The sequence below is a fragment of the Paenibacillus amylolyticus genome (genome assembly GCF_001570725.1).
Classification (GTDB): Bacteria; Bacillota; Bacilli; order Paenibacillales; family Paenibacillaceae; genus Paenibacillus; species Paenibacillus amylolyticus_A.
In genome coordinates this window covers 1,151,866-1,209,536 of sequence record NZ_BCNV01000001.1, presented here as the reverse complement: position 1 = coordinate 1,209,536, position 57,671 = coordinate 1,151,866, and the positions used below count along the sequence as shown (strand labels likewise).

Annotated in this window: 60 protein-coding genes (1 of these 60 running past the window's edge); all 60 read right to left on the bottom strand. The window is 45.3% G+C overall.

Going from position 1 to position 57,671, the window contains the following annotated elements:
- Nucleotides 1-12 precede the first annotated feature (12 nt).
- Nucleotides 13-936 carry a tRNA pseudouridine(55) synthase TruB gene (gene truB / locus PAHA3_RS05600; protein WP_062833831.1) on the bottom strand — a complete coding sequence of 308 codons (924 nt, stop codon included), beginning with the start codon at nucleotides 934-936 and terminating at the stop codon, nucleotides 13-15.
- On the bottom strand, nucleotides 930-1,907 hold the full coding sequence (locus PAHA3_RS05595; protein ID WP_062833830.1) for a DHH family phosphoesterase: 978 nt from the start codon (nucleotides 1,905-1,907) through the stop codon (nucleotides 930-932). Before PAHA3_RS05595 ends, truB begins: the two co-directional genes overlap by 7 nt.
- A 19-nt stretch (nucleotides 1,908-1,926) precedes the next feature.
- Nucleotides 1,927-2,286: a 30S ribosome-binding factor RbfA gene (gene rbfA / locus PAHA3_RS05590; RefSeq protein ID WP_062833829.1), complete on the bottom strand. Its 360-nt coding sequence runs from the start codon at nucleotides 2,284-2,286 to the stop codon at nucleotides 1,927-1,929.
- 25 nt (nucleotides 2,287-2,311) lie between these two features.
- Nucleotides 2,312-4,900: a translation initiation factor IF-2 gene (gene infB, locus PAHA3_RS05585; RefSeq protein ID WP_062833828.1), complete on the bottom strand. Its 2,589-nt coding sequence runs from the start codon at nucleotides 4,898-4,900 to the stop codon at nucleotides 2,312-2,314.
- Nucleotides 4,893-5,222, bottom strand: coding sequence for a L7Ae/L30e/S12e/Gadd45 family ribosomal protein (locus tag PAHA3_RS05580; RefSeq protein ID WP_017689142.1), 330 nt, complete (start codon nucleotides 5,220-5,222; stop codon nucleotides 4,893-4,895). Before PAHA3_RS05580 ends, infB begins: the two co-directional genes overlap by 8 nt.
- Entirely contained in the window at nucleotides 5,215-5,520 is a 306-nt protein-coding gene (gene rnpM, locus PAHA3_RS05575) for an RNase P modulator RnpM (protein WP_017689143.1), read from the bottom strand. The genes PAHA3_RS05580 and rnpM overlap by 8 nt, the downstream gene beginning before the upstream one ends.
- A gap of 25 nt (nucleotides 5,521-5,545) precedes the next feature.
- Entirely contained in the window at nucleotides 5,546-6,643 is a 1,098-nt protein-coding gene (nusA, locus tag PAHA3_RS05570) for a transcription termination factor NusA (protein WP_062833827.1), read from the bottom strand.
- 123 nt (nucleotides 6,644-6,766) lie between these two features.
- Entirely contained in the window at nucleotides 6,767-7,228 is a 462-nt protein-coding gene (gene rimP / locus PAHA3_RS05565) for a ribosome maturation factor RimP (RefSeq protein ID WP_062833826.1), read from the bottom strand.
- Between the two features lie 257 nt (nucleotides 7,229-7,485).
- The gene (locus tag PAHA3_RS05560) at nucleotides 7,486-11,805 is read right to left on the bottom strand and encodes a PolC-type DNA polymerase III (RefSeq protein ID WP_062833825.1); all 4,320 of its coding nucleotides are present in this window, start codon (nucleotides 11,803-11,805) and stop codon (nucleotides 7,486-7,488) included.
- A gap of 153 nt (nucleotides 11,806-11,958) precedes the next feature.
- A complete protein-coding gene (gene proS, locus PAHA3_RS05555) occupies nucleotides 11,959-13,413 on the bottom strand; it encodes a proline--tRNA ligase (protein ID WP_062833824.1) in 1,455 nt (484 codons plus the stop codon).
- 62 nt (nucleotides 13,414-13,475) lie between these two features.
- On the bottom strand, nucleotides 13,476-14,747 hold the full coding sequence (rseP, locus tag PAHA3_RS05550; protein ID WP_062833823.1) for an RIP metalloprotease RseP: 1,272 nt from the start codon (nucleotides 14,745-14,747) through the stop codon (nucleotides 13,476-13,478).
- A gap of 113 nt (nucleotides 14,748-14,860) precedes the next feature.
- A complete protein-coding gene (locus PAHA3_RS05545; protein WP_062833822.1) occupies nucleotides 14,861-16,000 on the bottom strand; it encodes a 1-deoxy-D-xylulose-5-phosphate reductoisomerase in 1,140 nt (379 codons plus the stop codon).
- A gap of 70 nt (nucleotides 16,001-16,070) precedes the next feature.
- On the bottom strand, nucleotides 16,071-16,865 hold the full coding sequence (locus PAHA3_RS05540; RefSeq protein ID WP_062833821.1) for a phosphatidate cytidylyltransferase: 795 nt from the start codon (nucleotides 16,863-16,865) through the stop codon (nucleotides 16,071-16,073).
- A gap of 16 nt (nucleotides 16,866-16,881) precedes the next feature.
- On the bottom strand, nucleotides 16,882-17,649 hold the full coding sequence (locus PAHA3_RS05535) for an isoprenyl transferase (RefSeq protein ID WP_017689151.1): 768 nt from the start codon (nucleotides 17,647-17,649) through the stop codon (nucleotides 16,882-16,884).
- Between the two features lie 89 nt (nucleotides 17,650-17,738).
- Nucleotides 17,739-18,293, bottom strand: coding sequence for a ribosome recycling factor (gene frr, locus PAHA3_RS05530; RefSeq protein ID WP_062833820.1), 555 nt, complete (start codon nucleotides 18,291-18,293; stop codon nucleotides 17,739-17,741).
- The gene (pyrH, locus tag PAHA3_RS05525) at nucleotides 18,293-19,021 is read right to left on the bottom strand and encodes a UMP kinase (protein ID WP_017689153.1); all 729 of its coding nucleotides are present in this window, start codon (nucleotides 19,019-19,021) and stop codon (nucleotides 18,293-18,295) included. Before pyrH ends, frr begins: the two co-directional genes overlap by 1 nt.
- Nucleotides 19,022-19,252: 231 nt before the next feature.
- Nucleotides 19,253-19,903 carry a translation elongation factor Ts gene (tsf, locus tag PAHA3_RS05520; protein ID WP_062833819.1) on the bottom strand — a complete coding sequence of 217 codons (651 nt, stop codon included), beginning with the start codon at nucleotides 19,901-19,903 and terminating at the stop codon, nucleotides 19,253-19,255.
- Nucleotides 19,904-20,018: 115 nt separating this feature from the next.
- On the bottom strand, nucleotides 20,019-20,717 hold the full coding sequence (gene rpsB, locus PAHA3_RS05515; protein ID WP_017689155.1) for a 30S ribosomal protein S2: 699 nt from the start codon (nucleotides 20,715-20,717) through the stop codon (nucleotides 20,019-20,021).
- 296 nt (nucleotides 20,718-21,013) lie between these two features.
- Nucleotides 21,014-21,640: an endolytic transglycosylase MltG gene (locus PAHA3_RS05510; RefSeq protein WP_062833818.1), complete on the bottom strand. Its 627-nt coding sequence runs from the start codon at nucleotides 21,638-21,640 to the stop codon at nucleotides 21,014-21,016.
- Between the two features lie 3 nt (nucleotides 21,641-21,643).
- Nucleotides 21,644-22,228 (bottom strand): hypothetical protein, encoded by a 585-nt coding sequence (locus tag PAHA3_RS05505; RefSeq protein WP_062833817.1) that lies wholly within the window; start codon nucleotides 22,226-22,228, stop codon nucleotides 21,644-21,646.
- Between the two features lie 65 nt (nucleotides 22,229-22,293).
- A complete protein-coding gene (locus PAHA3_RS05500) occupies nucleotides 22,294-22,608 on the bottom strand; it encodes a hypothetical protein (RefSeq protein ID WP_062833816.1) in 315 nt (104 codons plus the stop codon).
- A 52-nt stretch (nucleotides 22,609-22,660) separates the two neighbouring features.
- Nucleotides 22,661-24,070 carry a DUF342 domain-containing protein gene (locus PAHA3_RS05495; RefSeq protein ID WP_062833815.1) on the bottom strand — a complete coding sequence of 470 codons (1,410 nt, stop codon included), beginning with the start codon at nucleotides 24,068-24,070 and terminating at the stop codon, nucleotides 22,661-22,663.
- A 61-nt stretch (nucleotides 24,071-24,131) separates the two neighbouring features.
- On the bottom strand, nucleotides 24,132-24,920 hold the full coding sequence (locus PAHA3_RS05490; RefSeq protein ID WP_017689160.1) for a FliA/WhiG family RNA polymerase sigma factor: 789 nt from the start codon (nucleotides 24,918-24,920) through the stop codon (nucleotides 24,132-24,134).
- A 15-nt stretch (nucleotides 24,921-24,935) separates the two neighbouring features.
- The gene (locus PAHA3_RS05485; RefSeq protein ID WP_062833814.1) at nucleotides 24,936-25,379 is read right to left on the bottom strand and encodes a hypothetical protein; all 444 of its coding nucleotides are present in this window, start codon (nucleotides 25,377-25,379) and stop codon (nucleotides 24,936-24,938) included.
- A gap of 4 nt (nucleotides 25,380-25,383) precedes the next feature.
- The gene (locus tag PAHA3_RS05480) at nucleotides 25,384-25,881 is read right to left on the bottom strand and encodes a chemotaxis protein CheD (protein ID WP_062833813.1); all 498 of its coding nucleotides are present in this window, start codon (nucleotides 25,879-25,881) and stop codon (nucleotides 25,384-25,386) included.
- Nucleotides 25,874-26,494, bottom strand: coding sequence for a chemotaxis protein CheC (locus PAHA3_RS05475; protein WP_139331862.1), 621 nt, complete (start codon nucleotides 26,492-26,494; stop codon nucleotides 25,874-25,876). Before PAHA3_RS05475 ends, PAHA3_RS05480 begins: the two co-directional genes overlap by 8 nt.
- A gap of 10 nt (nucleotides 26,495-26,504) precedes the next feature.
- On the bottom strand, nucleotides 26,505-26,966 hold the full coding sequence (locus PAHA3_RS05470; protein WP_062833811.1) for a chemotaxis protein CheW: 462 nt from the start codon (nucleotides 26,964-26,966) through the stop codon (nucleotides 26,505-26,507).
- A gap of 41 nt (nucleotides 26,967-27,007) precedes the next feature.
- On the bottom strand, nucleotides 27,008-29,080 hold the full coding sequence (locus tag PAHA3_RS05465; RefSeq protein WP_062833810.1) for a chemotaxis protein CheA: 2,073 nt from the start codon (nucleotides 29,078-29,080) through the stop codon (nucleotides 27,008-27,010).
- A gap of 32 nt (nucleotides 29,081-29,112) precedes the next feature.
- Entirely contained in the window at nucleotides 29,113-30,555 is a 1,443-nt protein-coding gene (locus tag PAHA3_RS05460) for a chemotaxis protein CheB (protein ID WP_062833809.1), read from the bottom strand.
- A gap of 32 nt (nucleotides 30,556-30,587) precedes the next feature.
- Nucleotides 30,588-31,475: a MinD/ParA family protein gene (locus PAHA3_RS05455; protein WP_062833808.1), complete on the bottom strand. Its 888-nt coding sequence runs from the start codon at nucleotides 31,473-31,475 to the stop codon at nucleotides 30,588-30,590.
- Nucleotides 31,472-32,824, bottom strand: coding sequence for a flagellar biosynthesis protein FlhF (gene flhF / locus PAHA3_RS05450; protein WP_062833807.1), 1,353 nt, complete (start codon nucleotides 32,822-32,824; stop codon nucleotides 31,472-31,474). The genes PAHA3_RS05455 and flhF overlap by 4 nt, the downstream gene beginning before the upstream one ends.
- On the bottom strand, nucleotides 32,821-34,854 hold the full coding sequence (flhA, locus tag PAHA3_RS05445; protein WP_062833806.1) for a flagellar biosynthesis protein FlhA: 2,034 nt from the start codon (nucleotides 34,852-34,854) through the stop codon (nucleotides 32,821-32,823). The genes flhF and flhA overlap by 4 nt, the downstream gene beginning before the upstream one ends.
- A gap of 25 nt (nucleotides 34,855-34,879) precedes the next feature.
- Nucleotides 34,880-35,962: a flagellar biosynthesis protein FlhB gene (gene flhB / locus PAHA3_RS05440; protein WP_186333576.1), complete on the bottom strand. Its 1,083-nt coding sequence runs from the start codon at nucleotides 35,960-35,962 to the stop codon at nucleotides 34,880-34,882.
- Nucleotides 35,963-35,985: 23 nt separating this feature from the next.
- Nucleotides 35,986-36,774, bottom strand: a complete 789-nt coding sequence (gene fliR, locus PAHA3_RS05435) for a flagellar biosynthetic protein FliR (protein ID WP_062833804.1) — start codon at nucleotides 36,772-36,774, stop codon at nucleotides 35,986-35,988.
- A 10-nt stretch (nucleotides 36,775-36,784) separates the two neighbouring features.
- A complete protein-coding gene (gene fliQ, locus PAHA3_RS05430; protein WP_062833803.1) occupies nucleotides 36,785-37,054 on the bottom strand; it encodes a flagellar biosynthesis protein FliQ in 270 nt (89 codons plus the stop codon).
- Nucleotides 37,055-37,079: 25 nt separating this feature from the next.
- Complete coding sequence (gene fliP, locus PAHA3_RS05425) at nucleotides 37,080-37,835, bottom strand: flagellar type III secretion system pore protein FliP (protein WP_062833802.1); 756 nt, start codon at nucleotides 37,833-37,835, stop codon at nucleotides 37,080-37,082.
- The gene (locus tag PAHA3_RS05420; RefSeq protein ID WP_186333575.1) at nucleotides 37,832-38,368 is read right to left on the bottom strand and encodes a flagellar biosynthetic protein FliO; all 537 of its coding nucleotides are present in this window, start codon (nucleotides 38,366-38,368) and stop codon (nucleotides 37,832-37,834) included. The genes fliP and PAHA3_RS05420 overlap by 4 nt, the downstream gene beginning before the upstream one ends.
- An 11-nt stretch (nucleotides 38,369-38,379) precedes the next feature.
- Nucleotides 38,380-38,745, bottom strand: a complete 366-nt coding sequence (locus tag PAHA3_RS05415; RefSeq protein WP_017689175.1) for a response regulator — start codon at nucleotides 38,743-38,745, stop codon at nucleotides 38,380-38,382.
- A 28-nt stretch (nucleotides 38,746-38,773) separates the two neighbouring features.
- Complete coding sequence (fliY, locus tag PAHA3_RS05410; RefSeq protein WP_062833800.1) at nucleotides 38,774-40,048, bottom strand: flagellar motor switch phosphatase FliY; 1,275 nt, start codon at nucleotides 40,046-40,048, stop codon at nucleotides 38,774-38,776.
- Nucleotides 40,038-41,036, bottom strand: coding sequence for a flagellar motor switch protein FliM (gene fliM / locus PAHA3_RS05405; protein WP_062833799.1), 999 nt, complete (start codon nucleotides 41,034-41,036; stop codon nucleotides 40,038-40,040). The genes fliY and fliM overlap by 11 nt, the downstream gene beginning before the upstream one ends.
- A gap of 40 nt (nucleotides 41,037-41,076) precedes the next feature.
- Nucleotides 41,077-41,538: a flagellar basal body-associated FliL family protein gene (locus tag PAHA3_RS05400; RefSeq protein ID WP_062833798.1), complete on the bottom strand. Its 462-nt coding sequence runs from the start codon at nucleotides 41,536-41,538 to the stop codon at nucleotides 41,077-41,079.
- Entirely contained in the window at nucleotides 41,538-41,759 is a 222-nt protein-coding gene (locus PAHA3_RS05395) for a flagellar FlbD family protein (protein ID WP_024630220.1), read from the bottom strand. The genes PAHA3_RS05400 and PAHA3_RS05395 overlap by 1 nt, the downstream gene beginning before the upstream one ends.
- 67 nt (nucleotides 41,760-41,826) lie before the next feature.
- Nucleotides 41,827-42,642 carry a flagellar basal body rod protein FlgG gene (flgG, locus tag PAHA3_RS05390; protein WP_062833797.1) on the bottom strand — a complete coding sequence of 272 codons (816 nt, stop codon included), beginning with the start codon at nucleotides 42,640-42,642 and terminating at the stop codon, nucleotides 41,827-41,829.
- A gap of 82 nt (nucleotides 42,643-42,724) precedes the next feature.
- Complete coding sequence (locus PAHA3_RS05385; protein WP_371327926.1) at nucleotides 42,725-43,054, bottom strand: TIGR02530 family flagellar biosynthesis protein; 330 nt, start codon at nucleotides 43,052-43,054, stop codon at nucleotides 42,725-42,727.
- Between the two features lie 50 nt (nucleotides 43,055-43,104).
- On the bottom strand, nucleotides 43,105-43,662 hold the full coding sequence (locus PAHA3_RS05380; RefSeq protein ID WP_062833795.1) for a flagellar hook capping FlgD N-terminal domain-containing protein: 558 nt from the start codon (nucleotides 43,660-43,662) through the stop codon (nucleotides 43,105-43,107).
- A 19-nt stretch (nucleotides 43,663-43,681) separates the two neighbouring features.
- Nucleotides 43,682-45,073: a flagellar hook-length control protein FliK gene (locus PAHA3_RS05375; protein WP_062833794.1), complete on the bottom strand. Its 1,392-nt coding sequence runs from the start codon at nucleotides 45,071-45,073 to the stop codon at nucleotides 43,682-43,684.
- A 40-nt stretch (nucleotides 45,074-45,113) separates the two neighbouring features.
- The gene (locus tag PAHA3_RS05370) at nucleotides 45,114-46,055 is read right to left on the bottom strand and encodes a MotE family protein (RefSeq protein WP_062833793.1); all 942 of its coding nucleotides are present in this window, start codon (nucleotides 46,053-46,055) and stop codon (nucleotides 45,114-45,116) included.
- Between the two features lie 43 nt (nucleotides 46,056-46,098).
- Nucleotides 46,099-46,551, bottom strand: a complete 453-nt coding sequence (gene fliJ / locus PAHA3_RS05365) for a flagellar export protein FliJ (RefSeq protein ID WP_062833792.1) — start codon at nucleotides 46,549-46,551, stop codon at nucleotides 46,099-46,101.
- An 11-nt stretch (nucleotides 46,552-46,562) separates the two neighbouring features.
- Entirely contained in the window at nucleotides 46,563-47,882 is a 1,320-nt protein-coding gene (gene fliI, locus PAHA3_RS05360; protein ID WP_036609365.1) for a flagellar protein export ATPase FliI, read from the bottom strand.
- Complete coding sequence (locus PAHA3_RS05355) at nucleotides 47,869-48,732, bottom strand: FliH/SctL family protein (protein ID WP_062833791.1); 864 nt, start codon at nucleotides 48,730-48,732, stop codon at nucleotides 47,869-47,871. The genes fliI and PAHA3_RS05355 overlap by 14 nt, the downstream gene beginning before the upstream one ends.
- A complete protein-coding gene (fliG, locus tag PAHA3_RS05350; protein ID WP_047842476.1) occupies nucleotides 48,725-49,741 on the bottom strand; it encodes a flagellar motor switch protein FliG in 1,017 nt (338 codons plus the stop codon). Before fliG ends, PAHA3_RS05355 begins: the two co-directional genes overlap by 8 nt.
- 11 nt (nucleotides 49,742-49,752) lie before the next feature.
- Entirely contained in the window at nucleotides 49,753-51,336 is a 1,584-nt protein-coding gene (gene fliF, locus PAHA3_RS05345) for a flagellar basal-body MS-ring/collar protein FliF (RefSeq protein WP_062833790.1), read from the bottom strand.
- A 136-nt stretch (nucleotides 51,337-51,472) separates the two neighbouring features.
- Nucleotides 51,473-51,784 carry a flagellar hook-basal body complex protein FliE gene (fliE, locus tag PAHA3_RS05340; protein WP_062833789.1) on the bottom strand — a complete coding sequence of 104 codons (312 nt, stop codon included), beginning with the start codon at nucleotides 51,782-51,784 and terminating at the stop codon, nucleotides 51,473-51,475.
- A 59-nt stretch (nucleotides 51,785-51,843) separates the two neighbouring features.
- Nucleotides 51,844-52,293: a flagellar basal body rod protein FlgC gene (gene flgC, locus PAHA3_RS05335; protein ID WP_062833788.1), complete on the bottom strand. Its 450-nt coding sequence runs from the start codon at nucleotides 52,291-52,293 to the stop codon at nucleotides 51,844-51,846.
- A gap of 6 nt (nucleotides 52,294-52,299) precedes the next feature.
- On the bottom strand, nucleotides 52,300-52,707 hold the full coding sequence (gene flgB, locus PAHA3_RS05330; RefSeq protein WP_036670359.1) for a flagellar basal body rod protein FlgB: 408 nt from the start codon (nucleotides 52,705-52,707) through the stop codon (nucleotides 52,300-52,302).
- An 804-nt stretch (nucleotides 52,708-53,511) separates the two neighbouring features.
- Complete coding sequence (locus PAHA3_RS30350; protein ID WP_167350847.1) at nucleotides 53,512-53,658, bottom strand: hypothetical protein; 147 nt, start codon at nucleotides 53,656-53,658, stop codon at nucleotides 53,512-53,514.
- Between the two features lie 27 nt (nucleotides 53,659-53,685).
- Nucleotides 53,686-55,086, bottom strand: coding sequence for an ATP-dependent protease ATPase subunit HslU (gene hslU, locus PAHA3_RS05325; protein WP_062833787.1), 1,401 nt, complete (start codon nucleotides 55,084-55,086; stop codon nucleotides 53,686-53,688).
- 116 nt (nucleotides 55,087-55,202) lie between these two features.
- Nucleotides 55,203-55,745, bottom strand: coding sequence for an ATP-dependent protease subunit HslV (gene hslV, locus PAHA3_RS05320; protein ID WP_062833786.1), 543 nt, complete (start codon nucleotides 55,743-55,745; stop codon nucleotides 55,203-55,205).
- A 26-nt stretch (nucleotides 55,746-55,771) separates the two neighbouring features.
- Entirely contained in the window at nucleotides 55,772-57,115 is a 1,344-nt protein-coding gene (gene trmFO, locus PAHA3_RS05315) for an FADH(2)-oxidizing methylenetetrahydrofolate--tRNA-(uracil(54)-C(5))-methyltransferase TrmFO (protein ID WP_062833785.1), read from the bottom strand.
- A gap of 15 nt (nucleotides 57,116-57,130) precedes the next feature.
- Nucleotides 57,131-57,671 carry the final stretch of a type I DNA topoisomerase gene (gene topA / locus PAHA3_RS05310; RefSeq protein WP_062833784.1) on the bottom strand. The gene runs 1,559 nt beyond the window's last position, so only the last 541 of its 2,100 coding nucleotides appear in the window; the start codon falls outside the window, past its right edge; the stop codon is at nucleotides 57,131-57,133.

The following is a 57,671-nucleotide window of genomic DNA, read 5'->3' as shown; positions in this document are numbered from 1 at the left end:
CCCGAGACCTCTTTATTCCGGCAAAAAGACTTTAACTGCCCTCACCGTTGGTTTTAGCTCATCCCGTTCAAATATCCCTAGAAACGTACCGTCTTGAGCATACAACCTCAGCAAACCAGGTTGCTCCACGGGCGGTTCCAGAAGACGTGCAGACAGTTTCTGACCTTGAAGTGCTCCTTTGGCCTGTTCTTCCCCAACCTTGTGGGCTGGAATCGAAGCAATAGCCTCGTCAACAGGAATCAGCGCCTCCGCCAAAGTCCCATCGGCCATAAGTTGTTCCACTTCTTCAATACGAAGACAATGATCTGCAGAGATACCTGCTGATATTGTACGCTCAAGTCGAACCATGGTCGATGGATATCCAAGTTGTCGGCCAATGTCTACACACAACGTCCGAATATAGGTACCTTTTGAACACAAGGCCCGGAAGGATATATCGGTCGTCTCACCATGAGTCTCAATCCCTGTAAGCTCAAGCTCATAGATTGTGACCTCACGGCTCTTACGCTCCACCGTTTTCCCTTCACGAGCAAGCTCATAGAGACGTTTGCCGTCTACCTTTACCGCAGAATACATGGGTGGCACCTGAGAGATCGTACCCAGAAACTGCTCAAGCACCTGTTGAACCTGTTCCTGTGTTACTTCCACAGTTGTCTCAGACCGCTCAATGACTTCCCCTGTCATATCCTCTGTGTCAGTAGACAATCCCAATCTGAGCGTAGCCAGATATTCCTTCGGAAGCTCCTGCATGTATTCCACCACGCGTGTCGCCCGTCCAAGACAGAGCGGCAGAACGCCTGTAACTTGTGGGTCTAGTGTGCCCGTATGCCCAATGCGCTTCATCTTGAGAATGCGACGCATTTTGGCTACAACATCATGAGAAGTAAATCCCGCTGGTTTATATACCGGAAGTATACCTTCAAATGGTTTTACCATTGTGCATTCACCTGCTTCAGTACTTTTGCGACAATATCTTCAAGTCTGCCTTCCAGACGACATCCGGCTGCGAGAACATGCCCGCCTCCACCAAAGGTCTGTGCTAATGCAGCAACATCAATCTTGCCAGCCGAACGCAGAGAAACCTTGACGGCACTCTCGTTGATGACTTTGAAAAAGATACCAACCTCCACGCCCTGAATGTTGCGCGGATAGTTCACTACCCCTTCAAGATCTTCATTAGCTGCTCCGCAAGCGACCATATCATCTGGTGTAATTACAACCCAGGCTATCTTGCCATCATCTGTCATCTTCAGGCTTGATAGTGCTTGATTCAAAATCCGAACTTGTGGAAGAGTCACCTGCTCCAACAAGGTCTGGGCGAGATAGGGTCCATCCACGCCATGTTCAAGCAATCTGGAGGCCGTTGTCATTACATTTGGACTGGTATTGGCATAGCGAAACCCGCCTGTATCCGTAAGCAATCCTGTATAGACTGCAGTTGCAACATCTTTATCCCATGCTACTTGGAACAGGTTAAGAAAATCGAACAAAATTTCAGCCGTTGCAGCAGCATCTGACTTAATGATGTTGACTGTACCATAAGCGTCATTCGTAGGGTGATGATCAATATTCAAAATAACAGCATCTTCTTCGAAATAATGACGCGTCAAGCCTACTCTGGCAAAGTCTGCACAATCCACACAGATAACCGCTTTATATTTTCGCTGCGGTGGTTGTTCGGTCATGTTCACAATGTTGCCGGCTTCCCACAAAAATTGCATGCGCTGTGGAATTTCGCCTTCATTAATCATCGTGAATGTCTTGCCCAGACATGACAGCAGCCAGCCCACCGTTACCGTCGAGCTGACTGCGTCACCGTCCGGCTGTACATGCGACACGACCAGGTAATCATCATGCTCCAGCAGAAATTGCTTTCCGGCCTGGAGCGCCTGTTCATAAGTGTGCATTGCCGTCTCCTCTATTCTGTTACTGGGATTCGTTCTTGTCGGAACCAATATCGCCAAGCAGCTTCTCAATTCGGCTGCCATAGGCGATTGATTCGTCGATCTTGAATATCAACTCGGGAACATGACGGAATCGAATACGTTTGCCCAGCTCGGAACGCAAAAATCCATTTGCTTTTGCCAGTGCTTTGAGCGAGTTATCTTTTTGTTCCTGTTCACCGAAGACACTCAGATAAACTTTGGCTTGCGACAAGTCTCCTGTCACTTCGACTCCCGTTACGGTAATAAAGCCGATACGTGGATCTTTCAGTTCAGACTGGATAAGCAGACTCAATTCTTTCTTGATCTGCTCGCCCACTCTACCTGTACGAATCTTAGCCATTGTTGTTCACCTCATGCTTCCTTGCTTATCGTTGTACTGTCTCCATAATGAAGGCTTCGATAACGTCGCCCTCTTTGAGATCATTGTATTTATCCAGTGTGATACCGCACTCGTAGCCTTGGGCTACTTCTTTGGCATCATCTTTGTAACGTTTCAGGGAATCCAGCTTACCTTCGTAAAGGACGATGCCATCACGAATCAGGCGTGCTTCCGCAGAACGCGTAATTTTACCCGAGGTAACCATACAACCAGCGATGGTACCCACTTTACTGATGGAGAACGTGCTACGAACTTCAGCATGACCGATAACTTTTTCTTTGTAGATCGGATCAAGCATTCCTTTCATCGCTTGTTCAATTTCTTCGATAACACTGTAGATTACGCGATGCAGACGAATGTCTACTTGCTCTTGATCTGCAGTTGCTTTCGCCTGGTTATCAGGACGAACGTTGAAACCAATCACGATGGCATTAGATGCTGCAGCCAAAATGATGTCGGACTCAGTGATTGCACCAGCGCCGCTATGAATGATCTTCACGCGCACACCTTCAACTTCGATCTTCGCAAGGGAACCTTTCAATGCTTCAACCGAACCTTGTACGTCACCTTTGATGATTACGTTAAGATCTTTAATCTCGCCGTCTTTGATGTGCTGGAACAGATCATCCAACGTTACACGAGTATGTGTACCCAGATCGGATTCACGTTGCGTAATCGCACGTTTGTCAGCGATGGAACGCGCTTTGCGCTCATCTTCAAACACCATGAATGGATCTCCCGCACCTGGAACTTCAGTCAGACCTGTGATTTCTACAGGCGTTGAAGGTCCAGCTTCTTTCAGACGGCGACCTTTGTCATTGACCATCGCACGAACACGACCGAAGCAGTTACCTGCTACGAAAGCATCTCCGACTTTCAATGTACCGTGCTGTACCAGGATACGGGCAACTGGGCCACGTCCTTTATCCAGCTCGGCTTCAATCACTGTACCACGGGCACGTTTGTCCGGGTTCGCTTTGTATTCGTTCACTTCTGCTACGAGCAGAATCATTTCAAGCAGACCTTCCAGACCCATTCTTTGCTTCGCTGACACGTTAACAAAGATGGTATCTCCGCCCCACTCTTCCGGAACGAGTTCATAATTAGTTAATTCTTGTTTTACTTTATCCGGATCAGCACCCGGTTTGTCGATTTTATTGACAGCCACGATAATCGGAAGCCCAGCAGCTTTGGCATGGTTAATGGCCTCAACTGTTTGTGGCATAACACCGTCATCAGCAGCTACGACAATAATTGTAATATCCGTAACCTGTGCTCCACGTGCACGCATCGCTGTAAACGCTTCATGACCTGGAGTATCGAGGAACGTAATTTTTTTGTTGTTGATTTCAACTTGGTATGCACCGATATGTTGCGTAATTCCGCCTGCTTCGCCGCCTGTTACATTCGTGGAACGAATGGCATCAAGCAAAGTCGTTTTACCATGGTCAACGTGACCCATGATCGTAACTACTGGTGGACGAGCCTGCAAGTCAGCAGCATCATCATTCTCTTCCAGTGTTTCGAAACGGTCATCTTCAAGCACAATCTTCACTTCAACCTCAACACCGAATTCACCTGAAAGCAGAAGGATCGTTTCGATATCAAGCTCTTGGTTGATTGTTGCCATAACGCCCATAGCGATGAGCTTTTTGATAACTTCGGAAGCATCCTTATGGAGCAACTTCGCTGTTTCACCAACAGTCATATCACCACGAACGATGATTTTCTTAGGTGTGTTATCAATTTTCTCACGTTGTTGGTACTGTTGTTGATTTCTGTTGCGGTTGTTTTTGCCACCACGGTTACCACGGAAGTTGCCGCCACGGTTGTCATCATAACGACGTCCACCGCCACCGCTATTTGACCGGTTACCACTATTGTTGTTGCCAGTAGTGCCACCTGGACCGCTTCTACGTTGGCCTTGACCTTGGCCTTGGCTCTGACCTTGGCCACCGCTACGGTTGCCGCCAGTACCTGTATTACCACCGCTGTTAGGTCCTGAAGTTCTTACTTGACCGCCACCGCTGTTATTCGGACGTTGACCCGATCCTTGCGGACGGGACGCAGTACTGCTTTGTCCACCTTGAGCTGGTCTTGGACGGTTAGTTGATTGTCCTCCTTGGCTTGAGCCTTGGGAAGAGTTCGTTCTGTTGCGGCTGTCTTGGCCGCTGGGTCTTTGGGTGCCATTGTTATTGTTGGAATTTGGTCTATTGTTCATACCTACCTGCTTTTCCTGTTGTATTTTTGTTTGTACGGGACTACCGGATGGGTTACTGCTAATCGGCGTGTTCACTCCGCCGGCCGGCTTATTGCTGTCCACTGGTTTGTCACTGCGTACTGCCGAAGTAGCAACTGGTTTTGCATCGTTGCCTTGTTTCGAAGCCGCAGTGGATTTTATATCTTTAAAAAATTGTTCCACCTTACCGACTGAACCATTCTCCATGACGCTCATATGATTGTTTACGGGAATTTCCAGCTTTTTAAGAATGGTTATAATTTCTTTACTACTCATATTAAGGGACTTCGCATATTCATAAACTCGCAATTTATCCTTGTTTTCCTGTTTACTCAATATACTCCACCTCCGACATTATACCGACTTGCTTGGAGATCATTTTTGCAAACCCTCGATCCGTTACTGCAAGAACAACACGCGTGTCTTTACCGATACTTGAACCCAGACTATCCCGGTCAAATCCGATTAACAGAGGAACCTTATAAGTTCCACATTTATCGCGAAATTTCTTTTGTGTATTGGCTGAGGCGTCACCCGCAACAATAACCATTTTAGCTTCGGAAGAACGGATCGCTTTAAGTACAATTTCTTCACCTGTTACAAGTTTACCTGCACGCATAGAGAGTCCCAGATAAGACAGCGTTTTAATATTAGTCATGTTCACGCTCCTGTGCTGCTTTGAATTCATCCTCAACCGCGATGAAGTCAGCTGCTAATTGCTCGTAAATTTCAGGTGAAACTTTGCCTTTTAACGCCCGATCCAAAGCCCGGTTTTTGAGTGCGAGTTTAAAACAGGACTCTTTGCCGCATAAATAGGCACCACGTCCGGATTTTTTGCCAGTCAAATCGATTAGCACTTCATCCTCTGGCGTTTTAACGATGCGGATCAGCTGCTTTTTGGGCATCATTTCTTGGCATGCCACACATTTGCGCAGCGGCACTTTTTTTGGTTTCATACGTCAGCGCCCCCCGTACTTTACTTTAGTCGACGGAGACGGAATCCTGATGCATTTCAGAAGAAGAATCTTTTTCTCTGCCGAATTCCTGTTCCGCCTGGCTCTCGCTCTTAATGTCGATTTTCCAGCCGGTCAATTTGGCTGCCAATCTGGCATTTTGGCCTTTAATACCAATAGCGAGCGAAAGTTGATAGTCCGGAACGATAACCCGAGCCATCTTTTCTTCCTCAAATACATGAACTTCCAATACTTTGGAAGGACTCAGTGCATTAGCTACATATTCGTCTACCTGATCGGAGAAACGAACGATGTCGATTTTTTCACCGCGCAGCTCACCCACAATGGTCTGCACGCGCATTCCCTTAGGACCTACACAAGATCCAACTGGATCAACTTCCTCGTTGCGGGAATGTACGGCAATCTTGGAGCGGAACCCTGCTTCGCGAGCGACGGAGCGAATCTCAACTACACCGTCAAAGATCTCAGGCACTTCCAGTTCAAAGAGACGTTTCAAGAGGCCCGGATGGGTACGGGACAAAATGATTTGCGGCCCTTTGGTCGTATTCTCGACCTTGGTGATATACGCTTTAATACGGTCACCATGAACAAACTTCTCGTTCGGCATCAATTCGGTCAGCGGTAAAGCCGCTTCGATTTTGCCCAGATCGATGTAGATATTGCGCAAATCCTGACGCTGCACCACTCCCGTAACGATATCTTCTTCCTTATCTACGAAAGCGTTGTAGATCAGGCCGCGTTCGGCTTCACGAATCCGCTGGGTCACTACCTGTTTGGCAGTCTGTGCGGCGATACGTCCGAAATCACGCGGCGTAACTTCAATCTCCGCAATATCTTCCAGCTGGAAGTGTGGGTTGATTTCTCGTGCAGCAGGCAATGAAATTTCGGTACGTGAATCCAGGACTTCTTCCACGATCAATTTACGGGCATACACCCGAATAACTCCCGTATTACGGTTCATGTCAACACGCACATTCTGGGCCGTGTTGAAATTCCGCTTGTAGCTGGAAATTAGTGCAGCCTCGATCGCTTCAAACAGCACATCCTTGCTGATCCCTTTTTCCCGTTCCAATTCATTCATTGCTTCAATAAAATCCATACTCATGAATGTTGATCCCCCTTTCAAACATGGCATCTCATACGTAAAACGGCGAAAGGCTCTGAACTCATGAGCACCTTGCCGTTATCGTGAGATGTGTCTTTTTCATTAATAAAGTGAACAAGGCACTTAAAACAAAATAGCTAGGCGCGCACTGGCAACCTTATCATAAGAAATAGCATGCTGTTTCTTACCTGCTTCGATCACGAGTTCCCCGTCATCAAAGGATAACAGCTTACCTTCAAATTCCTTCAATCCGTTCACCGGCTCGTAGGTTGTTACAAAAACATTTTTGCCTACGGCTTTGGTAACGTCCTCAGGTTTTTTCAATGGACGCTCCGCACCGGGAGAAGACACTTCAAGGAAATAGATGGTTGGAATCGGATCGTTCTCATCCAGCTTGGCGCTCAGCTTTTCGCTGATCAAGACGCAATCGTCGATGTCGATGCCACCCTCTTTGTCGACATACACCCGTAAAAACCAGTTGCTGCCTTCTTTGACGTATTCGATGTCAACCAGCTCGAAGCCTTGTTCGTTCAAGTAGGGTTGGATCATTTCTTCCACGGTAGATTTAATGTTCGTTGTGCTCAAAACCAATAACCTCCAACTTAGGTTACACCAGCAAAATAGCACTGGCAGATTATTAAATACCCAAGATTCTTGTATACCAAAGACTAAAGAGTGGGTTTCCCCACTCTTTAGAAATTCGTACTATCTCGTTCACTTCAAAAATTATAACATAGTCTGGTAATAGTGACAAGTAAGCGATCATTCAGGCAGATTACTTACTAATGAAGAAAAAATTACGTATCCCCGATTAATGCCTGTTCCCTTATTCAAATCTGATCCTAGAACAAGGAAAGCTGATTGCTCTCTGGCAAGCCACGGAAACATCCCATATTCGATAGGAGTTCAACAATTGTCTTACTCGCTTTCGATTTCTGCTGGAAATCTTCCACCGACAGGAATTCACCATGATCTCTTGCCGCAGCGATATTTCGAGCTGCATTATCCCCGATTCCTGCCAAAGCTGAAAATGGAGGTATTAGTGTTTTTCCGTCAACGATGAACTTCGTCGCTTCCGAACGATATAAGTCAATAGGTTTCAGCGAGAATCCGCGTGCTGCCATTTCCAGACCCATTTCAAGAACAGGTAGCATGTTTTTCTCTTTCGGCGGTGCCTGGAAACCTAATTGCTCGATCTCTGTAATTTTTCGATAGATTGCATCATATCCCTGACACATCAGTTCGATATCGATCTCATCCGCCCGAACCGTAAAGTAGGTTGCGTAATATTCAATCGGATGATATAGCTTGAAGAATGCCGTACGTACTGCGGAAATAACATAAGCGGCCGCGTGAGCCTTCGGGAACATGTACTGGATTTTGAGACAAGAATCAATGTACCATTGAGGCACTTTGCAATTCTTCATCTCGTCAATCCATTCCTGTGGCAGACCACGTCCCTTACGAACACTCTCGGTAATCTTAAAGGCCAGACTTGCGTCCATTCCCGTTTTATAGATCAGGAACAACATGATGTCATCCCGACAACCAATTACCGTCTTAATGTTGCACGTTCCGTTCTTAATCAGATCCTGAGCGTTTCCAAGCCATACCCCTGTACCATGGGATAAACCGGAAATTTGCAATAAATCGGCAAAAGACGTCGGCTGGGATTCGACAAGCATCTGACGTACGAATTTCGTCCCCATCTCCGGCACGCCAAATGTTGCTACTGGTGACCGAATCTGTTCCGGTGTAACACCCAAAGCTTCGGTTGAGTTAAACATGCTCATGACTTTCGGATCATTCATCGGAATGGTCGTTGGGTCGACCCCTGTCAGATCCTGCAACATCCGCATCATAGTCGGATCATCGTGCCCCAGAATATCAAGTTTCAGCAAGTTTTCTTCAAAAGCATGATAATCAAAGTGTGTTGTTTTCCACTCCGCATTAACGTCATCAGCTGGGAACTGAACAGGTGTAACGTCTTCGACCTCAATATAATCAGGCACAACGACAATACCGCCGGGATGCTGTCCAGTACTCCGTTTCACCCCAGTGCACCCAGAAGCCAAACGATTCAACTCAGCTCCGCGCCATTTCTTGTGATGTTCTTCCTCATACTTCTTGGCAAAGCCAAATGCTGTTTTCTCAGCCACTGTACCAATGGTCCCCGCACGGAAAACGCTCTTTTCACTAAACAATACTTTCGTATAGTTATGAGCATGAGGCTGATAATCACCCGAGAAGTTCAAGTCAATATCGGGAACTTTATCTCCTTTAAATCCAAGGAAAGTCTCAAACGGGATATCCTGGCCTTCTCCTTTAAGGGTGTTACCACAATCCGGACATTCTTTCTCGGGAAGGTCAAATCCACTCCGAACACTACCATCCAGGAACCACTCGCTGTGTTTGCATTCCGAATTCACACAAATATAATGAGCAGGCAATGGATTAACTTCGGATATACCCAGGAATGTAGCAACAACAGAGGAACCAACCGATCCCCGCGAACCTACGAGATACCCATCCTGATTCGATTTTTTAACCAATCGTTCCGAGATCAGATAGTTGGCAGAGAAACCATATTTGATAATTGGTATCAGTTCTTTCTCCAGTCGTGCCACGATCACTTCCGGTAATTCCTCACCATAGATAGACTTGGCTGTGTCATAGCAGGTATTACGGATTTCATCGTCCGCACCTTCCAGAATCGGAGTAAACAATTTGTCCGGGAACAACTTAATTTCCTCAAATCGGTCAGACAATTCAATTGTATTGGTAACGACGACTTCGTAAGCTTTGTCTTGGCCGAGGAACTTGAACTCTTCCAGCATTTCCTCTGTCGTTCTAAGATGCGCATCCGGTTTACGTTGATCTTTCAGTGGACTAAATCCTGTAATTCCGTGAATGGTGATATCCCGATATAGTTTGTCCCGAGGTTCCAAGTAATGAACATTACCTGTGGCAATAACCGGTTTAGACAATTTCGTCCCGATATCAATGACTTTACGAATTGCTGTTTTGATTTCTTCAGGAGTAGCCACCAAACCTTTATCCACCAGATGCATATACATTGTAAGTGGTTGGATTTCCAGTATGTCATAGAACTCGGCGATCTCTTCCGCTTCTTCGAGCGATTTGTTAAGCACCGCTTCGAAGAATTCACCTTTTTCACAGCCCGATATAATAACGAGGCCTTCCCGCAAATTGATCAGTTTCGATTTGGGAATGCACGGTACCCTCTTGAAATGTTCCGTATGAGAGAGAGAAACCAGTTTATATAGGTTTTTCTTGCCGATATCATTCAGTGCATAGATTCCGCAATGGAAAGGTCTTGTATTCGACAAGTCGACACCGACATAATCATTCAAGCGATCGAGTCTCGTCAATCCTTTCATCTGGGCAGCATCATTTAATAATCCGATCAGGATACCTGCGAGTGCAACCGTATCGTCAATGGCCCGGTGATGGCTTTCGAGTCCGACCTTATATTTATCCGCCATCGTATTCAGACGGTGGTTCTTATTTTTTGGAAATAACAATCGCGCCAGTTCCAACGTGTCAAGGACAGGGTTAGGTAGCTCTGGCAATCCAATTTGTTTCAGGGAAGCTTGGATAAAGCCCATATCAAAACGTGCATTATGCGCAACAAGTACACCATCACCAGCAAACTGCACAAAATCACGGATAACAGGCTCCAGCTCAGGTGCGTCTTTTACCATGTCATCATTAATATTAGTCAATTGCTGAATGTTGTAGGGAATGCGTTCATGCGGATTCACAAACGTCGCAAAACGGTCGATTTCTTTACCATCTTGCATCTTCACTGCTGCAATCTCAATGATTTTGTTCTGTGTTACCGACAAACCTGTGGTCTCGATATCAAATACGATGTATGTCGCTGTTTGGAGATCCAACGGCTGTGGAGCCATGACGACCGCAACGGAGTCATTCACTACATTGGCCTCAAGGCCGTAGATCATTTTAATCCCGTTTTTCTTAGCAGCCTTGGAAGCCTCGGGATATACCTGTACACCACCATGATCACTGACAGCAATCGCCTTATGTCCCCACTCAGCTGCCATTTTCACATATTTGTCGATCGAAGTTACAGCATCCATCGTACTCATCGTAGAGTGCAAATGGAACTCCACCCGTTTCTCTGGTGCATTGTCTTTGCGGGATGGCGGTGCCTTGACTTCAATCAGATCCGAAGGAATCATGGCGAGTTCAGGAATTTGCATAAACCGGTCATATTCTACACGACCACGCACTTTTACCCATTTACCGTTAGCCAGCAAACTGAGAATTTTAACATCCTCTTTTGTTTTGGCAAACATCTTCATTTGCATGGAGTCCGTGAAGTCGGTCAGATAGAATGTAAATAGTGTATTTCCGTTGCGCAGTTCTTTACGATCCAGACCAAACACCGAACCTTGAAGCGTAACCTTTTTCTCTTCATCCTGGATTTCCTGCATAGGCACTGCCGGCTCCTTGATATCATAACCCATTTGCAAGCGCACATCGCCCTGTTCCTCATCCACCGGGATTTCTGTGTCCACTTCACTCATCATCTTCTCGATGACCTCAAGTTCCTCAACACGTTTTTTGGCCTGGAACTGCTCCATCGCCTCTTTATTGTTGGCCACTTCGCCCACTTGCATCTTGATGCGGAGCGGTAAATGAAAATACTTGTCATAGAATTTCGTAATGGCCTGATCAATCTGTTTCTTACGAGCCAATTCCATCGACGTTGCATCACTCATTGTCAGTTGTAGGAGATCCTCTTCACATTCAAACGTAGTCCGGTTCATCCAACCATTTACAGATGGAATCTCACGGGTAACCCACTCCAGAAACAGATTCCAATATTCACTGACGATATCGCCATTCTGTACCTTATCCGTATATTTGAAGCCAAATGAAATTTTGGCGATGTGATTCATCTTCTCCTGAATATGCAGGCAAAAAGTGCGATAGATTGGAGCGGGTACCAACGTATCCTTCGCAATTAGAATATTCCACTCCCGATTACTCCGATTGGTCTCTACTTGTTCAATCCATCCATCCAAAAAATAGGGCTCTAACAGACCAGCCGGTAGCTCTGCCTGCTTCATCAACAACTCAAACCGTTTTCTCTTCTCCTCGAATCCGCTCATCGTGTTCCTCCTTGTACCCCCTTTAAAACATGAAAAGCCCCTGCATTCAAAAATGTCACCGATCCGAACTCGCACCGACTCATTTTATCCGACAGAAGCTCTCCATTCATTACTTAACCGGTGAATAAGTGCTTTTCGTCAAGTGATCCTGACTTAGTATGCTCTTGCAAACACAACCGTGTGTTCTGCCTGTTCACCACAAGCCAGGCACGTATGCTTTTCTTCCGCAGGCTGGAACGGGATGTTCCGGCTTGTTGCACCTGTAACTTCTCTTACTTTATCTTCGCAAGCTTCTGAACCACACCATCCAGCCAGTGTAAACCCGCGTTTATTTTCCATCAGTTCTTTCATTTCATCCAGTGTATCCACGGAATAGAAGTTATCCGACATAAATGTGCGGGCACGTTCCAGCATATCTACCTGGATCTGTGTCAGCATAGACTGGATTTCTTCTACCAGGTTCGCTTGTTCTACCACTTTTTTCTCACCTGTGATGCGTGATACGAGCACACAAACGCCATTTTCCATATCACGTGGACCAATCTCCAAACGAATCGGAACACCGCGCATCTCGTATTCATTGAATTTCCAACCTGGGCGAACATCGCTGCGATCATCCATTTTCACACGAACTCCAGCTTTTTTCAACTCAGTGAACAACTCATCTGCACGTCCCACAACAGCATCACGTGTTTTCGGAGGTCCAATTGGAATCATGACCACTTGCGTAGGTGCTACTTTAGGAGGAAGTACGAGACCACGGTCATCTCCATGAACCATAATCAAAGCACCGATCAATCGTGTGCTTACTCCCCATGAGGTGGTGTAAGCCAGTTCCAGGACATTGTTCCGGCTAAGATACTGGATTTCAAATGCTTTTGCAAAGTTCGTTCCCATGTAGTGTGATGTACCTGCTTGTACAGCACGTCCATCCTTCATCATGGCTTCGATTGAGTACGTATCCACCGCACCCGCAAATTTCTCGGATTTGGTTTTCTGACCTACAATTACAGGAATAGCCAAATACTCCTCAACCACTTCACGATAAATCTCCAGCATTTTCATCGTTTCTTCACGTGCTTCTTCTTCTGTCTCATGCGCAGTGTGACCTTCCTGCCACAGGAACTCACTTGTGCGAAGGAAAGGCAACGTTCTTTTTTCCCAACGAACTACGTTGGCCCACTGGTTGATCAGTACCGGAAGATCCCGATAAGACTGAATCCACTTGGAATACATGTGACCAATAATCGTCTCGGATGTAGGACGGATTGCCAGACGTTCTTCCAGCTTCTCTCCCCCAGCTTCTGTAACCCACGGTAATTCAGGGTTAAAGCCTTCCACGTGCTCTTTTTCCTTTTGAAAGAAGCTCTCAGGAATGAACATCGGGAAATATGCATTGCGATGACCGGTTTCCCGGAAACGACGATCCAACTCATCCTTGATGTGTTCCCAGATCTCAAAACCGTCTGGTTTGAACACAATACAACCGCGTACGGGTGCATAGTCCATGAGATCAGCTTTTTTGATAACATCAATATACCAGCGTGAGAAATCCTCACCCTGTGGTGTGATTTCAGTCACGAACTGTTTATCATTTTCCTTTGACATAAGACTCCAGCGTCCTCCCATAACGACTATCTCTGAATGTCCAGAGCGTAGTCCAACCGTAATTATCCGTTAATTAAACGTAATATATCATTGTAAGTTACTGCCAGCATCAATACAAACAGCATCGCAAATCCAATGAAATGCACCATGCCTTCGCGGTTTGGATCAACAGGTCTGCCGCGCAGCGCTTCGATTCCCAAAAATACCAGACGGCTTCCGTCCAGTGCAGGTATTGGTAACAGGTTGAAAATCCCAAGGTACAGACTCAAAATGGCTGCCCATCTCGTTAACTGTTCAATTCCTTGTTTAGCAATTTGCCCTGTCACTTCAAACGTACGAACCGGCCCACCAATATCGTCCATGTTGAATTGATTGATCAGATGTTTGAACCCTTCAAAAATCACTTTGGTTGTATCAACCATGGCTACACCTGATACCGTAAAGGTCTCTACAAACCCAACAGATCGAGTCGGTAATGTAGGTACGATTCCCACTTTTCCGCCCTCTTGTCCTTCTACAGCACGTGGAGTAATCGTTATATTAAACGTTTCATTCCCCCGACGTAGTGTCCATTCCATCGGCTTATCCTTGGAATCGGCAATCATCGTCACCATTTTTTGTGAATCCGTACCAATAGCAGTACCATTGATGGTTTCGATAATATCACCCTTTTGCAGGTTCGCCTGATCGGCTGCCCCACCTTCAAGCACTTCACCAATTTCAAGATTCTTCGGATTCTCCACTGGAACTCCCGCCATCTGCGCATATACAGCAAACAGCACAAAAGCCAAGATAAAGTTCATCAACGGTCCCGCAAAAATAGCCAATGCACGCTGTCCAACGGTTTTGCTACCGAATTGACGATCTTTCGGTGCAATCTGCGTTTGTTTACCACGACTTACCAACATCGCTTGGGGATGTATACGATACTCCTGAATCTCTCCATCTACATCGAGTTGAAGCTTCAAGGCTCTCTCCATATCAATGGAGATGACTTCACCACGTATTACATTTTTTCGGTTATCCAGCTGGTCCAGATAGATCATCTTCACCTGGTCATCTGCAGATCTTACCGCAATGGTCTGTCCTTCCTGGATCTCTACCAGTTCCGGATCTTCCCCTGCCATCCGTGCATACCCACCAAAAGGCAACAAACGCAATGTAAACTGGGTCTCGTTTCTTTTATATGAGAACAATTTGGGACCAAAACCGATCGCAAATTCCCGTACAAGAATACCGGCGCGTTTGGCAAAGTAATAATGCCCCCATTCATGAACCGTCACGATGACAAAGAACATGAGCACCGTTAGAAATACCACTTGTATGGTTTCCAATCCCTATCCATCCTCCTTCACGGCACATACCGCAGTCTGTCCCTCTAGATTATCATTATTCTCTGATGCCGCACAAGAGAATCACTTCTTCCATTTTGTTATGAAAAAAGAGATTACAGACTGGACGCAAGCTTGCGACTCTCCTGATCACATCGGGCGATCTCCTGCAGATCAGGCTCGTCCACATTGTGGTGTGCTTCCAGCACAGAAGCAATAATATCTTCTATTTTAAGGAATGAAATCTCTTTACGCAAGAAACGGGCTACAGCAACCTCGTTGGCTGCATTAAAAGCCGTTGTTGCGGTTCCTCCCATTTTACCACACTCATACGCCATTCTTAAACACGGGAAACGTTCCATATCCATCTCACGGAAATGTAATTTCCCAGCTTGAGCAAGAGACAGACGCTGTGCTGGTGATGGTAAGCGATCAGGGTAAGTCAGTGCATATTGAATGGGAACTCGCATATCCGGATTCCCCAGTTGAGCGATGATGCTGGTGTCATCAAATTCCACATAGGAATGAATAACGCTCTCCGGGTGAAGCAATACATTAATCTGATCATATCGAAGACCAAATAACCAATGTGCTTCAATGACCTCAAGCCCCTTGTTTACCATCGTTGCCGAGTCTATCGTGATTTTGGAGCCCATTGACCAATTCGGATGTTTAAGTGCATCCTCTATAGTCACGTTATTCAACTGTTCACGGGTAAGATCACGGAATGATCCGCCTGAAGCGGTGAGCGTTATGCCTGTCAGGCGTTCTCTGTTTTCACCATTTAAGCATTGGAATATAGCAGAGTGCTCACTATCAACGGGCAGTAAAGAGACTCCTTTGGCAGCGGCTCTTGTCGTGACGATATGCCCCGCTGTAACCAACGTCTCCTTGTTGGCCAGTCCGATCTGTTTACCTGCATCTATGGCAGCAAGCGTTGACTCCAATCCAACACTGCCCACCACCGCTGTAACAACCGTATGAGCATCGGTTCCTGCCGCAACTTCTACGAGTCCTTCGTTGCCGTAAAATAGTTGCGTTCCTGCAGGCAAATGTGGAGCTACCTTCTCAGCCAATTCTTTGGAACCCACCGATACTTTCTTAGGTCGGTAACGTTTGGTTTGTTCGATCAGCAAGTCTGTATTGCCTCCGGCAGCCAGTCCCTCCACTTGAAAGAGTTCCGGATGCATGTCTACTACATCTAGTGTCTGGGTTCCGATGGAACCGGTCGACCCGAGAATCGCAATTTTTTTCATGCTGCACCTCATCTTTAATTATCCAATGCCTACGGCGAACAAGGCTGTTATCTCAGGCTCATGTTCTTCTTTAGTAGGGCAGTAGCATTAGTATATGTACGAATGGAAACACAACAATCCAGCTGTCGCACCGATCAAGAATGCCTCCATGCCCTGGGAGAAGACTACCTGAATCCTTGATATTATATACACGTTTGTATGCAGACTGGATCAAGTCACCCATCTGACCTACGACTGCACAGGCAATTCCGATCACGATCGCTCTCTGCCAGGAGAGCAGACCATCTGACACTAATGCAAAAACAACCGAAGTGACAATTGCAATCACGATGCCACCCAGTGCACCCTCTATAGTCTTGTTTGGACTGATGGAAGGCCAGAGTTTGTTTTTACCAATGAGTTTCCCTACAAAATAAGCCCCTGCATCACTGGCCCATATGGAGCCCAGCAACAGGAACGTCCAGAACAATCCATGATGCAGATGTCTGGATTCTGCAATGTAATAGAAACCGATCCCTATATACAGCACGCCGAGGAAAAGCATGGCTACTGTATTTACGGGAACCTTATTCTTGGTGACAACTGAAGCTGTCATCAGTACAAGCATTACAATCCAGATGACCTGAAATAAGGATAGCGGTCTTGCCTCCCAAAGCATTTCCCAAGGAAATACAATGGCAAACACACCAGCATATCCAATCAGGGCCACACCTGAAAAAGGCATCACCCCGGTCATTTTAACAAATTCATAATAACCGATGAGAGCCATAAGCAATACCAAACCATGGTACCAGGGTCCGCCCAGCATGCAAAAACCTAAAAACAACACACCTGCTATGATTCCTGTCGTTAATCGCTGTTTCAACGGCTTCATCCTCCATCTATTTCAAACCGCCGTAACGCCTTGTTCTGCGCTGATATTCGGCTACTGCTTCAAGCAAATGCTTTTTGCCAAATTCGGGCCAGTATATATCCGTAAACCATAATTCACTATATGCAAGCTGCCAAAGCATAAAGTTGCTTAATCTCAACTCTCCACTCGTCCGGATCAGCAGATCCGGATCGGGCATGTCAACCGTCAGCATATGCCTATCAATGAGTTCAGGTGTTATGTCCTCTGCCGATAGTTCCCCCGATTTCACCTGCAGAGCGATCTGTTTAACACAGTCCGTCATTTCGCGACGACTTCCGTAGTTCATTGCAAAGTTCAAAACGAGACCTGTATTATGTTCCGTAAGACGAATGGCTTCCCGCAAGGCATTGATGGTATGAGAAGGTAAATGTTCCTCTTGGCCCATCATGCGAATGCGCACATTTTTTTCTATAAGTTCATCCAGCTCTATAGCCAGAAATTCTTGCGGAAGTCGCATCAGAAAATCCACTTCTTCTTTTGGACGCGTCCAGTTTTCTGTCGAAAAAGCGTACATCGTCAGATATTTGATGCCCAGTTCATCCGCCGCGATGGTCGCACGTTTGACCGCCTTCATGCCATTTTGGTGCCCGGCTATACGCGGGAGTCCCAAACGTTTGGCCCATCGTCCATTGCCGTCCATGATGATGGCGACGTGCTGCGGGATATTGTCCTCGGATATAGTCAGCGTTTCCTGCTTGTCAGCCCCATTCCACCACGACCGAACCCGTTTGATCATTCCTGTTCCTCCAAAATCCCTGAAGTTTCTTCATCTGAAGCTTGGAAAAAGAGACAAAACCCCACCGTATTGGAGGGGCTGCGCTTGTCTTACACTTCCATGATTTCTTTTTCTTTGGCAGCGAGTACCTTATCGACTTCAGCAATATACTTGTCGGTCGATTTTTGGATATCGTCCTGATGTCTCCGGGATTCATCCTCGGAAATATCTGACTTCTCCATTTTCTTAATGTCATCATTCGCATCACGGCGAATGTTACGAATCGCCACTTTACCTTCTTCACCGAACTTCTTCGTCAACTTCACAAGTTCCGCTCTGCGTTCTTCCGTCAATGCCGGAATAGACAAACGGATCATGCTACCATCATTCGCTGGGGTAAGTCCCAGATCCGATTTCATGATGGCACGCTCGATATCACCCATGGAAGATTTGTCCCAAGGTTGAATCATCAGTGTACGGGAATCCGGAGTACTGATATTAGCGAGTTGATTCAAAGGCGTCATAGCCCCATAATACTCTACCTGAATTCGGTCCAGAAGAGCTGGAGTTGCACGGCCTGCACGCAAAGTAGCCAGGTCACGACGCAATGCTTGAATTGCTTTTTCCATACGCTCTTCGGCATGTTGTTTAACCGCTTGTGGCATTAATCTACACTCCCTTTAACGATTGTTCCGATACGTTCACCCAGAACAACGCGCTTGATGTTACCTTGTTCCGTAATGGCAAATACGATCAACGGGATGTTGTTGTCCTTACAAAGCGAGGATGCCGTCGAATCCATTACACCAAGGTCTTTGTTAAGAATATCCATGTAAGTCAACTGATCAAATTTCACAGCTGTACTGTCCTTAAACGGATCTGCTGAGTATACACCATCTACTTTGTTTTTGGCCATCAAGATAACTTCTGCTTCAATCTCCGCTGCGCGCAGTGCTGCTGTTGTATCAGTGGAAAAGAACGGGTTACCTGTACCTGCTGCAAAAATAACGACCCGGCCTTTCTCCAGATGACGAATAGCTCTACGACGAATATAAGGCTCTGCAATCTGTTGCATTGCAATAGATGTCTGTACACGCGTAGGTACTTCAATCTGTTCCAATGCATCCTGGAGTGCTAACGAGTTCATTACTGTCGCCAGCATACCCATATAATCTGCAGTTGCACGATCGATGCCGTTTTCGCTACCGGCAATTCCACGCCAGATGTTTCCGCCGCCACATACAATAGCAACTTGAACACCAAGTGCAACAACCTCTTTTACCTGTTGGGCAATCGATGAGATCGTGTCTGCATCAATACCGTAGCCGTTTTGACCGGAAAGGGACTCTCCGCTGACCTTTAAGACAACACGTTTAAATACTGGCTGTTCCAATTATTCACCCTCCACTTTGAATTGAACACGCTCGGTGTTCAACCAACAAAACTTCTCGCGCATGGCCTCCTGCTTAAAAAGAAAGGAACACAGTTGTGTTCCGCTCTTTTAGGAAAAACGTTTAACCGGTGAGGCACTGTTTTCCTGGGATATAAGGGAGTTTACGCTTCGAAGTTTCATCATTCTTATATCTTCGAAAATCAATCCTGCTTGCCGGTTTATAAAACCGTCTTATTTGTTTACTTGGGACATTACTTCTTCTACGAAGTTGTCAACTTTTTTCTCAAGACCTTCACCCAGTTCGTAACGAACGAAACGACGGATGGAGATGTTTTCACCGATTTGGCTGATTTTTTCATTCAGCAATTGGGAAATCGTTTTGTCTGGATCTTTAACGAAAGTTTGTTCCATCAGGCAGTACTCTTCGTAGTATTTACCGATACGGCCTTCAACCATTTTTTCAATGATTTTCTCTGGTTTGCCTTCGTTAAGAGCTTGAGCTTTCAAGATTTCTTTTTCTTTTTCCAGCTCTTCTGTAGGAACTTCTTCGCGTGTAACGAATTTAGGATTAGCTGCAGCGATTTGCATAGCTACATCTTTAACGAAATCCTTAAATTGATCCGTTTTACCAACGAAGTCTGTTTCACAGTTAACTTCAACCAGGACACCAATACGTCCACCAGCGTGGATGTAAGATTCTACAACGCCTTCAGTTGCTGCACGGCCTGCTTTGCTTGCTGCTGCAGAAAGACCTTTCTCACGCAACAATTCAGCTGCTTTCGTTACATCACCGTTTGCTTCTTCCAGTGCTTTCTTACAATCGAGCATACCAGCGCCCGTTCTTTCGCGAAGTTCTTTTACTGCACTCGCATTAACTGCCATTATAAATTCCCTCCAAAATTAAGTATTGTACGTACACTCTAAAAAAAGGGCAGTGAGAGGTTATCCACCTGCCAACCACCCTTTTCATTTAGTTTATTGCATATGTTCGAATCTATTAAGCGGAAGTTTCTTCGCCTTGGTTAGCTTCGATTACAGCGTCAGCCATTTTACCTGTCAGCAATTTAACAGCGCGGATCGCGTCGTCATTACCTGGGATAACATAATCGATCTCGTCCGGATCGCAGTTAGTATCAACGATACCAACAATTGGGATACCCAATTTGCGAGCTTCCGCAACAGCGATACGCTCTTTGCGTGGATCGATGATGAACAGGGCGCTTGGCAGGCCTTTCATATTTTTAATACCGCCCAAGAATTTCTCCAGACGATCTTTTTCTTTGCGAAGCAAGATTACTTCTTTTTTAGGCAATACAGCGAATGTACCGTCTTCTTCCCAAGCTTCCAACTGTTTCAAACGATCAATACGTTTTTGGATAGTTTGGAAGTTAGTCAGGGTACCGCCGAGCCAGCGTTGGTTAATGTAGAATTGACCAGCACGTTCAGCCTCTTCTTTAACGGAATCTTGAGCTTGTTTCTTAGTACCCACGAAAAGAATTTTACCATTCTCTCCTGCGATTCCTTTAACGAAGTTGTAAGCCTCTTCGACTTTTTTCACCGTTTTTTGCAAATCGATGATGTAAATTCCGTTTCTTTCAGTGAAGATATAACGATCCATTTTTGGGTTCCAACGACGAGTCTGGTGACCGAAGTGTACCCCAGCTTCGAGAAGCTGCTTCATGGAGATTACTGCCATCTTCACACACCTCCTAATATGGTTTTTATTGTGTCCTCCGCCGGCATCATTTTTCGCCAAGACTCTCCATAAGGAAAGCACCCTCAACAAAATTAGCACATGCGTGTGTTTTAACACCGTTATCTAATATAGCACAATTGACAGCCTGATGCAACACTCTTTGAAACTAAATCTACTTCTATACTCATTACTTCTAAACTAGCATTCTATACTTCAACAGGAACTCAGCATTACTTATTATTGGATTTTCAAATCATACGATTAAATACGCAAAAAACCGTCCTGTCCGAGCATGCTCAGCTTGACGGTTCTTTTGTAATTTTTGCGATAATGGATTTGAAGCTTTCGCCTTTTTCAAGCGCATAAGTACCCACTTGGATTTTGGTGTTGATTCGCTCGGCTTTGCCAGCCTTTATGAACGCTTGCGCATCATCAACGATTCCAGCGGTTTTTAGATTCGCTGCTACGATCGCCAGACTATTGCCTGAACGTACTTTGAACGATACCGTTGCACCTTTCGGATTGCTTGGCGTTGCAGGTTCTGTTGTCTTAGGTTCAGTTATCTCTTTTTGCTCTTCAATTTCATTTGTAGCGGGCTCTTGTGGCTTCTCAGGCTCAGCAGGTGTCTCTGTGGAGGTTACGGCCTCAGGCGGTGTTGCTGTATTCCCCTGCAACTCACTGCTCTCCTGTTTTCTCTTCGCCACCCACTCTGCTTCTGTGTATAATTCTTCTTCAGAACCTACCAATTTCATATCCAGGCTTTTCGCGACTGTTTCCAGCTGTTCTTTCGTCATATTGGCAGTCTGCTCAGGGTCAAGGTTACTATCAGATAATGCATTTTGTCCTACTGTGGCCAGTTGAAGCAAAACTGCACCTATAATCATGCCGCTCCCCAGACCAATCCATAAGGATCGCTTGTCCATGACTTAGCTTTCCTCCCGTTCTGCCAGTTGCAGTATTAACTGTACCTCACCACGCTGAATGCCTGTCTGCTTGGATATGGCATCCATCGACTTACCCTCTGCATGTAAATTAAAGAGTTCTACATATCGATCTTTAATCGATTCACGCCCAGGTGAAGATTCGACTTTGCTGGTCGGCAAATCTGCTTCTAACGCCTGTTGGGCCGCCTCTGCTTGCACACTTTTCACGAGCGCTTGTGCTTGCAAACCTTCGGAAGCTTGTACGGGTACATTACCTGAGTGTGGAACATGTGATGCAAGAGGTTCGTTTATGTTGTTCTGTTCCAGCTGATCCAATCGTTGCTGTAATTCCTTGAGTTGCGATTGCAAACGTTGATCCGCCGCTGTCGCTTCTCCCTTCATCTCAGCCACACGTTGAATGAGAGCATCATTATCATTTTCAATCTCGGTCATGTAATGCTCAAGCGTAGATTCCATCTCCTGCACCAGTTGATGCCCTGGCTCCTGCGCCTTGTTTTTCCTAGGCATGATATATGCGTAGGCAATAGCGCAGGCTCCTAAGATGACAATAATGATCCATGGTGACAAATTGGGTTCTCTCCTTCTGATTCAACCATCGGTGCGCAAGACTGCATGTCCATCACAATTATCTATTATAAAGACAGATCAATATGTTTTCCTTTGTACGGGTGCTCTGCAGGTTTGACGGTTTCTTGAACCTGAGCAGTTTCCTGTCCATCGGAACCGCTCTGCTGATCCCCATCATTGGTATGACCATCACGCACCGAAGTCTGTGAAGTTTCGTCCATTGCTTCACTTCTTTGCCTTGCTTCGTTTGCTTCTTTCGCCGTTTGCTCTGCCAAGAGATTCTGATCTGTAATCGGCCTCTGCTGGGCTTCACTTTGATAACGTCCCGCCTCGCTTGTTCGTGGTACCGCAATCTGCAACTCCACTGCTTTGAAACTCATACGCTCACCTCACGGTTTCGAATGGATTTCTTCATGTGCCTGAATGCTGTACTTAAACGTATGGAACCATCGTAATATCGCCATCGTGATAATAAAATGAAATTCGACTGACTGGATCTTTAATAAATTTCGTGTATCTGCCGATAACTATTTTAGAGCCTCCATAAATCACCTTCAAAATATCAACACGAGCCATGCTTGTATCTTCAAGTGCCTTTTCAATTTCAAAGATACGCATTTTCGTTTCTTCACTTACACGAAGAGCCGATTTCTGCGTAGCACTCAACTTGATTCGCATCGACATCTTATCTGGGCTTAATTGTCCAGCGGCAGCTAACTGATCCAACAAGGTCAAAGCCTTCTTCGTTTTGTCCAAGGAATCCATCTGCTCTCTGACTTCCTTGCGCAAATCATTCAGTTCGTTACGCAGCTTCGGAAGCACACCAACTTCAATGGCAGTCACCGTGGACATACTGTTGCCTACAACACGCGCTGAGACGTTCTGACCAGCCTGAATTGAGCCGCCAACGATAAGACCTTTGGTACCTGCACAGATGACACCATGGCCAGCACGAATATTAGAGTGCATAATACTTTGGGAAACCAGCACATCTTCACCGGCATCCACGTTGCCTTCTTGAATAAAGGTACATTTAACATTATGACCTGCTTGTACCAGTCCTTTGTTATAACCAATAATGCCACCGGTAATTTCGATTGAACCACCTGCTTCCAGGTCCGCTCCTTCGACACCTCCGACGACACGAATATCACCTGCTGCTTTTACTTTAAATCCGGTAAGTACGTTGCCTCGTATGACAACTGTGCCTACAAAGTCGATATTACCGTTATTGTAGTCAACGTCACCATTGACTTCATAAACCGGAAATACATTCAGTTTATTACCATCCGTTTTGGTAACGAGCCCATCCAATGCAGCATACATTGCAGAACCGTCCGGGTTAACCACAACGTTTTTCCCGACTTTAAAGCGAGCTTCTTTTCCGAGACGATAAGGAATTTCCTCACCTGTTACTGCCCTACCTGGTATGCCATCGCCAGGAGCGATTCGCTCTGCAATGATCTGACCACTACGAACATTGTTTAACCGGGTCACTTCTTTGTAATCGACAGTTCCATCTTCCGATTCGAGCGGTCGTCTTTCGTTCGTATCATCCATCCCTACCAGGATCTTGATGAATCCATCTGTTCCCTGAATAGGTGCGACACCTTCAGCAATCTTGTATTTATCTTTTGCATAGGTTTCAGGGTTACTCACAAAAAGTAATAATGCCTCTCGTAATACACCTTGCTTGATACCCTTTTCCGCCACAAATTGTTCAAGTTCATCGATCGTGCAGGCAAAGCCTTCTTCCTCTTTGGAAAATTCAAGGTAGGCTGTGCATTTGTCGTCCGATAAAACAATGTTTAAGCATTGTTCCAAAGCAGTCCGCTGTGTCACTCCAGTTCTTCCCCCTTTTAGACTTTCCACTCCCCAAACTCCAATATATTACTTCTCTCTATTAATCTTTACGCATCAACAAATCTTTCTGTTTGTCCAACGTGCCGCGTAATCGTAATATTGCCTTGGAATGTAACTGGGATATACGAGACGGAGAAAGTGACATAACCTCTGCGATTTCACTAAGAGAAAGATCTTCGTAATACAAGAGTGAAACAACTGTCCGCTCTTTTACCGTCAACTTGTCCAGCCCTTGCACCAAAGCTTCCTTTAAATAAAACTCATTCACTTTATAATCCGGATTTTTAGCTTTCTCATCCACCATTAAAGACAGACGCGTCTCAGACTCTTCTTCACGAATCGGGTCCTCCAGTGAGCAAAGTGACATGACCGCCACTTCCTGAAGCATATGTTGAAAATCTTTGGTGGACACGTCCAGATACTCACTCATTTCCTCATCACTAACGGACCTGAGATAGCTTTGTTCCAGCTGTTGATAGGCGTCTTCAATGCGCTTGGCTTTCTCCCGAACAGAACGCGGAACCCAATCACCTTGACGCAGACCGTCAAGAATAGCTCCGCGGACCCTCCATGATGCATAGGTTTCAAATTGTAGACCACGTTCATAGTCGAATTTTTCCAATGCATCAATCAATCCCATAACGCCATTACTCTCCAAATCATCTTTGGGAACATTTTTAGGCAAACCGACTGCCAGGCGACCGGAAACATAATTTACAATGTGAAGATACTTTTCAATCAAAGTTTTCTTGGCTTCAAGATCTCCATGTTCTTTCCACTTTTCCCACAGATCAGAATGGTTCAAATGTGAAGCTTTACGCTCGTTCAATTGCTTTCACCCTCCTTATTTGTCTGTCAGGTGACGAACGGCCTGCGCCAATTCCTCCGGATCCTTGGTCCGGACAAGTTTAGGCGGATCCAAAGGGGCGAATCCCGTTGGAGCTTTCGTCTCAGATGGCGGAAGATCGTCCCCAGATGAAGCGTTCTGTCCACTCTTGAGCAAGTCATTCAGCTCTTGTCCATCGTCTTCGAGTTTAATGTCCACCTGTGAACCTCTTTGATCTTGAGCATTTGGTGAATCATAACCATATCCATTTCCCTGGGCCTGAGGGTTCAGCAACAATCCCAATCCCCAGCGTAAACCATATGCAAGGACAAACCAGGCTACGAATCCAATCAATCCGCGAATTAAACTGGTCGTCAGCACATTGCTGCTGTATGCTACAAAAAAAGTAAGAATAAATCCAACGATGCCTGCTCCAAGATTAATGCGGTAGTTTCCTATCATAGTCTTATAGTTCCTTTACACCCATTTGTACACTTCGAATAGTCAAAAGGCCAGTTTCACAATCCATTTCAATCGTTCGTCCATAATTACCACCCGTATCTTCTGCAAGAAGGGGGATTTTGAGTTTTTGCAGCCACTCTCGACAAGAATCTGCATTCCGTGGTCCAATGCGCATCGTATCCCCAGCACCAGCAAAAGCAAACATCTGGGAGCCTCCGGCCATTTTAGAAACGATACGTGAGTGAGAAGCGCCTAATTTTATCATTTTTTCCAAAAGCTCAGGCAACGCCGTATCCGCATATTTGGCAGTGTTCAGTTTCCCTTCACGGGCAATCTCGGAAGTAGGAAGCATGACATGCGCCATTCCAGCTAGCTTCAAATGTGGGTCATACATTGTTAATCCCACACACGAGCCCAGGCCAGTCGTACGGATTACGCCAGGAAGATGAGCGATGTTTAAATCCGCCATACCGACTTTAACGACGCTTTTGTCCTCAATCATGGCTCAGTGGCACCCCTAGCGATTCAAATATCTTTGCAAATGATGGCGGATCTGGAATCAGGAAAAATTGACCCTCAACCTGATCTTCACCTTCAAAAAAAGATGTGTCAATCAACAATGCATCGTCACCCATCTCGCCGAATTGCAGCAAGCCATAGCTCAGAATGGCACCCGCCATATCAATGGCAAGTCCAGGAACGGTTGGATACATGGACAACTTCGTGAAATCTGCCAAAGAAGAAAGATATGATCCAGCCAAAATATTTCCAATTTCAGAAAGCGCTGATTGCTCCATATCTGTGAAAGCAAGTCCTTCTTTCAAATCAAATCCAGCAAGTCTATTCAACAACATTTTAGCAGCCTCTGGTGTCATCATAAAGAAAAGATTTCCCGGTGCTTCCCCTTCTACACGAAGAAATACGGTAACAACGATGCGTTCATCCCCGCCCACTTTTTCGGCAACTTCTTCAAACGGGAGCATTTGTACTGTAGGTACACCCATGTCAATCGGTCTGTTGAGGAGTTGAGACAACGCCGTTGCGGCGTTGCCTGCTCCAATGTTACCGACCTCTTTGAGCACATCCATCTGGAATACCTCAAATCGGTTGAACATCTCCACGGTACTAGCCCTCAACACTTTCCAGCTGTACAATCTCGCTTTTATTTAATACTTCGTTCAGGTTAAGCATGATCAGCAAGCGTGAATCCTCCAATTTGGCCACACCACGCAGATATCTCGCTTTGACGCCGCCAACCACTTCTGGTGGGCTATCGATCGCGCTGCTCTTGATATCAATAACATCATTGGCAGAATCTACGATAAAGCCAACTTGCATGTCGTCTACGCCTACGATAACAATACGAGTCTGATCCGTATACTCCGATTCAGGAAGGGAGAAACGACCGCGTAGATCGATGACCGGAATTACAACACCGCGTAGATTAATGACTCCTTTTACAAAAGAAAGTGTCTTGGGAACACGGGTAATTGGCATCATGCGCTCAATCGTCTGAACTTTATCTACCTCAATACCATACTCTTCGGTACCCAATTTAAAGACGATGACTTTCAACTCTTCTTCCATGTAAAAAACCTCCCTATTAAATGTAAGACTTAGCTATATGCTTATTTAATAAATGCATTAGGATCAAGAATCAGGGCTACTTGTCCATCTCCGAGTATGGTTGCTCCAGAGATTCCTTCAATAGCAGGCAGATACGTTCCCATTGATTTGAGAACAATCTCACTCTGTCCAATAAATTCCTCAACAGCTACAGCTGCAAGACGGTCACCTTTGCGAATCACGACAATTTCTGTTTCCTGCTCATCAGCATCATTGAAATCCGGTACGGAGAACACTTCGCTCAAGGACAAGTATGGAATCAGTGACTCACGGAACGTGATCATTTTATTGCCGTGAATATTGCGAACCTGTTCACGCTGTACAATGGCTGTCTCTACAATGGAGGACAATGGAACAGCATATTTCTCTGAACCAAGTCGTACAAGCATTGCAGCGATAATGGAAAGAGTCAACGGCAGTTGAACAGAGAAGTTCGTGCCTTTGCCTGGAGTTGAATGAATCGTTACATTACCGCCAAGCGAAGTGATTTTCGATTTTACTACATCCAAACCAACGCCCCGGCCAGAGATATCCGAGATGATATCCGCAGTACTAAAACCAGGTGCGAACAACAGCTGATTTACTTCATCATCGCTCATCTTGGCACCTTGTTCTTCGGTTACAACTCCACGTTTGATCGCGGTTTTAAGGAGCTTGTCGCGATAAATTCCTTTACCATCGTCTTCAATCTCGATAAATACGTGATTTCCACTGTGGAAAGCGCGCAGGTTTACTGTACCCATCTCTGGTTTACCAGCAGCTACACGCTCTGCAATGGATTCCACACCATGGTCAACCGCGTTACGCAGCAAATGCACCAGCGGATCACCAATCTCATCAATTACAGTACGATCCAGTTCCGTCTCAGCACCTGTAATCACCAGATCGATTTTTTTATCAAGTGTCTTAGCCAAATCACGGATCATACGCGGGAAACGATTAAATACGGTATCTACGGGAACCATCCGTAATTTCAATACAATGTTTTGCAAATCTGTGCTCACTCTGCTTAAATGTGCTACCGTATCGGATAAATCATTGTTGCCTGTCTCACTGGCCAGTTGCTCCAGACGTGAACGGTCAATCAATAATTCACTGAACAAGTTCATCAATACATCGAGGCGTTCAATATCGACACGAATGGTACGTGAAGGTGCAGCAGCTTGTTTCGGCGCAGCTGTTTTGGCTGGTGCCGTCTTCGCTTCTTCTTTGGATGCAGCATTCTTATCCGGTGAAGCAACCTCAGCTACAGTAGTCGGTGCGGTTGGCGCTTCAACTGTGGCTGCGACCTGATTGGCCATCTGCTGAAGAGTCTCCTGATCCAATTGGATCAGCTTTGCACTCTCAATTTCAGAGATACTCATGATGCCTTCTTCCAGTTCGTGCGCCTCTTTAGTTGTTATGTAATACAACGAGAAACTGCGCTCAAACTTCTCCTGCTCAATATCCTGAACGGATGGGTAAGCCTTAACGACTTCACCTGAACGCTCGAGCATATCAAAGACCATATAAGCCCGAACACCTTTTAACTGGCTATGCTCACTAACAAGCACATCTACATAAAATACACGGTGGCCTTCAGCAATCGACTGATCCAGCACTGAATATTGGAATTCATCCAGCTCCACAGCCGAAGCAATTGAAGCGTTAGCCAGTTTATTTTTTTCAGTTGCAGGAGCATCTCCGCTTGTCATTTCACCATTTTCAATGGCCTGAAGTGAAGCTACGATAGCGGACACATCCGCTTTACCTTGTCCACCTTCGGTAATATCCTGAACCATAGTTTCCAAAGCATCCAGACTCTTGAACATGGTATCAAAAATGTAATCCTGCATTTTCAACTTCTCATTACGCACCAGGTCCAGCACATTTTCCATTTTATGTGTCAGTGATGCCAAATCTTCGAAGCCCATCGTTGCCGCCATACCCTTCAGGGTATGAGCAGAGCGGAAAATGACCTGAACTATTCCCAGATCTTCCGGATTGCCTTCAAGTTGAAGCATGTTTTCGTTAAGGGATTGCAGATGATCATTAGACTCATCAATAAACATGGATAAATATTGGTTCATGTCCATTGTGAGGCACCTCCTCCGTGAGTTACACTCCGTTATTTCACTGCTTGAACAAGTTTAGACGCGATCTCCTGCAGTGGCAGAAGATGACGAACGCATTGCAGCTCTACAGCAGAACGCGGCATACCATATACAACACATGTTTCTTCATTCTCGGCAAAGGTTGATGTAACTCCTGCTTCGTATAATCTCTTCATCATACGTGCTCCATCACTTCCCATTCCCGTCAGCAAAACAAGATGCCTTTGTAAAGATGTAAACGGCAGAAGCGACTCAAACATCGTATCCACTGAAGGTCTATGTCCATTCACTGGTTGATCTTCATTCAGCTTCACGATAAACTTCCCGTCCGCTGTTTTGTTAACTTTCACGTGGAATCCGCCAGGTGCTATATAAGCAGTCCCTTTTTTCAGGACCATCCCCTCTTCAGCTTCAACCACATGCAGGGGACTGAACGTATTCAATCGTTGAGCCAGAGAACGGGTGAAATTGGGCGGCATATGCTGCACAATAATGACCGGTGCTGGCAAATCAGCAGGCAACTGCTCGAGCAATGTCTTGAGAGCCCTAGGGCCACCCGTAGAACAACCTATCGCCACAAGCTTGTTGAACGACCCTTCCGGGCCACCTGCACCTTTTGGAACAGGATTAGATTTGGCTAAATCCTTGGTTTTTGCAGAGGCAGAAGTTGCTGCTATTTGATCAGCTGCCACCCGAGCTGCATTAGGTAGTCGAATTTCCTTAGGAGTCTGTACTGGATTAGCTGACCTCACTGCTTTTTCTGCATTTGTCCCCGAATTACGCTCTGACTTCGGCAAGGGCTCTGTTTTATTCTCTACGCGGCCTGGTTTCGAAGGTGATAATGGCGCAATGGGTGTCTTTGATTTAGCCTGAAAGACTTCAGCCCGCTCTCGTATAGAGCGTTGGTCCGTCTGAGCAGGTTCGATCGTTTTTTTCACAGGCTCCACTCGATCCCTAGCTGGCATTTCTTTCTGCACTGGCTGAGTTGGGGGAGCAACCGTTCCTCGCAACATGTCTCTGTTTTTCATGGATAAATCACGATCAGCTTTTCGTTTGATCTCATTCATCGCAGCACGCATGCGCTCAACCAAGGCTTTACCAACTTGAGCGATATCCTGGTCATGTACAATGGATGGTTTGCGAATGAAGTCAAATGCCCCTGCTTCAAGCGCCATAATGGTTTCTTTCATGCCTTGTTCATTGATACCAGATAACATAATCACAGGAACGAAGGATTCCTTCATAATTGATTTTAATGCGTCCAACCCATTCATTTCGGGCATCTCAACGTCCATTGTGATAATATCCGGTTTCAATTCTAGCGATTTTTGAATAGCTTCTCTACCATTTGATGCCGTTGCCGTTACCTTAAATTCCGAATCCGCTTCAATTAAATCTGTAACAATCTTACGCATAAAAGCGGAATCATCGACAACCAATACTTGATACACCGCCATGTTGTGTCACCCCTGTTTCCTTTATTCAGAAATCATGTTGTTCGTTTAAGCCACTTATTCATAAATCCCCTGATTCCTGTCAAGGTTCCGGACTCCGGAGTTGCAGGTACAGCCAAATAACGAAGAGCAAGTTTCTCTATATCCTTGGAGGCTTTGGCATTGGGATACGCCAGACTGTAAGGCATTTGCCTTTTAACTGCCTTGACTACCTGTGCGTCTTCAGAAATATACCCAAGTAGCGGAATATCCGTCTGCAAAAACCGCCTTGCCACTCCAGCTATTTTATCTGCCACCCGTTCCGCTTCCCGTTCGTCTTCCACCCGGTTAACGATCATCCGAAAGGGTGTAGCATTTTCCTGACCGTGCATAACTTTGACTAAAGCATAAGCATCGGTTATTGAAGTCGGTTCAGGTGTGGTTATAATCAGGCATTCATCGGCAGCATCGATAAACGTCATATTCTCTCTGGAAAGACCTGCCCCTGTATCGAAAATGACATAGTCCATTTCCTGAGCAATATCCTCCACTTGACTGGCGAAGAACTCCAGATCACGGTCAGACAATGAAAATAGTTCTTTCATACCTGATCCTCCAGCAATGTAAGGCAAGCCGCTGGCACCCAGTTGTATGATCTCCCTTATGGATTTTTGTCGGTACAACAGGTGGTAAAGATTATAGGATGAAGACGTACCCATAAGAACATCGATATTAGCCATTCCAATATCAGCATCAAACACCAGTACCTTTTTCCCTAAAGCCTGTAATGCCAGCGCAAAGTTCAGTGTGAAATTGGATTTCCCAACACCTCCCTTACCACTAGCTACAGTAATGATTTTAGAGGAACGGATATCTCGCTCAATGCCTTCCATTTCCAATGGCGCCGAGACCATACTTCGAAGTGAAGCTGCTTGATCCTTCATTGTGTCCATTCTCCCAGCAACTGTTTAGACAACGAATCTGCATCCGGCTTCAACAAATCGTCTGGAACATTTTGTCCGTTTGCCACATACGCAAGCTTGAGTGGAAAACGATGCAACAGGTTAAATAGCGGACCGCAGCTCCCAGTCTCATCCATTTTGGTGAAAATCACCTTATCCAGGCCATATTTACTGAAATGTTCTGTGATCTGAACCATATCCGCACTTTTGGAAGTCATGCTCATGACCAAAAAGGTTTCACTATTCTCGACAGGAGCAAGCAAACTTTGCAGTTCCGAGACAAGTAATTCATTTCTGTAGTTTCTACCTGCTGTGTCCATAAAGATCAGGTCACAATGCTCTAATCGAGAAATTGCACGTTGTGTATCACCGGGCGATTGTACCACCTCAAGTGGAACATTCAGTATAGATGCATACGTTCTAAGCTGTTCTACCGCCGAGATCCGATACGTATCAGATGTAATGAATCCAACTTTACGTTGTTTTTTGAACATTTGTTCAGCCGCCAATTTCGCAATTGTCGTGGTTTTCCCTACACCGGTTGGTCCAGCTACATAGACGATTCGAGTGGTAGGAAGAATGCCTTCGTCAATACGTTCTTCCAAGAAGTGCATGACCTCAAGTTTTACAGCTTGTTCTACATCCTGTTCCTTCAATTCATCCTCAGACCATTTTGCTTGTATTGAATCAAACCAGGATTCCCACACTTCAGGCCAAACCTCTTGTTCTGTCAAACGTTCTCGGATCGTATGCATTTCCTCTGGCACAGCATCCGCAGAAGTACCTTGCTTTGAAAGCTTGGTCACCATCTGTTTAAGATCCTGCAATTCAGTCATCAACTTGTCCTGCTGCAGGTCTGAGACAGTTTGCTTCGTCGCAGTTGTTGAACCCGAAAAATCCGCCCCTTGCGGTCGCGGTTTATGATCCGTGCTCGAAGAACCTGAGCCGCTGTCTATGATTGAACCGAGCTTACTCGATTCAATCATAGACGACGCAGCCACAGATGTTTCCTGTGCACTTTGATCAGCTATATTCGTTGTAGCCGACTCATCCGAAGCCGCAACAAACGAACGAGCTGTTTGCCGGTAGGCCTCAGGTACAAATGCACGAGGTACAGGTGTGAATTGATTTTGTACTGGCTTCGTCGTTTGCTTGTTTTCTTCCTTATCCACTGCAGCTACAACTTCGATCCTTTTTTTGCGGAACATTCCCATCACACCGCCCACCTTGATCTCTTTAGTGGACAGAATGACGGCATCACTTCCCAGGTCTTTGCGAATTTGAAGCATAGCTTCGGGCATGGTCTCAACAACGTATTGTTTTACTCTCATAAGTTCACCACCCCGATACTTTGAATTTCAACATTCGGCTCCAATTCGCTGTAGGAAAGTACAGGAATGTCCTGCATAGTACGTTCAATAACCTGACGCAGGTACATCCGAATAGTTGGAGAAGTTAATACAACTGGTTGTTGACCTGATTGAATCAAACGGTTCACTTGTTCACTCAGCTTCTGATACACACTTTGTGTAGATACAGGGTCTAAAGCAAGATAGCTACCTTGATCCGATTGTTGCACACTTTCAGCAATTTTCTTCTCAAGACCAGGTCCAACCGTGATCACTCGAAGTGTCTCACCTTTCTGTGAAAACTGCTGAGTAATCTGACGTGAGAGGGATTGTCTAACGTATTCAGTCAGAACATCAGGATCCTTCGTATACGTACCATAGTCAGCCAGTGTCTCGAAGATGGTAACCATATCACGAATAGATATTTTCTCACGCAATAACTTGGCAAGCACTTTCTGCACATCACCAATGGAAAGTAGAGAAGGAATCAGTTCATCCACCAGTGCAGAATAGTTCTCTCTCAGATTATCCACAAGTGCTTTCGTCTCTTGTCTTCCAAGTAACTCATGCGCATGTTTCTTAATCAGTTCCGTCAGATGTGTCGCCACAACGGATGGCGGATCTACGACCGTATACCCTGCAAGTTCCGCTCTGTCTTTGGTTACTTCGTCAATCCACAGTGCCGGTAGTCCAAAAGCAGGCTCTGTCGTTTCAATACCTGTCACGGACTCCTCATCATAGCCTGGACTCATGGCAAGGTAGTGATTCAACAACAGTTCTCCGCCGCCTACTACGTTACCCTTGATTTTGATAACATACTCATTAGGTCTGAGCTGGATATTATCTCGTATCCGTATGACCGGAACAACCAATCCCAGTTCAAGAGCACACTGCCTCCGAATCATAATGATCCGATCCAATAAGTCCCCACCCTGCTGATTATCAGCCAGCGGGATTAAACCATAACCAAATTCAAACTCAATAGGGTCAACCTGGAGCAGGTTAATTACACTTTCAGGACTTCTGACCTCTTCAATCTGCTGTTCTTCTTCCAGCTGTTCTTCCGCTTCCTGTTTCAAATTCAAATTATTCTGCATGCGCCATGCGGCAAATGCCAGCACGCCTGCCAACGGAAGCGTAGTAATAACATGAATAGGTGTGAAGAAACCCAGCATGGCAATAACGAAAGCTACAATATAAATGAGTATTGGATATGTAAACAGTTGCCCCGTAATATCCTCTGCCAAGTTTCCTTCGGATGATGCTCTTGTAACGATGAGACCTGCTGCCGTTGAAATAAGAAGAGCAGGAATCTGGCTAACCAATCCATCTCCTATAGTTAAAACGGAATACGTGGCAAGTGACTCAGCAAAATCAAGACCATGCACAGTCATCCCGATGATGAATCCACCAATCAGATTGATCAGGAGGATGATAATACTTGCAATGGCATCTCCTTTTACGAACTTACTTGCTCCATCCATTGCTCCATAAAAATCGGCTTCACGTTCAATTTTGGAACGACGTTCACGAGCTTGTTGCTCGTTGATCAGACCCGCATTCAGATCTGCATCGATACTCATTTGTTTACCAGGCATCGCATCGAGGGTAAATCGAGCAGCAACTTCAGCTACACGCTCCGAACCCTTGGTAATAACGATAAACTGAACGACAACCAAGATCAAAAACACGATAAATCCAATCGCAATTTGCCCTCCTGCAATCCAACTACCAAAGGTAGCAACAACGGCTCCAGCATCCCCTTCACCAAGAATTAGCTTGGTTGTCGAAATGTTCAGAGCCAAGCGGAATAGTGTGGTGATTAGCAACAAAGCTGGAAAAATGGAAAACTGCAACGCTTCTTTGCTGTTCATTGCAACAAGGAGTATCATCAGTGCAATTGAAATATTGACGACGAGCAACATATCCAATAACCAGATTGGGATCGGGAGAATCATCATCAACACAATGCCGATAATACCCGCAAGGACAGCTAAATCTTTTGTTTTCAATGAATGTACGGCCTCCGATCCCCTTTTATTTCGTTCTGCCCTTTAGTTTATATACATAAGCCAGCACTTCAGCTACCGCTTGAAACAAATCGGCCGGTATGGCATCACCAATCTCGGCTCTCTGGAACAATGCCCGTGCCAGCGGCTTGTTTTCCATCGTAATAACACCGTGCTCTTTGGCAATTTCCTTAATACGCAAGGCGACATAATCCTGACCTTTGGCAATAATCTGCGGTGCCTCCATTTCGGAACCTTCGTACTTTAGCGCAACCGCAAAGTGAGTCGGGTTCGTGATGATTACATCCGCATTCGGTACTTCCTGCATCATACGCTGCATAGCCATACGACGCTGACGTTCCCTTATTTTACCTTTGATCAGCGGATCGCCTTCCATTTTCTTGTACTCGTCTTTGATGTCTTGCTTGGACATACGGAGTTTTTTCTCATTATCATACTTTTGGTAAATGTAATCGAATATTGCAAGTACCATAAGTGCAACAGCAATCTTAACACCCAAACTTAACGTGATGGATGCAGCAAAGTGTAAAATAGCATCTAAAGAAAAGTGAGAAAGTGAGGCTATATCGGATTGGTAGCTTATAATTGTGCTGTAAACAAGATAGCCGATGATGGACATTTTCAAAATGGACTTAGCAAATTCGACCACAGAACGCATAGAGAAAATATTTTTGAATCCTTTAATCGGATCCAACTTCTCCAGTTTCGGCTTCAACCCTTCGCCTACAAGTAGAAAACCAACCTGCATGTAGTTAACGATTAAGGCAACTAGAACCGCACCCAACAATACCGGAGCAAGCAGTAACATCACTTCAATGCCATAGCGCATCATAAGCATCATTACATTTTCATCGGTGATTTTCATGTTCAGCCGGTTGATAAAAATATCTGTAAACAATCGAACTGTACGTTCCTTGTAAAAATCACCAAAGACTGTCAAGATCAAAAACGAGAACAGGAGAATCGAAGCACCAGATATCTCCATGCTTTTGACAACCTGTCCTTTTTTACGTGCATCCTGTCTCTTTTTAGGGGTAGCTTTCTCCGTCTTCTCCCCTGAAAACAACTGGAGGTCGAGTTGAAGTTTCATCCGAGTCTTATCCTCCGTTTCACTCAGCCCGGCCTTTGGCCAATGGTTCCAAGCAATTTTTCCATGGATCTAAATATCGCTTCGAACAATTGACTAAATATAAAGGAGAAACTGGGAACCAGCAAAAGCAAAATAGCAAGACCAACAAGTAACTTAAGTGGCAATCCGACTGCAAATACATTAAATTGAGGAGCAGTTTTGGCCAAAAAACCCAAACCTACATCTGTCAAAAACAGCGCCACTACAATTGGAGCCGACATCTGAAAAGCCAACATGAATGATTGACCTAATGTCCGAATCAAAAATTCAGCAATACTTCCGTCCGCCAACCGTAGGAAAAATATATTTGATAACGGAACCCACCTGTAACTGTAGACTATCGCATCCAGTAAATAATGGTGGCCATTCATCGTCAGAAACAGAAGCATAGCAAATGCATACTTCAAGTTACCCGTAAGTGGTGCTGAAGCGCCTGTCATTGGATCAAATACATTAGCCATACCAAAACCGATCTGAAGATCGATAAAAGTTCCTGCAGTCTGTACAGCCGTCATTAACAGATACGCCACAAAACCTAAAAGCAGGCCAATTAGAATCTCTCTGATGATCAGCAAAACATAACTCATGTCTGTCGGTACGGTCTGATCTATTCCATAAATCAGATAGACAGACAATGTAACAAATGCAGAGATACCAATTTTAACTGAAGTCGGCACATTTCGAGCTGAAAAGACCGGCGCAGTTACAAAAAATGATGTGATTCGACAAAACATAAGCAGAGCGACAGGGAAACTTTGCAATAATGTCTCCATCTGCTAAAGCCTACCCTATGTATCTGTATAAATTATCGAGAATGTTGTACGTAAAATCGATTAATATATTCAAGATCCAGGGTCCAAACAAAAGTACTGCCAGAAGTACGGCAACAATCTTGGGTACAAAAGCTAATGTTTGTTCCTGAATTTGAGTTGTCGCTTGAAAAATACTGATTGCAAGTCCTACAACCAGAGCTAGTATAAGCATGGGTGCACTGGCCAGCAATGACGTGTATACCGCTTTCCCGGCCAGACCGATAATAAATTCCGAAGTCATGACCGTCCTCCTTTAACTTTCCGGATCAAGTGTTAAAACTCAGCAACAGTGACTTGACTACCAGATACCACCCGTCCACAAGGACAAAGAGTAGTATTTTGAAAGGTAATGAGATCATGACCGGCGGAAGCATCATCATTCCCATCGCCATGAGTGTACTCGCGACAACAATGTCTATCACCAGAAACGGAATGAAAATCATAAACCCCATCTGGAATGCTGTCTTCAACTCACTGATTACATATGCCGGCACCATGACAGTAATCGGAATATCCTGGTAGGTATTTGGCTGTTCAGTCTGATTGTACTTCATAAACAGCAACAGATCCTTTTCTCTGGTGTGAGTAAACATAAATTTCTTTATGGGATCCGCTGCTTTTTCCAGCGCCTCGGTTTGCGTAAGTTCTCCCTGAAGATAGGGCTGAAGCGCTACCTGATTTATGGAAGACAACGTCGGCGACATAATGAAAAGTGTCAGAAATAGTGCCAAACCTACCAGCACCTGATTGGGTGGCATTTGTTGTGTACCCAAAGATGTACGTACGAAACCGAGCACAATCACAATTCGAGTAAAACTGGTCATCAGTACAAGCATTGCTGGTGCAATGCTAAGCACCGTAATTAATAGAATAATGGACAGTGAACTCGTGCTTGGTGTCCCTCCATCACCGTTTCCGATTTGAATATCAATATTCGGAATAGGTTCAGCAAAGGCAACCGTGACAGATGCCAGACTGATAAGTCCCATCAAACAACACGCTAACCAAATCTTTTTCTTCATGAATCCCTCGACCGATCTGTAGTATTGTCTTTATCCAGGAGCTTCTCCATCTTCTCTTTACGGTTAGGCATCTGCCGAAGTTTGGATTCAAACATTTCGTGAAAAGAAGTTGTGTCCTCCAGTTCCATTTCCCGCGGCGGTTCATCTTTACGGAAGCGTTTTGTGAGCTTGGCGATGAGAGGCGAGAGATTACCTTGTTGTGCAGCAGCATCTCGCTCGAATGAATCAATGATTCTTTGCGCCTCTTCCAAATCCGTAACCTTATCTATCAACTGGATGTCTTCACCTACACCAAGCAGATACACACTTCCACCAATCTCCATAATTTGCAACGACTTGTTTTGCCCCAGTCCGACCCCGCCCAGGGTACGAATCGTGCCATGACGTAACCACTGCTGATTCCGTTTGTTTAAAAACCGGATCAGATAGACAATAAGGGCCAGGATGACGGCCAGGACAACAATCACCCATACAAGCTGTAAATAATAATTGGTTCCCGCGCCAGCTCCTCCTGGAATATCACCCTGAGCCATCATCATGTCTCTTAAACGCCCAGTGTCTTGCTAATTGCTTCGATAACCCGGTCAGATTGGAAAGGTTTAACGATAAAGTCTTTAGCACCTGCTTGAATAGCATCGATTACCATCGCTTGTTGACCCATCGCAGAGCACATAATCACTTTTGCATTAGCATCGATCTTTTTGATTTCTTTCAAAGCTGCAATGCCATCCATCTCAGGCATCGTGATATCCATTGTGATCAGATCCGGACGAAGCTCTTTAAATTTCTCAATTGCTTGTGAGCCATCCTGTGCCTCACCAACAACCTCATACCCATTTTTGGACAAAATGTCCCGGATCATCATTCTCATAAATGCAGCGTCGTCTACGACTAAAATTCGGTTTGCCATCTTGATTCAAGTCCTCCCTAAATTGTGCTTATTGTAATTTCTGAATTCGGTCCCATTGGCTAACGATATCTATAACACGAACACCAAAGTTTTCGTCAATAACGACAACTTCTCCCTTGGCGATCAGTTTGTTATTCACCAAAATATCGACAGGTTCACCGGCTAACTTATCCAGTTCGACAATCGAACCCTGTGACAGTTCCAAAATATCTTTAATTTGCTTCTGGGTCCTTCCTAATTCTACGGTGACTTTAAGGGGAATGTCCATCAATAAATTCAAATTGTTTTCGTCTACCTGACCATACGCCCCATTTTGCAAATTGGCGAATTGAACTGGCTGTACGTTAACATTCCTATTTGGCATTCCACCGTAATGTTGAGGTGCACCATAAGGTTGCTGCGGTGGCATGCCATACGGCTGCTGTGGCGGCATTCCTTGCGGCATACCCATTGGAGCTTGTCCATACCCGTTGTAGTCCTGAGCAGGCTGTTGTGGAGCCTGTGGAGCCTGTTGGTGCTGAACGGGTGGTTGCTCCGCAACTGGTGGTGGCGTTGCTGGTACAGCTGCTGGTGCAGGTTCAGGTGTCGCTGCCACCGGTGCGCTTGCAGTTGACTCCTGAGCGCCTCCAATCAGCATGTCTACCATGTTTTTGGCAAAATGTACTGGAAGCAACTGCATCAGATTGGAATCGATCAGATCTCCGATTAAGAGACGAAATGAAACTTGAATCAGCGTCTCATCTTCTGGAAGGTTACTTACGCCCTCACCACTCTCCAAATTGAGAATATCGATTCCCGGTGGGGAAATATTCACAAAACGGTTAAAGATCGTGGACATAGAAGTAGCAGAGGAGCCCATCATCTGGTTCATCGCTTCCTGTACAGCACTAATATGGATTTCATTCAGTTCTTCGTCAATTGGATTTCCTTCGCCACCCAGCATCAAATCGGCGATGACTTGAGCATCTCTCTTCTTGATGACAAGCGAGTTAATGCCTTCGAAACCATCCACGTAATTCACATGAACAGCAACATGCGGCTTAGGAAAAGCTTCTTCAAACTGCGTTCGACTAATGATGGAAACCTTAGGTGTTGTAATATCTACTTTTAGGCCCAATAGCGTGGACAAAGCTGTTGCCGCGCTACCAAATGTAATGTTACCAATCTCCCCCAAGGCATCCTGCTCCAGCTCGGTCAAAAAATCATCAACCGTCTTCTCAGCAGGTTCCGAGCTATTTATCGATTCCGATTGCCTGAGCAAAGCATCGATTTCTTCTTGGGATAAATAATCCTTACTCGTCAAATTCTTCAACTCCTTCGGTGACAATCTCGTCTATTTGCACAGCCACACGGTCCTTGATTGTTCCCGGGCTGCCCATGTATTTCAGTTTGTCACCCACTTTAATGGAAAGTCCCTCATCAACTGGTTTGTTCAACGTAATAACATCACCAACGGACAGACCCAAAAATTCTGCAATTGAAATTTTGGATTCTCCCAACTCCGCAACGACGGGTAATTTGGCTTTGTTCACACGTTCTTTTAAAGCTTCATATTCTTCCGGAGCTCTCGTTTTCTTCTCCGAAACAAACCACTGATGAGTTGACAACCGTGACATAATAGGTTCAAGAACGACATGCGGAATACATAGATTGATCATGCCTGTCGTGTCACCAATTTTGGTACTGAGTGAGATCAGAGCAATGGTCTCATTGGGAGATACAATCTGCATAAATTGCGGGTTGGTCTCCAGCGCTTCCATCCTTGGGGAAATATCCAACACGGTCTTCCATGCTTCCTGCAAACTTTCAAATGCACGGCTGAATATCCGCTCCATGATGGTCGTCTCAATCTCCGTCATCGATGCGATCTTGGTCGGAGCGCTTCCGGTTCCACCAAGCAGGCGATCCAACATCGCATATCCCACGTTCGGATGGACTTCCATCACCATTCGTCCCTGTAGTGGCTCCGCTTCAAAAATGTTCAATATCGTCATCTTAGGAATAGAACGGATAAACTCATCATAAGGCAACTGTTCGACTTGAACGACATTGATTTGAACGAACGTCCGCAGTTGGGCTGAAAAATAAGTGGTGAGAAAGCGTGCAAAGTTTTCGTGAATACGAGTCAAGCTTCGAATATGGTCTTTGGAAAAACGCACTGCCCGCTTAAAATCGTACGATCTAATTTTCTTCTGAGTTTCTTCCTTCTTCAATTCTTCTGCGTCCATTTCACCAGAAGAAAGGGCTGCTAATAGGGCATCAATCTCATTTTGTGATAATACATCCACCATGTTCTCACCCCCTTACAGGTCTACAGCGTGTTCTGTTCATTTACATCGGCGCCATCACAAAAGCTGAAAAACTAGTGCTGCTCAACTTACCTTCAGGTAAAGCTTCATTAATGAGTCCAGTCAATCTCTCATTAAATTGTACTCGGCCCTTCGCTGTAGCCAGCTCCTCAGACTTTGTATCCGCAAATGTCTGAATGATAATAGGCTTCACTGTAATTTCTTTAATTTTCTCAAAATCTTCTTTGGCTGTTTTGTCTGACAACTTGAAGGAGAAGCTGACAACTACAACATGATCTGTATCAGCCAAGTTGGTTTTAATTTCTCCAAGCTCTGAGGAAACTTCTACAATCTCATCCGCAGTCATTTTTTTGGCTTCAGAAGCTGCAGCAGTATGTGTGTCATTCTTAGTCCCATTCTGTCCTTGCATAAATACAAACACAACCACCACAATGAGTGTTATTGCCAGCAACATCGTTGCAAGCCAGGGCATCATCTTTTTCATCAGGATTCCTCCGTTTGCTGCACTTTGATAGTGGCTGCCTGAACCCCGATTTCACGGTTGTAATCTTTAATTTTGGAAATAACTTCATCGGCTTTCTCAAGCACAATCAGTCTCTTTCCAGTTACCAGAGTAATATACGTGTCCGGCGTCTCTTCCACAATCTCAACCATCAGCGCATTTAACCACATGGGAGAACCATTTAACCGCGTAACCGAAATCATGCTAAGCCCCCTCGATCAGAGTGGGAGGAGCAAGCTCCTCCACATTTTAAAAATCACCAATCAGCTATTAACGTTTCAGGTTAACAACTTCCTGAAGTATTTCATCCGACGTTGTAATGATCCGTGAGTTCGCCTGGAATCCACGCTGAGCTACGATCATTTCAGTAAACTCTCCAGTCAGATCCACATTAGACATTTCGAGCTGTCCAGCAATGATTGCTCCTGTTCCGTCCTCAGCACTGTTCGCTGTCAATGGTTCAAGTGCCCCATCCGGATTCGCGTTCGCTGTCATACGGTACAAGTTGCCCCCAATTTTCTCAAGACCTTCCGGATTCACAACTTTACCTATTCCAATCTGCGGACCCGCTTCGATGGTTCCGTCTGCCATGGTCTGGTTAATCGTTCCATCCTGACCAATGGTGAAGGAAACAACGTCGTCTGGAATAGTAATATTTCCACCACCGTTATCCAGAACAAACAATCCATCCGATGTCAAAAGGTTACGCGCAGCATCCACATGGAAATCCCCCGCACGAGTCAGGTAAGGTACTTCTTGATCTTCACTCAAACGGACAAGGAAGAATCCATCTCCGTTAATCCGAAGATCTGTTGGATTATTCGTTGTCATGGGACTACCTGCCAGATGTAGCGTATCAATTGAACCTACTGTTACACCAAGACCGATTTGTTTCGCATTAACACCACCAGATGCATCGCCAGGTGCAGTAACCCCTGCCGTAGTTTGGCTCATAATATCCTTGAACATAACCCGACTGCCTTTGAAGCCAACCGTGTTTACGTTCGCAATATTGTTACCAATTACGTCGAGTTTGGTTTGAAAACCCCGCATCCCGGAAACGCCTGAGTACATTGATTTCAACATTTTTTTAAAATCCTCCCAGTCTTCATTTGGTTACCGCATCAGTCGGTCAGCGGCATTCCGGCTCCCGAGAAGGGCCAGCCGGTCAAGAAATGATTACGGCACTATCAATTTGAGTGAACACATTATCCTTCATACTTTCACTATCCATAGCGGTAACCACTGTACGATTTTTGACATTGACGATAAAAGCCATATCCTGCATCAAAATCAATGACTCTTTGGCTCCCTTGGCAGCAGCTTTGTCCAGCGCAGATCCAATCTGTTCCATTTGCTCCGTTTTGAGTTCAATACCACGCTGTTCCAATCGCTTGGCAGCATGATTGCTTAACTTTAGAAGATTATCTTCCAGAACCTTCGCAAAAGGCTTTTCGGGTACAGCCGAGGCTTCTCCCGTTTTGGGTCTTTGAAGCATATTCGGAGTAATCGGGCCTGCATATAATTGTCCAACCATTATCCGATCACTCATATCGTCTTACCGCTATCTTCTGTATCACCCGTTTCAGCAGCTGATTCAGCTTCCTGGCTCTCGTTCGATTCAGGAGTTACATTCTGAACGTTCTCTACCGGAGTTTGATTCTCTTCTGCCTGTTTTGGATAATTCACCTGAATAATCTCATCTAGCTTAATCTCGTCATTGCCCACTTTCGCGTATTGAACGCTATCTCTTACAATGATGGAATCCACAATACCCTGACGAAGAGTTCCGTTATCCGCTTTATTAGAAGAAAGCCAACTTACCTCCATACCAATCATGCCAGATACAGCACCGAGTGACTGATTCAACGTTTTAAGTTGAGTCGAGATATTGACCAATTGTTCCACTGAGCTGAACTGTGCCATTTGAGCGATAAATTCCTTATCCTCCATCGGCTGCATCGGGTCTTGGTTTTGCAGCTGGGTAATCAGGATTTTTAGAAACTGATCTTTGCCCAATTCTTTTGTTGCAGCGCTTGTGGTTGCTTTATTAGCTGCCGAATAGTTCGGCCAGGTATTATTGGTTGAAACAATTTCATTAGCCATTTGCTCACCTCATTTCTGTTTAAGCCTTTGCACTAAACGTATCTCTTTGTAATTCATTTCCTTCGACTTGCTCGCTACGCCAATTACGCAATTCTTCTTGAATACCTGCTGTAGCTATAGCATCATCCGATTGTTCCTCACGCTCACGTGAACGACGCTGTTGCTGAGAGTTACTTCCCGGCTGACGGCCTCCATCCTGATACATCTGTGATCCGATTGAGCTGTTCTGCGTAACCTCAAGTCGTTCTACTTGAATTCCCTGAGCTTGAAGTGAAGAACGGAGCTGCATCATTTGTTGTTCAAGCATGTCTTTGGCCATCGTATGTTCTGTCATAAACCGTGCAACCAATTGCCCGTTTTGCAAAGTAATCTGTACATCCAGCTTCCCTAGATGCTCAGGACGAAGTGAGATGGTCGCCTCAGAAAATCCCTTTTGCTGTACAATATCCAACTTGCTGACAACAAACTGTGTCATTTCTTTGGCAAACTGTGATGTTTGCATTACAGGTTCAGCCGGTTTTCCTGCTGTTGTACCTGATGTACGCAACGATAGCTCTCCTGCAGTAATGATGGTTGAGTGATCCACTTCTGCACCTGCATTTGAAGCAGATGTCGCCTCCGTGTCACCTTTCACCTGAATTCCAGCATTAGCCGCTGCCGCAACAAGAACTTGTGGTACGACTGAATTCTGTTTGGTCGCTTGAAGTGAAGTCGTTGGAGCGACTTGTACAGCCTGATCCTTAACTGCAGCCAATGTATCCAGTATGGATTTCAGTTCAGTCCATCCTTTGTTGCTAGTGGTATCCACTCCAGTCTCTTGAAGCTGACTCTGCAGAGATTGTAGCAGATGCTTGAATTCGGGAGCGTTCTTCGCAACAGTACTCTCTGGTTCATTCATCGCAGCTACTAATTGTGTAAGCATATCCTGCAAAACAAAACGTACTGCTGACGGATGCTGCGAGAGTTCAATTGCAGGTACTGTATTGGCACTGCCAGCTCCATCGGAAGACTCGTCAGAACCTTCTGCATTAGTACCAGAAGCATCATTTAGTTGTGTATACATCTGTTGAATTAGAGTCTGTAAGCCTGCAAGTAGCGTTGGATCATTTTCCAAAGCTTCGTCAAGAGATTCCAAATCCGCGAACAACGAATTCAGTATATCTGTGATTGAGGTCGCTTCCCCGTCTTCACTTGAGGCAAAGGAAAATACCAATGGATTAGCTGTTAAGCTTCCAGTAGCGCTTGAGCTATCACCTTCTGTAGATCCTCCGGATAATGACTGTGCAAGAGTTTGCAGAAATTCACCACTAACAGCACCTGCAGCTGAACCTTTTGATTGTGCTCCAGTCGTCTGACCAGTTCCTGCGGTTTTTGCAGATGCTGTGGATGTCATTTGATATACGATCGACATTTATTTTCACCTCCTCTCGGTTCCATCAGTTTAATCAGATCTACTTGTTGCCCATTAATCTGTTCAAAATCTTTGCAGTTTCTACCGAATCCTCAGAAGACATGTTTTCAAGCAATTGAGAACGTGTCGCATCGTCTACTGAATTCAGGATCGTCAATGTTTTATCAGGACTTAACTTGTATGTTTCCAATAGAAGCTTGGCACCACTTGAAGCAGACATGGAAGCAAATGTTTGACTCAGCTGGTTTTTATCCAGGTTTTTGCTCGTCGTTGTTGCTGCAGTTGATGTTGCTTCGGTTTCTTTCTTCAATCTGGATTGCAGTGCATCCAGTGCCAGATCTCCGGACGGTTTGGCATCCTTCATCATCATGGTGACATCGGCGGCTGTTTTCGGGTCCATCTTTTCAAGCACCTTGGTCCGAGCAGATGATTGCATGGCATTCAACAAAAGCACCATTTCCTCATTCGTCATATTTTGCAAGATCGGTGCGGCTTTGCTTGGGCTCATGTCAGCATACATTTTAGCCAAATCTTTGATTTGTTTCTGATAATCGGATTCCGTTTCCGGTGTTGCCGCCGTAGCGGTTTCAGCAGCTTTTTCTGCATCATCCAACTTCTTCTGAAGGTCCGTCGCTTTCTTCGCTTCAGTTGTTGTCGCTTCCTGTGCTGCTTTGAGCTCTGTTTCTTTGGCGGTTACTTGGGACTTCAGCTTTTCGATTGTCGCTTCAGCACTTTCAACTTGCTGCTCGCTCTTCTCCAGCTTCTCTTTCTCAGGGTCCAGCACAGGATCAGGTACCCATTCCTTAACTACCGGAATCTTGTTGGCAAATTCAAATAAATTGTTACGAATATCTACATTAAAAAGCGTAAGCAATACGCCTAGCAATACTACGGTGAATACAATCGGGATTGAAATCATGAGAAATTTTTCCCAACCGCCTCCCGACTCTTTTTCCATGTCGCTATCATCTTTAACAGCCATCGTTCATTCCTCCTTCGCGAGACAACTTCGCGTCCGGCTCACATCAATTCGCGCGTCCGGCTTTGGCAGCGAAGCGTACAGTAGCCATCTCGTCCAGATCGTTCTGTTCCCGGAGGAGCATCTCCTGCTGAAATTTGATTTTCGCCTTGTCTCTCGCTCCAAGCCATACTTTTTCGTCAATCATCTTACCGTTTAGAAAGGTCTGATTCCGTTGCACATTGACCTGAGCATGTTTAACATCACTGTTTTTGCGTGAAATGCACTCGTCAAGGTGATGTACATAACGCTGCATCTCCTGCAGACTGTTCACAGACGCTGTATTTTCCGTAGCAGATTGGATAATGCCGACCAGATTACTTCTATCATTAAGAAGTTGTATCAGATGTTCTTCCTCCGTCTGAAGTTTACCGATCGCTGTGGATAACATCCACTCTGCCTGTGTTTTCTCATTACTCTTCAGGTCAACAACTTTCTGGAAATGATATCGAAATTTCATCGTTTACCCATTCATCTCCTTGCAAATTCAAGAATCAAACGTTCCTGCACTTCACTTAAGGTGACTTTCTCGTCGACTTTCTGCTTTGTAAAGTTCCATATGCTATCAATCTGATCTATCGATTCATCTATCGCTGCATTTGATCCCCGCTGGTAAGCTCCAATATTGATCAAATCTTCTGACTCTTTGTAGACAGCCATCAAACGTTTCATATTATTGACGGCTTCCAACTGCTCTTCCGGGGCAATATCCTTCATGACACGACTTATGCTGGCCAACACATCGATCGCAGGAAAATGACCTTTATTCGCAATGGACCGGTTTAAGACAATGTGGCCATCCAAGATACCCCTCACCGCATCCGCGATCGGTTCGTTCATGTCATCCCCATCAACCAGAACAGTGTAAAAGGCTGTAATCGAGCCCGTAGGCCCTGTACCCGCCCGTTCAAGCAGTTTGGGCAAACTTGCAAATACCGATGGAGTATATCCTCTCATTGCCGGAGGTTCACCTACGGCCAAACCAACTTCCCTTTGAGCCATCGCATATCGGGTAACCGAGTCCATCATCAGCATCACGTTCATTCCACGGTCCCGGAAATACTCTGCAATGGTGGTTGCAATAACCGCTCCCTTGATCCGAATCAGGGCAGGTTGATCTGATGTTGCAACAATGACTACGGAGCGTTCCAGTCCTTCCGGACCCAGATCCCGTTCAATAAAGTCGCGAACCTCACGTCCACGCTCACCTACAAGCGCGATAACATTGACATCCGCCGCTGTATTACGGGCGATCATGCCCATTAATGTACTCTTACCAACACCTGAACCGGCAAAAATACCTACACGCTGTCCCTTACCTACGGTCAACAATCCATCGATAGCTCTTACACCAACACCCATCGTTTCAAGTACACGTGGACGATCCATTGGATTGACAGGTGTATTGGATGTAGAGTACATCGGCATTCTGGATGGCAGAAGGGAACCGTCTAGCGGTTGTCCTAGTCCGTCCAGGACTTTACCGAGCAATTCAGAGCCTACCTGAACACCGAGTGGTTTACCCGTACCCACTACATCGCAACCAGGACCTATGGATTGCAGTTCACCCAGTGGCATAAGCAGCACTTTGTTATCTCGAAACCCAACGACTTCAGCCTGGAGAGGCTTGGCCGACTTACCAGGGTAGATATAACATACATCACCGATACTTGCATCCGGCCCTTCGGACTCAACCATAAGACCAATGACCTGAGTAACCTTACCGTTAATGCGCACGGGATCAAATTGCCGCAAATGTTCCATATATCGCTGTGAACTAAGAACCTTCATGTTGATTTTTTCGCTCCTCATCCTCAAGTGCTATGCGGACCAGTTCTTTTTTTATCTCAGCAAGCTGTGTGTCAATTCTCGCATCTACACTTCCGAACGAAGAACGGATGACACATCCCTTATCTTTGACCGTCGAATCAGGCAAAATCTGCAATTCTGCCTGAGAGTCAATGGACAGAGACAATTCTTCGCGAGCTGCCTGTACAAATGTAAATTGATCAGGAGCCACACACAGTGTGATCAAACCCTGTTCCCGTTTACGTGACAAACTCTGACGAATCAGTTCCAAGGTGTGATCGGGTTCAATGGTAAGTTGTTTATCAATGACTTTCTCAGCAATCCCGCAAGCGAGATCAACAAGAAATGGTTCGGCTTCCTGAATAATCTGATCTTTTGCTACATAAGCCTCCTGAAGCACTTCCTGAGCTTCCTTCATCATCTTTTCGATCTGCACCTGGAGATCCAGTTCAGCCTGTACTTTGCCTTCTTCAAAACCCTGTTGGAAACCTTGTGAACGAAGTGCTTCGGTCAGATGTTCATCCTGTTGTCTTTGTTCCTGCCACCAGGTATCGATCTGTTCACGGGCTTCTTGAAGCATGCGCTCTGCCTCTTCTGAAGCTTCACGTACTTGCTTTTCTGCAAACTCCTTGGCATCTTCCAGCATCTCTGCGGTAAGACGTTGTGTTTCTTCGTCCACGCGTGCTTGAAGCGTTTCTGCTTCAGAACCTTCAGCACTTTCACCATTTAACTCCGTTTCAGACTCCTCAGTACCAACATAATGATGATGATTTTCAAGTCTTTTGCGGTCATCAACAGGTACATACTGGAAAGATTTAATCAAATTAGACAATGATATCATCTCCTCCACCGCGTGCGATAATGATCTCACCGGCTTCTTCCAATCTGCGTATCGTTCCTACAATGCGTGTTTGAGCTTCCTCAACATCACGCAACCGCACAGGTCCCATGAACTCCATCTCTTCTTTGAATGTCTCGGACATCCGTTTCGACATATTCCGGAACACGGCATCCCGAACTTCTTCGCTTGCCACTTTGAGTGCGAGTTGTAGATCTGCGTTGTCGATATCCCGAATAATACGCTGAATCGAACGATCATCCACATTGACGATATCTTCGAATACAAACATGCGTTTTTTGATCTCCTCAGCAAGCTCTGGATCCTGAATTTCGAGTGAATCCAAAATGGTACGCTCTGTACCACGATCCACTCCGTTCAAAATCTGAACGATCGATTCGATACCACCCGCATTCGTGTAATCCTGCGTTACGGTAGAAGATAGCTTTTGTTCCAGAACCCGCTCCACTTGAGAGATAACTTCTGGCGAAGTACTATCCATAACTGCAACGCGGCGAGCGACATCTGCCTGCTTCTCTTGAGGCAAAGATGACAGAATCGCTGCAGCCTGTTCGAACTGGAGATAAGACAGAACCAGCGCGATTGTTTGCGGACTTTCATTCTGAATAAAGTTCAAAATCTGATTGGGATCCGCTTTGCGTGCAAAATCAAACGGTCTGACCTGCAATGTAGCTGTTAAACGATTAATAACTTCAAGTGCTTTGGAAGAACCCAAAGCTTTCTCCAGGATTTCTCTCGCATAATTGATACCGCCCTGAGAGATATATTCCTGCGCCAGACAGATCTGGTGAAACTCGGCCATGATCATGTCCTTTTCGGAAGAATCAACTTTGCGAACGTTGGCAATCTCCAACGTGAGTTGCTCGATTTCCTCATCCCGCAGATGTTTGAATATCTGTGCCGAAACTTCCGGACCTAATGTAATCAACAATATTGCTGCTTTTTGTCTGCCAGTCAGCCCTTGACTGCTTGCCTTTGCCACTGCGTTCACCTCTATTCGTCAGCCAGCCATGTACGCAGCAGATTGACGAATTCGTCTGGCTTTTTCTTGGCCAAACTCTCCAATTGTTTGCGCACCTGACTTTCGTTCGTTACACTGTCCAGCGTAATGGACGGGAACTCTGTTGCTATTGGAAGAGGAATCTCTTCTTCTTCTTCTTCGTTTTGTTTGCGGCGACGGCGTACTAACAAAATAACAACCGCTGCGATCAATGCTGCTATGAGTGCGCCTCCGCCCCACATCATCGTTGAGGATAGCTGGAAGCCCGTATTGTCTGCGGAGGCAGTCTGGAACCCTTGTGACATGACTGAAACTTTCTTTGTCAGATCGGCGTCACTTATTACGGTACCTGAGTCTGCCAATGAAGCGCGAACAATGTTAACCAAAATGTTCTCAATTGCGTCCTGAACTGGCCCCTGTAATTCTGTTTCTCCATTTGGTGGTTCAACTGCAACGTTAATGGTTAAATCTTTTACAGTGTAAGGACTGGAAATAATATCCTTGGCAATGCGATTAACATCGTAGTTTATAGTGCTTGATGATTCTTCCGAGGTGGAATTCCCTGCTCCATCAGCTGATGGATAACCCGGAACTTCCTCTTGCCCTGTACCAGCAACACCACCTGTTGGGTTGCTTGCACCAGTGTAGCTCTTCTGAATCTCCTGCACACTGATCTCGATGCCTTTCATGTTCTCTACGTCAACGGGTGTGACCAGATTTTCTTTACGTGTTTCTTTGTCAAAATTAAGCTTGGAGGCTACCAAAACATTGACCTTGTCTTCGCCTACAATTTGAGAAAGAAATTGCTTCACGTTATTACGAACATCGTTTTCAAACTTTTTCTGTAATGCCATGTTTTCTTGAACTTCAGAAGACAACCCGCCACTACCACCTCGGGCAGTTGGAATCAATTCTGCTTCATCCGTATTGGTAATCGTAATGTTCTCAATAGGCAGATTAGGAATTGCGGTTTTAACCAAGTTAAAGTATCCATCTACCGCTGCCTGATTTGGGTGATAACCCGGTTTAAATTGGAGAGCTACCGACGCTGATGCTTTATCCTGTTCTTCTAAACCAGCAAAGATATTATCTTTCGGCATATTGACCAGCACTTTGGCATCCTGTATCCCTTGCATCCGCTGAAGCAACTGTTCAACTTCTCCGTTTAAAGCATTGTTGTACTTTACATCAAACTCTTTATCCGTCATCCCGATCGGGGATGATGATTCCTCGAATGACTTATATCCCAATGAACCATTCTGAATAATCCCTTGAGATCCGACATTCACTTTTGCAATCGCAACACTCGTGCTTGGCACGGATATCGTCTTGCCATCCGAACTTAGTTTGTATGGAATACTAGATGAATCTAAATAACTGATAACGCCTGCTGAATCACTTGCATTCAAGTCTGTGAACGCAACTTCATATTCGGTCTTGGACAATTGCATCGTGAGTACAACTGCAGCCAAAATCAGAAACAGGAAGGTGGATATAAATAATACTTTTTGCTTTTTGCTAAAACTATTCCAATACTGGGATGCCTTATCCCTGTACTGGGCGATTCTCTCATTCACTCTGTCACCCCATCCGAAACTTTGCTTAGTCTGTCCTTACGCAGCCCTAGCCGTTCCATAGGTCTACGATCAGGAGCAGCATCGCAGCTGCTTGTTGTAATGATCAGCGCTATTGCCTGAGCGCAAGTAGATTATTTTATAATTGCGTTCGCATAATTTCCTGGTATGCTTCGACCACTTTGTTTCGGACTTGAGTGGTGAGTTGTAGGCTTAACAGGGCCTGTTCTGAAGCGATCATCACTTGATCCACATTCGCATTCCCTACTAAAAATTGATTCGACATTTCATGCGATTGAGTCTCCCGTGCAGCGACAGAGCCTAATGCGTTCTGTAAGTATGTACCGAAGCTCTGAATGGTTTCGGCTGGTGTAGAAGGCTTGCTTTCGGTTGCGCTCTTCATCTGTAGCGGCTGTATCCCCTGTGTGCTAAACATGTTGTTCTGAATCATTAATGGTCCCTCCCCTTCATGACTGGTTTATATATTTCTTGTTTTCAGTTCAAAGCAGATTATCTTCCAATCTCCAAAGCTTTAGTAATCATCGCTTTAGTTGAATTCAATGCTGTTACGTTTGCCTCATAGGAACGCGAAGCTGAGATCATGTCGACCATTTCTTTCGCAATATCCACGTTAGGCATAAATACATATCCTTCTGCGTTGGCATCTGGATGAGAAGGATCGTAGACCGGCTTGAGTGGTGACTGATCTTCGCGAATCTCAGTGACTCTGACGCCATCTCCCGAACCGTTGCCTCGCATCTGATTTTGTAACATGGTACCAAAAGACGTTTTATTTGGTTCAAGCACCACCATTTTTCGTTTGTAAGGAACCGCCTCACCATTGGATACGCTCGCGCGCGTCGTCTCTGCGTTCGCAATGTTGGAAGATATAACGTCCATCCGCAAGCGTTGAGCCGTCAGCGCTGATGCACTGATACTAAAACTATTACTAATGTTCAATTTAGGTTATCTCCCTTCCACGCCAACGCGCATGATTTTAATTTGTTCATTCACTTGCTGGATATAAGCGTTGTAACGCAACTGATTCTCCGCCAGAAGACTCATTTCTCTGTCTATATCGACATTATTTTCGTTGTTATTCATGGACGTTGACTGGTCCATATTAACTACTGGCGTTGGAACGGAAGAGGAAGGACCTATGACAAAATGCCTTGCATCAGTTACTTTACCTTTAAGAACAGGCATATCTCCATTCATTTGCCCCTGCAACATCTCTTCAAAAGAAACGTCTGAGCGCTTGAAATACGGGGTATCGGCATTCGCGATGTTGTCAGCAATCGTTCGTTGTCTGATGTTGGACGCATCGAGTGCACCTTGCAATCTTTTAAAGCTAATATCGTTTAAAAGATTCACAATCTCCCTCCTCTCTTTAGAAGTTATGGAAAAAGATTGAATCTTTTTCCTTGAAAATTCTTATGTTTTTTCGACAAAAACATTCGCTTTTACACGGTTTTCTAGGACTTAAGTAGAATTAACTCTGATGTTGTCGTATAACATAAGTTTCTTCGAGTTTGGGATATATTACAATAAGAAAAAAGCCCTATCTTTTCTGAAAGACGGGCCTTTTTGTGTATTTTCTGCAAATTATGAATTTTTTCGTAAATGTTCAGGCCCAAATCAAAAGTATGTTAATACTCTCCCTGATTGTTCTTAAACATTCTTAAAATAAAAAAAACCTTTAGCGTCTCGACATGACTGTATAACGCCCGTAATTATGTAGATTTCCGAATATTTCATACTCGATAATGTTAGAATTTTTTACCGTTACACTAAGGGTTTAGAGACTATATGGTAGGTATACATACTAAGCTGTATATTAATCAATTGACAAGTTATCTTTCACGAATTAAGATTTCACGTCTTTTCATCCCAACACTTTCTTAACAATTAAGCAGGGTCTTTATATTTTAATGTCTAGAAAACAATTGCTTGCTTCAACCTTTTCTACAATTTCTATTTTTGCGCATTTACGCAAAATTTACCACTCTTGCAACTAAACCGATAACCAGACTTGGAATAAGGAAACTTCTTGTAATGGGAATCACTGGATATAAAAACAGGCAATAACCACCACTCCGATAGGGTTTAACATGGTATACATGCGGCACAAGTCCTAGGTTTTGTCGATCCTTATAACAACCCCACATCTTTTATCGGTTATAGCATCGTAATATTGTAGATATAAACAAAAATAAACGACATGCCTCCGGTAAGAAGATCTTGCGATTCGATAAAGGAATGATAACCTTCGCCGATCTCGTAAGTGATCTCTCTCCAGTGCATGCCGTTCATTGATACAATCATTTTAACAACTACATTGCTAAACCTGTGTTACAGGATATACTGACTTAAGTCACGATCAAGTGCAATATCATTCAATTTCTCACGTACATACTCTGGAGTAATCACCATACGTTCCAGGGTAAGCTCCGGTGCCTCAAAGGATAAATCCTCCAAAAGCTTTTCCAAGATCGTGTGCAAGCGGCGGGCACCTATATTCTCTGTATTTTGATTGACGGATTCGGCCAATTTGGCAATTTCACGAATGGCATCATCCGAGAACTCAATCTCAATATTTTCGGTGCGCAGCAAATCAACATACTGCTTGGTCAATGCATTTTGCGGCTCAGTCAGAATGGATACAAACTCCTCCAGTGTAAGACTGCTCAGTTCCACACGAATCGGGAAGCGTCCCTGAAGCTCGGGAATCAGATCAGAGGGTTTAGCGACGTGGAATGCGCCAGCTGCCATAAACAGAATATAATCCGTTTTGACAGGGCCATACTTCGTCATTACCGTTGAACCTTCGACGATAGGCAGAATGTCCCGTTGAACACCCTCACGAGATACATCTGGACCGCTACCGCGTCCTTGACTGGCAACCTTGTCGATTTCATCAATGAAAATGATACCTGTCTGTTCTGCCCGGCGAATGGACTCCTGAGTAACATCATCCATATCAATCAATTTGCCTGCTTCTTCCTGGATCAACACTTTGCGCGCTTCTTTAATGGCGAGCTTACGTTTTTTCGTACGACGAGGCAACAGGCTGCCAAACATCTCCTGCATGTTCATGCCCATCTGATCATTACCCTGACCAGCAAACATGTCCATCATGTTAGGAGCAGTGTCCTCTACATCAATTTCAATGATGTCATCCTCCAACTTGCCGGACAACAGATCAAACTTGATCTTGCGTCGACGCTCCGCAACTCCCGTATCCGGTTCTGGCTCATCCTGCTCCTGAACGTTGTTACCATTATTGCCAAAGATCATCTCAAAGGGATTACGCTGATTCTTGGACTTGGACTGTGAGGGAGCCAAAATATGTACAATTCGTTCATTGGCAGCTTCCTCAGCCTTGTCCTTCACTTTTTCAGTCCGCTCCAGCTTCACCATCCGCAGTGATGTTTCAATCAGATCACGCACCATTGATTCAACGTCACGTCCAACGTAACCCACTTCGGTGAACTTGGTAGCTTCCACTTTTACAAATGGCGCACCTACCAGTTTAGCAAGGCGACGGGCGATTTCCGTTTTACCCACACCGGTAGGTCCAATCATCAGGATATTTTTAGGTACAATGTCGTCCTGAGTGTGCTCAGGCAAAAGGCTACGCCGATAACGATTACGAAGCGCTACCGCTACCGATTTTTTGGCTTTCTTTTGACCTACAATATACTTGTCAAGCTCTGCAACAATCTGTCTCGGTGTTAGCGCTTGAGTATTCATATTGCTTCCCTCCTACCAGTATGCTGAATTTATTTTACCTCACAAGGACAAAGAATCCCCTAGACGTCCTGGAGCAGATTACAGAATCATGCTCCACTACGGGAGATTTCTTTGGCTTATAACTCTTCTACAATAATATTACTGTTCGTGTACACACAAAGCTCAGAGGCAATCTGAAGCGATTCGCGCGCAATGTCCTTCGCTTCCAGGTTCACAGCATGACGTTTCAACGCACGCGCAGCAGATAAGGCAAAGTTCCCGCCTGATCCGATAGCAATAACGTCATCATCGGGCTCAATAATTTCGCCGCCGCCTGAGATGAGCAGCATGCCTGTTTTGTCCATTACAATCAACAATGCCTCAAGCTTACGCAAAATTCGATCCTGACGCCAATCCTTGGCAAGCTCTACGGCAGCACGCTGCAGGTTACCATGGTGCTCCTCCAGCTTGCCTTCGAACTTCTCAAACAGGGTGATGGCATCCGCCACAGAACCGGCAAACCCGGCAACAACCTGTCCGCGGTACAATCGTCTTACCTTCTTGGCTGTGTTCTTCATCACAACGCTTTGGCCCATGGTCACCTGACCATCACCAGCGATTGCTGCTTTACCATTATGACGAACAGCACAGATCGTTGTAGCATGAAATGACATATCCATGATATCAGCCTCCTCCCACGAATAATTTATACGCGTTCCGGAACGGTTAGACCTTCTGCCGCAGCAAAACTGATGATACCATCCAGGGCACGCTGTGCAAGAGCTTCATTTTTTTCCTTTTTGTTACGGATTTTCGTTTCCAGCTTCGGCAACAAACCAAAGTTTGCATTCATTGGCTGGAAGTGCTTGAAGTCAGCTGTTGTAATATACTGAGCCATACTGCCAAGTGTTGTTTCTACCGGTAATACTACGAGTTCCTGTCCAAGAGCTGCTTTGGCTGCGTTCATGCCGGCAATAAGCCCTGATGCAGCAGATTCCACATATCCTTCTACACCTGTCATCTGACCTGCAAAGAACAGGTTTGGACGCTCTTTAAACTGATACGTCGGAAGAAGCAGTTTAGGAGAATTAATAAATGTATTACGGTGCATTACACCATAACGGACAAACTCTGCATTTTCAAGCCCAGGTATGAGAGAGAAGACACGTTTTTGTTCTCCCCATTTCAAATGTGTCTGGAAGCCCACCAGGTTATACAACGTTCCCGCTGCATTATCCTGTCTAAGCTGTACAACCGCATGTGGTAGTTCTCCCGTGTGCGGGTTAACCAGACCTACTGGTTTCATAGGACCAAACAGAGCCGTCTGTTTTCCGCGTTTCATCATCACTTCGATTGGCATGCAGCCTTCAAAGTAGATTTCTTTCTCAAACTCTTTCAATTGAGCGACCTCAGCAGTAATGAGAGCTTCATAGAAGACATCAAACTCTTCTTCTGTCATCGGACAGTTCAGATATGCCGCTTCACCCTTATCATAACGGGAGGCCAGGTACACCTTGTTCATATCAATTGAATCTTTTTCAATGATCGGTGCTGCTGCATCATAGAAGTAGAAATATTCCTCACCCATAAGTGCCTTGATTTGCTCAGACAGTGCCGGTGAAGTCAGGGGACCCGTTGCAACAACAACGATGCCATCTTCCGGCAGGGAAGTTAATTCTTCATTCACCACTTCGATGAGTGGATGCTGATGCAATGTAGACGTAATCTCACCTGAGAAGCCATCCCGGTCCACAGCAAGTGCTCCACCTGCTGGAACGGCATGCTTGTCTGCCGCAGACAATACGAGAGAGTTAAGCATTCTCATTTCTTCTTTCAACACGCCAACTGCATTCGTCAATCCATTCGCACGCAGCGAGTTACTGCACACCAGTTCTGCAAATTTATCTGTATGATGAGCTGGCGTTTTCACCACAGGTCTCATCTCGTATAATTTCACGCGCACGCCGCGACTTGCGATCTGCCAGGCAGCTTCTGTTCCTGCCAGCCCGGCACCAATTACGGTTACTTGTTGTTCATTCTTCAAAATCATTTACCCCCATATATACTAATCCGCTGATTCGTCATCCGGTTCATCCACCGGCTCCTGATGATCACATGATGTACACTGCAATCGGGCTCCCTTTTTGTTTCGCTTTTCAATCATTAGCGATCCACAACTTGGACACGGTTTGGCTGAAGGTCTGTCCCATGAGACAAAATCACATTCAGGATACTTGTCACAACCGTAGAAAATACGTCCCTTTTTACTGCGACGCTCAACAACATGGCCTTCCTTACACTTCGGACAAGTTACGCCAATGTCTTTGATAATCGGTTTGGTATTCCGGCAATCAGGGAAGCCAGAGCAAGCAAGAAACTTGCCAAAACGTCCGAGTTTATAAACAAGTGGTTTGCCGCACTTCTCACAGATCTCATCCGATACTTCGTCTTCGATCTCGATTTCTTTCATTTCTTCTTCCGCAAACTCAAGCCGTTTCTCGAAAGATTCGTAGAATTCTGCGAGTACTTTGACCCAATCCTCGGAACCTTCCTCCACATGGTCAAGATCACCTTCCATGTTCGCGGTAAACTCTACATTCAGGATT

Excerpts from the sequence above, each read along its gene's own strand:
- truB (WP_062833831.1), bottom strand. The coding sequence starts at position 936 with ATGGTAAAACCATTTGAAGGTATACTTCCGGTATATAAACCAGCGGGA.
- PAHA3_RS05595 (WP_062833830.1), bottom strand. The coding sequence starts at position 1,907 with ATGCACACTTATGAACAGGCGCTCCAGGCCGGAAAGCAATTTCTGCTG.
- rbfA (WP_062833829.1), bottom strand. The coding sequence starts at position 2,286 with ATGGCTAAGATTCGTACAGGTAGAGTGGGCGAGCAGATCAAGAAAGAA.
- PAHA3_RS05580 (WP_017689142.1), bottom strand. The coding sequence starts at position 5,222 with ATGACTAATATTAAAACGCTGTCTTATCTGGGACTCTCTATGCGTGCA.
- rnpM (WP_017689143.1), bottom strand. The coding sequence starts at position 5,520 with ATGAAACCAAAAAAAGTGCCGCTGCGCAAATGTGTGGCATGCCAAGAA.
- nusA (WP_062833827.1), bottom strand. The coding sequence starts at position 6,643 with ATGAGTATGGATTTTATTGAAGCAATGAATGAATTGGAACGGGAAAAA.
- PAHA3_RS05560 (WP_062833825.1), bottom strand. The coding sequence starts at position 11,805 with ATGAGCGGATTCGAGGAGAAGAGAAAACGGTTTGAGTTGTTGATGAAG.
- proS (WP_062833824.1), bottom strand. The coding sequence starts at position 13,413 with ATGTCAAAGGAAAATGATAAACAGTTCGTGACTGAAATCACACCACAG.
- PAHA3_RS05545 (WP_062833822.1), bottom strand. The coding sequence starts at position 16,000 with ATGAAAAAAATTGCGATTCTCGGGTCGACCGGTTCCATCGGAACCCAG.
- PAHA3_RS05535 (WP_017689151.1), bottom strand. The coding sequence starts at position 17,649 with ATGATCAAACGGGTTCGGTCGTGGTGGAATGGGGCTGACAAGCAGGAA.
- frr (WP_062833820.1), bottom strand. The coding sequence starts at position 18,293 with ATGCCACAAGCGGTTAAACAACATGCCGAAGAGCGTATGGAAAAAGCA.
- tsf (WP_062833819.1), bottom strand. The coding sequence starts at position 19,903 with ATGGCAGTTAATGCGAGTGCAGTAAAAGAACTTCGCGAAAGAACGGGC.
- rpsB (WP_017689155.1), bottom strand. The coding sequence starts at position 20,717 with ATGGCAGTAATCTCCATGAAGCAGCTTCTCGAAGCTGGGGTACACTTC.
- PAHA3_RS05510 (WP_062833818.1), bottom strand. The coding sequence starts at position 21,640 with ATGGACAAGCGATCCTTATGGATTGGTCTGGGGAGCGGCATGATTATA.
- PAHA3_RS05500 (WP_062833816.1), bottom strand. The coding sequence starts at position 22,608 with ATGAGTTTCAAAGCAGTGGAGTTGCAGATTGCGGTACCACGAACAAGC.
- PAHA3_RS05485 (WP_062833814.1), bottom strand. The coding sequence starts at position 25,379 with ATGATAGGAAACTACCGCATTAATCTTGGAGCAGGCATCGTTGGATTT.
- PAHA3_RS05480 (WP_062833813.1), bottom strand. The coding sequence starts at position 25,881 with ATGATTGAGGACAAAAGCGTCGTTAAAGTCGGTATGGCGGATTTAAAC.
- PAHA3_RS05475 (WP_139331862.1), bottom strand. The coding sequence starts at position 26,494 with ATGTTCAACCGATTTGAGGTATTCCAGATGGATGTGCTCAAAGAGGTC.
- PAHA3_RS05470 (WP_062833811.1), bottom strand. The coding sequence starts at position 26,966 with ATGGAAGAAGAGTTGAAAGTCATCGTCTTTAAATTGGGTACCGAAGAG.
- PAHA3_RS05465 (WP_062833810.1), bottom strand. The coding sequence starts at position 29,080 with ATGGACATGAACCAATATTTATCCATGTTTATTGATGAGTCTAATGAT.
- PAHA3_RS05460 (WP_062833809.1), bottom strand. The coding sequence starts at position 30,555 with ATGGCGGTGTATCAAGTATTGGTTGTCGATGATTCCGCTTTTATGCGT.
- PAHA3_RS05455 (WP_062833808.1), bottom strand. The coding sequence starts at position 31,475 with ATGAAGGATCAAGCAGCTTCACTTCGAAGTATGGTCTCGGCGCCATTG.
- flhF (WP_062833807.1), bottom strand. The coding sequence starts at position 32,824 with ATGAGAGTAAAACAATACGTTGTTGAGACCATGCCCGAAGCTATGCTT.
- flhB (WP_186333576.1), bottom strand. The coding sequence starts at position 35,962 with ATGAAACTTCAACTCGACCTCCAGTTGTTTTCAGGGGAGAAGACGGAG.
- fliR (WP_062833804.1), bottom strand. The coding sequence starts at position 36,774 with ATGGAGACATTATTGCAAAGTTTCCCTGTCGCTCTGCTTATGTTTTGT.
- fliQ (WP_062833803.1), bottom strand. The coding sequence starts at position 37,054 with ATGACTTCGGAATTTATTATCGGTCTGGCCGGGAAAGCGGTATACACG.
- fliP (WP_062833802.1), bottom strand. The coding sequence starts at position 37,835 with ATGAAGAAAAAGATTTGGTTAGCGTGTTGTTTGATGGGACTTATCAGT.
- PAHA3_RS05420 (WP_186333575.1), bottom strand. The coding sequence starts at position 38,368 with ATGGCTCAGGGTGATATTCCAGGAGGAGCTGGCGCGGGAACCAATTAT.
- PAHA3_RS05415 (WP_017689175.1), bottom strand. The coding sequence starts at position 38,745 with ATGGCAAACCGAATTTTAGTCGTAGACGACGCTGCATTTATGAGAATG.
- fliM (WP_062833799.1), bottom strand. The coding sequence starts at position 41,036 with ATGGTGGATGTATTATCACAAAATGAGATTGATGCCCTATTAGCAGCC.
- PAHA3_RS05400 (WP_062833798.1), bottom strand. The coding sequence starts at position 41,538 with ATGAAAAAGATGATGCCCTGGCTTGCAACGATGTTGCTGGCAATAACA.
- PAHA3_RS05395 (WP_024630220.1), bottom strand. The coding sequence starts at position 41,759 with ATGATTTCGGTTACGCGGTTAAATGGTTCTCCCATGTGGTTAAATGCG.
- flgG (WP_062833797.1), bottom strand. The coding sequence starts at position 42,642 with ATGTTGAAATCAATGTACTCAGGCGTTTCCGGGATGCGGGGTTTTCAA.
- PAHA3_RS05385 (WP_371327926.1), bottom strand. The coding sequence starts at position 43,054 with ATGCTTCAAAGACCCAAAACGGGAGAAGCCTCGGCTGTACCCGAAAAG.
- PAHA3_RS05380 (WP_062833795.1), bottom strand. The coding sequence starts at position 43,662 with ATGGCTAATGAAATTGTTTCAACCAATAATACCTGGCCGAACTATTCG.
- PAHA3_RS05375 (WP_062833794.1), bottom strand. The coding sequence starts at position 45,073 with ATGTCGATCGTATATCAAATGACATCCACAGCATCTGCAAAAACCGCA.
- PAHA3_RS05370 (WP_062833793.1), bottom strand. The coding sequence starts at position 46,055 with ATGGCTGTTAAAGATGATAGCGACATGGAAAAAGAGTCGGGAGGCGGT.
- fliJ (WP_062833792.1), bottom strand. The coding sequence starts at position 46,551 with ATGAAATTTCGATATCATTTCCAGAAAGTTGTTGACCTGAAGAGTAAT.
- fliI (WP_036609365.1), bottom strand. The coding sequence starts at position 47,882 with ATGAAGGTTCTTAGTTCACAGCGATATATGGAACATTTGCGGCAATTT.
- fliE (WP_062833789.1), bottom strand. The coding sequence starts at position 51,784 with ATGATTCAGAACAACATGTTTAGCACACAGGGGATACAGCCGCTACAG.
- PAHA3_RS30350 (WP_167350847.1), bottom strand. The coding sequence starts at position 53,658 with ATGATTGTATCAATGAACGGCATGCACTGGAGAGAGATCACTTACGAG.
- hslU (WP_062833787.1), bottom strand. The coding sequence starts at position 55,086 with ATGAATACTCAAGCGCTAACACCGAGACAGATTGTTGCAGAGCTTGAC.
- hslV (WP_062833786.1), bottom strand. The coding sequence starts at position 55,745 with ATGGATATGTCATTTCATGCTACAACGATCTGTGCTGTTCGTCATAAT.
- trmFO (WP_062833785.1), bottom strand. The coding sequence starts at position 57,115 with ATGATTTTGAAGAATGAACAACAAGTAACCGTAATTGGTGCCGGGCTG.